Annotated in this window: 51 protein-coding genes and 1 pseudogene (1 of these 52 running past the window's edge); 28 read left to right on the top strand and 24 right to left on the bottom strand. The window is 73.0% G+C overall.

Features of this window, described 5'->3' with window-relative positions; genetic code table 11:
- Positions 1–23: 23 nt before the first annotated feature.
- Complete coding sequence (locus ACZ42A_RS20480) at positions 24–656, top strand: VOC family protein (protein WP_468528649.1); 633 nt, start codon at positions 24–26, stop codon at positions 654–656.
- On the opposite strand, the gene ACZ42A_RS20485 is transcribed toward ACZ42A_RS20480, so the two are convergent.
- Positions 643–1,380, bottom strand: a complete 738-nt coding sequence (locus ACZ42A_RS20485; protein WP_468528650.1) for a class I SAM-dependent methyltransferase — start codon at positions 1,378–1,380, stop codon at positions 643–645. The two genes, ACZ42A_RS20480 and ACZ42A_RS20485, sit on opposite strands and share 14 nt — an antisense overlap.
- Before the next feature lie 307 nt (positions 1,381–1,687).
- Between ACZ42A_RS20485 and ACZ42A_RS20490 the strand changes: the two genes are divergently transcribed.
- A complete protein-coding gene (locus ACZ42A_RS20490; protein WP_468528651.1) occupies positions 1,688–2,089 on the top strand; it encodes a VOC family protein in 402 nt (133 codons plus the stop codon).
- Here ACZ42A_RS20490 and ACZ42A_RS20495 read toward each other — a convergent pair.
- Both ACZ42A_RS20495 and ACZ42A_RS20500 read right to left on the bottom strand, forming a co-directional pair.
- Complete coding sequence (locus tag ACZ42A_RS20495) at positions 2,075–2,767, bottom strand: helix-turn-helix domain-containing protein (RefSeq protein WP_468528652.1); 693 nt, start codon at positions 2,765–2,767, stop codon at positions 2,075–2,077. The genes ACZ42A_RS20490 and ACZ42A_RS20495 overlap by 15 nt on opposite strands.
- 80 nt (positions 2,768–2,847) lie before the next feature.
- Entirely contained in the window at positions 2,848–3,783 is a 936-nt protein-coding gene (locus tag ACZ42A_RS20500; RefSeq protein ID WP_468528653.1) for an AraC family transcriptional regulator, read from the bottom strand.
- A gap of 80 nt (positions 3,784–3,863) precedes the next feature.
- Between ACZ42A_RS20500 and ACZ42A_RS20505 the strand changes: the two genes are divergently transcribed.
- Positions 3,864–4,721 carry an NmrA family NAD(P)-binding protein gene (locus ACZ42A_RS20505; protein WP_468528654.1) on the top strand — a complete coding sequence of 286 codons (858 nt, stop codon included), beginning with the start codon at positions 3,864–3,866 and terminating at the stop codon, positions 4,719–4,721.
- A 240-nt stretch (positions 4,722–4,961) separates the two neighbouring features.
- On the opposite strand, the gene ACZ42A_RS20510 is transcribed toward ACZ42A_RS20505, so the two are convergent.
- Positions 4,962–6,104, bottom strand: coding sequence for a YihY/virulence factor BrkB family protein (locus ACZ42A_RS20510; protein WP_468528655.1), 1,143 nt, complete (start codon positions 6,102–6,104; stop codon positions 4,962–4,964).
- Positions 6,105–6,191: 87 nt separating this feature from the next.
- Between ACZ42A_RS20510 and ACZ42A_RS20515 the strand changes: the two genes are divergently transcribed.
- The 15 genes from ACZ42A_RS20515 (at position 6,192) to ACZ42A_RS20585 (ending at position 20,890) form a co-directional block, all read left to right on the top strand.
- A complete protein-coding gene (locus ACZ42A_RS20515; protein ID WP_468528656.1) occupies positions 6,192–7,829 on the top strand; it encodes an acyl-CoA dehydrogenase family protein in 1,638 nt (545 codons plus the stop codon).
- A gap of 314 nt (positions 7,830–8,143) precedes the next feature.
- A complete protein-coding gene (locus ACZ42A_RS20520; protein ID WP_468528657.1) occupies positions 8,144–9,439 on the top strand; it encodes a GAF domain-containing protein in 1,296 nt (431 codons plus the stop codon).
- A 162-nt stretch (positions 9,440–9,601) separates the two neighbouring features.
- A complete protein-coding gene (locus tag ACZ42A_RS20525; RefSeq protein ID WP_468528658.1) occupies positions 9,602–10,765 on the top strand; it encodes a hypothetical protein in 1,164 nt (387 codons plus the stop codon).
- Positions 10,766–10,782: 17 nt separating this feature from the next.
- Complete coding sequence (locus ACZ42A_RS20530) at positions 10,783–11,355, top strand: GNAT family N-acetyltransferase (protein ID WP_468528659.1); 573 nt, start codon at positions 10,783–10,785, stop codon at positions 11,353–11,355.
- 173 nt (positions 11,356–11,528) lie between these two features.
- A complete protein-coding gene (locus ACZ42A_RS20535; RefSeq protein WP_310591794.1) occupies positions 11,529–11,612 on the top strand; it encodes a putative leader peptide in 84 nt (27 codons plus the stop codon).
- Between the two features lie 125 nt (positions 11,613–11,737).
- Positions 11,738–13,435, top strand: a complete 1,698-nt coding sequence (locus tag ACZ42A_RS20540; protein ID WP_468528660.1) for a nitrite/sulfite reductase — start codon at positions 11,738–11,740, stop codon at positions 13,433–13,435.
- Positions 13,432–13,611, top strand: coding sequence for a hypothetical protein (locus ACZ42A_RS20545; RefSeq protein WP_468528661.1), 180 nt, complete (start codon positions 13,432–13,434; stop codon positions 13,609–13,611). Before ACZ42A_RS20540 ends, ACZ42A_RS20545 begins: the two co-directional genes overlap by 4 nt.
- Entirely contained in the window at positions 13,608–14,318 is a 711-nt protein-coding gene (locus ACZ42A_RS20550; protein WP_468528662.1) for a phosphoadenylyl-sulfate reductase, read from the top strand. Before ACZ42A_RS20545 ends, ACZ42A_RS20550 begins: the two co-directional genes overlap by 4 nt.
- A 23-nt stretch (positions 14,319–14,341) precedes the next feature.
- A complete protein-coding gene (gene cysC / locus ACZ42A_RS20555; RefSeq protein ID WP_468528663.1) occupies positions 14,342–14,878 on the top strand; it encodes an adenylyl-sulfate kinase in 537 nt (178 codons plus the stop codon).
- A complete protein-coding gene (gene cysD / locus ACZ42A_RS20560; RefSeq protein ID WP_468528664.1) occupies positions 14,875–15,810 on the top strand; it encodes a sulfate adenylyltransferase subunit CysD in 936 nt (311 codons plus the stop codon). Before cysC ends, cysD begins: the two co-directional genes overlap by 4 nt.
- A 2-nt stretch (positions 15,811–15,812) precedes the next feature.
- Complete coding sequence (locus ACZ42A_RS20565) at positions 15,813–17,147, top strand: sulfate adenylyltransferase subunit 1 (protein ID WP_468528665.1); 1,335 nt, start codon at positions 15,813–15,815, stop codon at positions 17,145–17,147.
- A 163-nt stretch (positions 17,148–17,310) separates the two neighbouring features.
- The gene (locus tag ACZ42A_RS20570; RefSeq protein ID WP_468528666.1) at positions 17,311–18,414 is read left to right on the top strand and encodes an aliphatic sulfonate ABC transporter substrate-binding protein; all 1,104 of its coding nucleotides are present in this window, start codon (positions 17,311–17,313) and stop codon (positions 18,412–18,414) included.
- A gap of 47 nt (positions 18,415–18,461) precedes the next feature.
- Positions 18,462–19,253, top strand: a complete 792-nt coding sequence (locus ACZ42A_RS20575; RefSeq protein WP_468528667.1) for an ABC transporter ATP-binding protein — start codon at positions 18,462–18,464, stop codon at positions 19,251–19,253.
- A complete protein-coding gene (locus ACZ42A_RS20580; protein ID WP_468528668.1) occupies positions 19,240–20,142 on the top strand; it encodes an ABC transporter permease in 903 nt (300 codons plus the stop codon). Before ACZ42A_RS20575 ends, ACZ42A_RS20580 begins: the two co-directional genes overlap by 14 nt.
- Before the next feature lie 4 nt (positions 20,143–20,146).
- The gene (locus ACZ42A_RS20585) at positions 20,147–20,890 is read left to right on the top strand and encodes a sirohydrochlorin chelatase (RefSeq protein WP_468528669.1); all 744 of its coding nucleotides are present in this window, start codon (positions 20,147–20,149) and stop codon (positions 20,888–20,890) included.
- Positions 20,891–20,907: 17 nt separating this feature from the next.
- On the opposite strand, the gene ACZ42A_RS20590 is transcribed toward ACZ42A_RS20585, so the two are convergent.
- Complete coding sequence (locus ACZ42A_RS20590) at positions 20,908–21,132, bottom strand: hypothetical protein (protein WP_468528670.1); 225 nt, start codon at positions 21,130–21,132, stop codon at positions 20,908–20,910.
- A gap of 3 nt (positions 21,133–21,135) precedes the next feature.
- On the opposite strand from ACZ42A_RS20590, the gene ACZ42A_RS20595 reads away from it, so the two are divergent.
- Positions 21,136–22,011: a transglutaminase-like domain-containing protein gene (locus ACZ42A_RS20595; protein WP_468528671.1), complete on the top strand. Its 876-nt coding sequence runs from the start codon at positions 21,136–21,138 to the stop codon at positions 22,009–22,011.
- Here the strand turns inward: ACZ42A_RS20595 and ACZ42A_RS20600 are convergent.
- Positions 21,980–22,522, bottom strand: a complete 543-nt coding sequence (locus ACZ42A_RS20600; protein ID WP_468528781.1) for a DUF1697 domain-containing protein — start codon at positions 22,520–22,522, stop codon at positions 21,980–21,982. The two genes, ACZ42A_RS20595 and ACZ42A_RS20600, sit on opposite strands and share 32 nt — an antisense overlap.
- Before the next feature lie 400 nt (positions 22,523–22,922).
- Between ACZ42A_RS20600 and ACZ42A_RS20605 the strand changes: the two genes are divergently transcribed.
- Positions 22,923–25,184: an MMPL family transporter gene (locus ACZ42A_RS20605; RefSeq protein WP_468528782.1), complete on the top strand. Its 2,262-nt coding sequence runs from the start codon at positions 22,923–22,925 to the stop codon at positions 25,182–25,184.
- 140 nt (positions 25,185–25,324) lie between these two features.
- A complete protein-coding gene (locus tag ACZ42A_RS20610; protein ID WP_468528672.1) occupies positions 25,325–26,287 on the top strand; it encodes a hypothetical protein in 963 nt (320 codons plus the stop codon).
- Between the two features lie 3 nt (positions 26,288–26,290).
- Here the strand turns inward: ACZ42A_RS20610 and ACZ42A_RS20615 are convergent.
- The 4 genes and pseudogenes from ACZ42A_RS20615 to ACZ42A_RS20630 all read right to left on the bottom strand — a co-directional run bounded on the left by ACZ42A_RS20615 (position 26,291) and on the right by ACZ42A_RS20630 (position 30,603).
- Positions 26,291–27,533: pseudogene (locus ACZ42A_RS20615) on the bottom strand (glycosyltransferase).
- 15 nt (positions 27,534–27,548) lie between these two features.
- The gene (locus ACZ42A_RS20620) at positions 27,549–28,838 is read right to left on the bottom strand and encodes an ABC transporter substrate-binding protein (RefSeq protein WP_468528673.1); all 1,290 of its coding nucleotides are present in this window, start codon (positions 28,836–28,838) and stop codon (positions 27,549–27,551) included.
- Positions 28,838–29,671, bottom strand: a complete 834-nt coding sequence (locus ACZ42A_RS20625) for a carbohydrate ABC transporter permease (protein WP_468528674.1) — start codon at positions 29,669–29,671, stop codon at positions 28,838–28,840. The genes ACZ42A_RS20620 and ACZ42A_RS20625 overlap by 1 nt, the downstream gene beginning before the upstream one ends.
- A complete protein-coding gene (locus ACZ42A_RS20630; protein WP_468528675.1) occupies positions 29,668–30,603 on the bottom strand; it encodes a carbohydrate ABC transporter permease in 936 nt (311 codons plus the stop codon). The genes ACZ42A_RS20625 and ACZ42A_RS20630 overlap by 4 nt, the downstream gene beginning before the upstream one ends.
- 197 nt (positions 30,604–30,800) lie before the next feature.
- Between ACZ42A_RS20630 and ACZ42A_RS20635 the strand changes: the two genes are divergently transcribed.
- Positions 30,801–31,664, top strand: a complete 864-nt coding sequence (locus ACZ42A_RS20635; RefSeq protein ID WP_468528676.1) for a phosphotransferase enzyme family protein — start codon at positions 30,801–30,803, stop codon at positions 31,662–31,664.
- 11 nt (positions 31,665–31,675) lie between these two features.
- Here ACZ42A_RS20635 and ACZ42A_RS20640 read toward each other — a convergent pair whose 3' ends face one another.
- The 4 genes from ACZ42A_RS20640 to ACZ42A_RS20655 all read right to left on the bottom strand — a co-directional run bounded on the left by ACZ42A_RS20640 (position 31,676) and on the right by ACZ42A_RS20655 (position 36,129).
- Positions 31,676–32,401 carry an exonuclease domain-containing protein gene (locus ACZ42A_RS20640; RefSeq protein ID WP_468528677.1) on the bottom strand — a complete coding sequence of 242 codons (726 nt, stop codon included), beginning with the start codon at positions 32,399–32,401 and terminating at the stop codon, positions 31,676–31,678.
- 144 nt (positions 32,402–32,545) lie between these two features.
- Positions 32,546–33,793 carry an SAV2148 family HEPN domain-containing protein gene (locus ACZ42A_RS20645; RefSeq protein WP_468528678.1) on the bottom strand — a complete coding sequence of 416 codons (1,248 nt, stop codon included), beginning with the start codon at positions 33,791–33,793 and terminating at the stop codon, positions 32,546–32,548.
- A 111-nt stretch (positions 33,794–33,904) separates the two neighbouring features.
- Positions 33,905–35,221, bottom strand: a complete 1,317-nt coding sequence (locus ACZ42A_RS20650) for a copper amine oxidase (RefSeq protein ID WP_468528679.1) — start codon at positions 35,219–35,221, stop codon at positions 33,905–33,907.
- Between the two features lie 77 nt (positions 35,222–35,298).
- The gene (locus ACZ42A_RS20655; protein WP_468528680.1) at positions 35,299–36,129 is read right to left on the bottom strand and encodes a Tat pathway signal sequence domain protein; all 831 of its coding nucleotides are present in this window, start codon (positions 36,127–36,129) and stop codon (positions 35,299–35,301) included.
- 180 nt (positions 36,130–36,309) lie between these two features.
- On the opposite strand from ACZ42A_RS20655, the gene glgX reads away from it, so the two are divergent.
- Positions 36,310–38,433 carry a glycogen debranching protein GlgX gene (glgX, locus tag ACZ42A_RS20660; RefSeq protein WP_468528681.1) on the top strand — a complete coding sequence of 708 codons (2,124 nt, stop codon included), beginning with the start codon at positions 36,310–36,312 and terminating at the stop codon, positions 38,431–38,433.
- Here the strand turns inward: glgX and ACZ42A_RS20665 are convergent.
- Positions 38,430–39,902, bottom strand: a complete 1,473-nt coding sequence (locus tag ACZ42A_RS20665) for an MFS transporter (protein WP_468528682.1) — start codon at positions 39,900–39,902, stop codon at positions 38,430–38,432. The genes glgX and ACZ42A_RS20665 overlap by 4 nt on opposite strands.
- Before the next feature lie 81 nt (positions 39,903–39,983).
- Here ACZ42A_RS20665 and treY point away from each other — a divergent pair, with 81 nt between their 5' ends.
- Positions 39,984–42,341, top strand: coding sequence for a malto-oligosyltrehalose synthase (gene treY / locus ACZ42A_RS20670; protein WP_468528683.1), 2,358 nt, complete (start codon positions 39,984–39,986; stop codon positions 42,339–42,341).
- A 488-nt stretch (positions 42,342–42,829) separates the two neighbouring features.
- Entirely contained in the window at positions 42,830–44,077 is a 1,248-nt protein-coding gene (locus tag ACZ42A_RS20675) for a M14 family zinc carboxypeptidase (protein WP_468528684.1), read from the top strand.
- A 29-nt stretch (positions 44,078–44,106) separates the two neighbouring features.
- Here the strand turns inward: ACZ42A_RS20675 and ACZ42A_RS20680 are convergent, their stop codons facing one another.
- From ACZ42A_RS20680 to ACZ42A_RS20690, 3 genes are all read right to left on the bottom strand, one after another.
- Positions 44,107–44,586, bottom strand: a complete 480-nt coding sequence (locus ACZ42A_RS20680; RefSeq protein WP_468528685.1) for an SSI family serine proteinase inhibitor — start codon at positions 44,584–44,586, stop codon at positions 44,107–44,109.
- Positions 44,583–45,983, bottom strand: coding sequence for a M14 family zinc carboxypeptidase (locus ACZ42A_RS20685; protein ID WP_468528686.1), 1,401 nt, complete (start codon positions 45,981–45,983; stop codon positions 44,583–44,585). The genes ACZ42A_RS20680 and ACZ42A_RS20685 overlap by 4 nt, the downstream gene beginning before the upstream one ends.
- A gap of 62 nt (positions 45,984–46,045) precedes the next feature.
- A complete protein-coding gene (locus ACZ42A_RS20690) occupies positions 46,046–46,597 on the bottom strand; it encodes an FHA domain-containing protein (RefSeq protein WP_468528687.1) in 552 nt (183 codons plus the stop codon).
- Positions 46,598–46,770: 173 nt separating this feature from the next.
- On the opposite strand from ACZ42A_RS20690, the gene treZ reads away from it, so the two are divergent.
- Positions 46,771–48,516 carry a malto-oligosyltrehalose trehalohydrolase gene (gene treZ, locus ACZ42A_RS20695; RefSeq protein WP_468528688.1) on the top strand — a complete coding sequence of 582 codons (1,746 nt, stop codon included), beginning with the start codon at positions 46,771–46,773 and terminating at the stop codon, positions 48,514–48,516.
- 51 nt (positions 48,517–48,567) lie between these two features.
- Here treZ and ACZ42A_RS20700 read toward each other — a convergent pair whose 3' ends face one another.
- From ACZ42A_RS20700 to ACZ42A_RS20710, 3 genes are all read right to left on the bottom strand, one after another.
- Entirely contained in the window at positions 48,568–49,512 is a 945-nt protein-coding gene (locus tag ACZ42A_RS20700; RefSeq protein ID WP_468528689.1) for an aminoglycoside phosphotransferase family protein, read from the bottom strand.
- Between the two features lie 52 nt (positions 49,513–49,564).
- Positions 49,565–50,695 carry an aminopeptidase P family protein gene (locus ACZ42A_RS20705; RefSeq protein ID WP_468528690.1) on the bottom strand — a complete coding sequence of 377 codons (1,131 nt, stop codon included), beginning with the start codon at positions 50,693–50,695 and terminating at the stop codon, positions 49,565–49,567.
- 159 nt (positions 50,696–50,854) lie between these two features.
- Complete coding sequence (locus ACZ42A_RS20710; protein WP_468528691.1) at positions 50,855–51,481, bottom strand: LysE family translocator; 627 nt, start codon at positions 51,479–51,481, stop codon at positions 50,855–50,857.
- 154 nt (positions 51,482–51,635) lie between these two features.
- On the opposite strand from ACZ42A_RS20710, the gene ACZ42A_RS20715 reads away from it, so the two are divergent.
- Positions 51,636–52,388, top strand: coding sequence for a phosphodiesterase (locus tag ACZ42A_RS20715; RefSeq protein ID WP_468528783.1), 753 nt, complete (start codon positions 51,636–51,638; stop codon positions 52,386–52,388).
- 21 nt (positions 52,389–52,409) lie between these two features.
- On the opposite strand, the gene ACZ42A_RS20720 is transcribed toward ACZ42A_RS20715, so the two are convergent.
- The gene (locus ACZ42A_RS20720; protein WP_468528692.1) at positions 52,410–52,997 is read right to left on the bottom strand and encodes a PDZ domain-containing protein; all 588 of its coding nucleotides are present in this window, start codon (positions 52,995–52,997) and stop codon (positions 52,410–52,412) included.
- A 117-nt stretch (positions 52,998–53,114) separates the two neighbouring features.
- The gene (locus ACZ42A_RS20725) at positions 53,115–53,981 is read right to left on the bottom strand and encodes a LysR family transcriptional regulator (RefSeq protein WP_468528693.1); all 867 of its coding nucleotides are present in this window, start codon (positions 53,979–53,981) and stop codon (positions 53,115–53,117) included.
- Between the two features lie 88 nt (positions 53,982–54,069).
- Between ACZ42A_RS20725 and ACZ42A_RS20730 the strand changes: the two genes are divergently transcribed.
- Positions 54,070–54,807, top strand: a complete 738-nt coding sequence (locus tag ACZ42A_RS20730) for a CTP synthase C-terminal region-related (seleno)protein (RefSeq protein WP_468528694.1) — start codon at positions 54,070–54,072, stop codon at positions 54,805–54,807.
- A gap of 11 nt (positions 54,808–54,818) precedes the next feature.
- Here the strand turns inward: ACZ42A_RS20730 and phsA are convergent, their stop codons facing one another.
- A protein-coding gene (gene phsA, locus ACZ42A_RS20735; protein WP_468528695.1) for an O-aminophenol oxidase PhsA crosses the window boundary here: on the bottom strand, positions 54,819–56,147 show its 3' portion. Its footprint extends 555 nt past the window's final position; only the last 1,329 of its 1,884 coding nucleotides appear in the window; the start codon falls outside the window, past its right edge; the stop codon is at positions 54,819–54,821.

Raw genomic sequence — 56,147 nt, forward strand, 5'->3', positions numbered from 1 at the left:
GGGGTTGCGTAGCCTCGGGGGCGATGAACACGATTCCCGCACACCTGGACCACCTCGTGCTCGCCACGCCCGATCTGGCGGCGACGGTCGCCGACTTCACGCGGCGCACCGGGGTGGCCCCCGCCGTCGGCGGGACGCACGCCGGGCTCGGCACCCGCAATTACCTGGTCGGTCTGGGCGGCGCCGGGTATCTGGAGATCATCGGCCCGGACCCGGAGCAGTCGGGCCCGTCCGGCTCCCGCCCGTTCGGGGTGGACGGGCTGACCGGCCCGCGCACGGTGACCTGGGCGATCCGCACCGCCGACGTGGACGCGGCCATCGCCTCCGCCCGCGCCCGCGGCTACGACCCCGGTCCCGCCCACGCGATGAGCCGCCGGACCCCCGACGGCACCCTGCTGGAGTGGCGGCTGACGGACGGTGTCGCCGCGCATCCCTCCGGCCTGGTGCCGTTCCTCATCGACTGGGGCACCTCCCGCCACCCCACCGCCGGCGGACTGCCCGTCACACCCCTGCTGCGGATGACGGCGACGGCTCCCGACCCGGACGAGATCCGGCCGCTGCTGGCCGCCCTGGACACCGGACTTCCCCTCGCCGAGGGCCCGGTCGGCATCTCCTTCACCATCGACACCCCGCGCGGGCCGGTCACCTTCGACTGACGCCCGCCCGCGCCACGAACACGAACTCCCGGCCGGGCCGGTCCGGGGCGTCGCGGACCTCGCGTACCGCGAAGCCGTGCGCCGCCAGGTCCGCCGCCACCTCGTCCCGTTCCCGGAACCGCAGCGTCGAGTGCGAGGTCAGCACCTGCCCGTCCGAGGCGAACACGAAGGTCCAGCGGAAGGTCACCAACGGGCCGTCCAGGTCCGTCACGTCGACCCAGTTCTCGACCGTGCCGACGCCGGGTACGTCCGTCACGCGGTGGGTGGCGGCCCGGTTCCACTCCTCCCAGGCGCGCCGCGCCGGATCGCGGGTCTCGAAGACCAGGTGCCCGCCCGGCCGCAGGGCCCGGCGGGCCCCGCGCAGGGTCCGCCGCCAGGCCGCCGGGTCGGCGATGGCCTGGGCGACGTTCCCCGTCATCGTGGCGAGGTCCGCCCGCAGCGGTGGCAGCGCCGTCACGTCGCCGTGCACCCAGCGCACCCGCTCGGCGCCCGGCTTGGCGCGGGCGATGTCCAGAGAGGCCCCGGCCGGGTCGACGCCGACGACCTCGACGCCGCGCTCCGCGAGCAGCAGGGCGAAGACGCCCGTGCCACAGCCGATGTCCAGCACGCGCCGGGCGCCGAACTCCCGGGCGGTCCCGAGATAGGCGTCCAGGTCGCCGCGGTCGGAGTCGAGCACGTCGTAGAGCGCGGCCAGCCGGGGGTGTCCGAAGAGCGGGTCGGCCATGCCGGTGATCCTAGGAGACGAACCGCACGCCGGGGTGGGCTCTTCCCCGCGCTTGGACGGATCCCGTCCCCTGGGGTATAGTCGATCTTGCCCGGCCACCGGAACTCCCGGTCACCGGTCAGGCGTTGGTGGTCCAAGGAAAGACGCCCCGCTTCCTGCGGGGAGATGCAGGTGCAAGGCCTGCCCGGCGCTCCGATGCACGAGCCCCGTTCCTCCGGCTGGAGGGACGGGGCTCGTGCGTTCTGCCGGACGGCCGGTGTCCGATTCCTTCAAGACGCCCCGCCACCGCCCTTCCTACCGTGACCGTATGAGTCCACGATTCGATGCCATCGGCCTGGTCGTCTCCGACATGGCCGCCTCCGTCGCCTTCTACCGCCGCCTCGGCTTCGCCTTCCCCGAGGGGGCCGAGGAGCAGCCGCACGCGGAGGCCGAACTGCCCGGCGGGCTGCGGTTGATGCTGGACGGCGAGGAGACCGTGAAGTCCTTCCATCCGGGGTGGCGACCGCCGTCCGGGAACGCCTCGCGGGCCTCGCTGGCGCTGCGCTGCGACAGTCCCGGCGAGGTCGACGCGGTGTACGAGGAGCTGGTGGGCGCCGGGTGCCACGGCGAGCTGAAGCCGTGGGACGCCGTCTGGGGGCAGCGGTACGCCGTGGTGCACGACCCGGACGGCAACGGCGTCGACCTCTACGCGCCGCTACCCGCCCAGTAGCCGCCCCAGGGTGACACCCGTCAGCTCCTTGACGTCCCGGGCCAGATGGGCCTGGTCGGCGAAGCCCGCCCGGGCCGCCGTCTCCGCGTACGGCACCCCGGCCCGGGCCAGCGCGAGGGCCCGTTGCAGCCGCAGGACGCGGGCCAGCGTCTTGGGGCCGTAGCCGAAGGCGGCCAGCGAGCGGCGGTGCAGACCGCGGGCCCCGACGCCGAGCGCGTCGGCGGTGGCGGCGACCGGGCGGCCCGCGGCCAGGGCCGTGACCAGGCGGTGCAGCAGCGGGTCGGGCGGGTCCGCGACCGCGGCGAGGTCCGCGGCCGCCGCCTCCAGGCCGGTCATCGGGTCCGCCGCCGCCTCGACACGGGCGCGCAGCCGCCGTACCTCCGCCGCCGGGCGCAGCTCGGTCAGCTCCACCCGCCGGTCGCGCAGCTCGTGCGCCGGTACGCCGAGCACGGCGGGGGCGACGCCGGGCGGGAAGCGGACGCCGGTCCAGGGCGCGGGCGGGCCGTCGGGGACGTACGCACGGGTGTCGGGGCCGGCGACCAGCAGACGCCCCTCGCTCCACAGCAGGTCCATGCACCCGTCGGGCAGCACCCGCCCCAGCCCGCTCCCGGCCGGAGTGTTCGTCCACACCGTCGCGTCCACCAGCTCCACCAGCGACGAGACCCGCTCCGTGTACACGGGGGCCAGCCTACGCGGGGCACTGCGCGACCAGCCGACCACAGCCCGCGGCCCGTCAGGCCAACGGCGAATCCCGGCCCCTACACCGCCCGCGCCCGATACTCCTGCGGACTCACCCCGTACACGCGCTTGAACGCACTGGACAACGCGAACGCACTGCCATAACCGACCTGCCGCGCGATCGCCTCCAGCGTGTCCTCGCTCTCGCGCAGCCGATCCGCCGCGAGGGCCAGCCGCCACCCGGTGAGATGGCTCATCGGAGGCTCACCGACCAGCTCGGTGAAGCGGCGGGCCAGCGCGGCCCGCGAGACCCCGCACTTGGCGGCGAGCGCCGCCACCGTCCAGGGGTGCGCCGGGTCGTCCTGGAGCAGCCGCAGCGCCCGGCCGACCACCGGGTCCGCCATCGCCCGGTACCAGCCGGGCGGCTCCGCGTCCGGGCGGGCGAACCAGGCCCGCAGCGCGGCGATGACCAGCAGGTCGAGCAGCCGGTCGAGGACGACCTCCTGACCGGGTGCGTCACGCGTGATCTCCTCGGCGAGCAGCGGGGTGAGCGGGCAGTCCCAGACGTCGGCGGGGAGGGTGAGCAGGGGTGGCAGCGCGTCCAGCAGCCGGGCGCTGACCTCGCCGGGCCACTGGTAGGTGCCGATCAGCATCACGGCCGTACCGTCGAGCCGGTCGCCCCAGGTGCGCAGGCCCAGGTCCATGGAGCCGTTCAGGGGGCGGCCGTCGGGGTGGTGGCACTCGCCGCCGGGCAGGATCAGGGCCTGCGGTGCGGTGTCGGGGTGGTCGGCGCAGGTGTACGGGTCGGGGCCACGGGCGACGGCCAGGTCGCCGGCGGCCAGCCGCACCGGCTCGCCCGCCTCCGGGGTGATCCAGGCGTCGCCGCGGGCCATCACCATCACCGTCAGCGGCGCCCGGTCCGCCACCCGCACGGCCCACGGCGGGTCGAAGCAGGCCCGGATCAGGAAGGCGCCGCGGGCCCGGGGACCCGCGAGCAGGGCTGCGAGGGCGTCCATCCGGCCAGCGTAGACGCGCGCGTATGGGAATGAGCCGTTCGGCGATGGGACCGTGCGGGCGGCGACGGTTGACTGACGGCATGACAGCGAACAGGGCGATGAAGACGCAGACCAAGGACATGACCGTCGTGGTGACGGGCGCCTCCGGCCGTACCGGGCGCCGGGTGGCCGAGGCCGCGCGGGCGGCCGGGCTGACCGTACGGCCCGCCTCGCGCGCCCATGGATTCGACTGGGACTCCCCGGCCGGCTGGGCAGACACCCTGCGCGGCGCCGACGCCGCGTATCTGGTGCACCCGGCGGACGTGGGCGCACCGGCGGCCACCGAGGCGGTCGGGCGGCTGGCGCGGGAGGCGGTCGCCCTCGGTGTACGGCGGCTGGTGCTGCTGTCGGCGCGCGGCGAGCAGCAGGCGCTGGCCACCGAGGCGGCGCTGCGCGCCTCGGGCGCGGACTGGACGGTGGTACGGGCCGCGTGGTTCGCGCAGAACTTCTCCGAGGGCCCGCTGGCGGAGGAGCTGCGGGAGAGCGGGGAGCTGGTGTTTCCCGGCGGTGAGGTGCGGGAGCCGTTCGTCGACGTGCGGGATGTCGCGGAGGTGGTGGTGGCCGCGCTGACGGCGGGCGACCGGTATGTGGGGGAGGTCGTGGAGGTGTCGGGGCCACGGCTGCTGACGTTCGGGGAGGCGGTGGCGGAGGCCGCGCGGGCGGCGGGGCTGGAGCTGCGGTACCGGCCGGTGCCGGCCCGGGCGTACGGCGAGCGGCTGGCCGGGTTCGGGCTGCCGCCCGAGGAGGTGACGTTCCTCGTCGAGCTGTTCGAGTCGCTGCTCGACGGGCGGAACGCGTACCTCTCGGACGGCGTCCGGCGGGTGCTGGGCCGTGAGCCGCGCGACCTCGCGGCGTACGCGACGGAGGCCGCGGCGGCCGGCGCCTGGACGGCGGGGTAGGCCGTGTCCGCACAGTCCCGTCGTCCGCCCGGAGGGCGGGCCCCACGGCGTCTGGTGCGTGCTCTCGGCGTGCCGGGCGGAAGCCCTCGTACTGGACGTACTCGGGCTTTCGCTCGGTGCGGCGAGTGGGGGTGCCCCCTGCTCGAAGAGCTCGGGGGAGCGTGCCAGGCGTCGCGGGGCCGGGGGTCCCCCTCTGGGGGAGGGACTTTGCGGACACGGCCCAGGGCCGGTCGCCCCGGCTCATTCCTCCGGCGTGGTGGTGTCGCCCTTCGGTGCGCTCTTGGCGTGGGTGCGCAGGCGGGCCGTGACGTCCTCCGGGGGCAGGAAGCGGGACCAGCGCTCCGGGAACTCCGACGGCATGTCCGGGTCGTCGGGGTCGGCCTCGCGGGCGGCCGCGGCGGCGCGGGCGACGTACTCGGCGACCTGCGCCTCGCGCATCCGCTCGTTGGCCTCGCGGGCGGCGGCGGTGGCGGCGGCCGGCCAGACCCGGTCGATGGCGGCGTTCACGGCGGCGCCGACCAGCACGGCGAAGGCGGACACCCCGATCCACAGCAGGACGGCGACGGCGGCGGCGAGGGAGCCGTAGATCGTCGCCCCCTCGATGGTGTTGGTCAGGTAGATCCGCAGCAGGAAGCTGCCGAGGACCCACATGGCGAGGGCGACCAGGGCGCCGGGCACGTCCTCGATCCACGGGGAGCGGACGGGGACGGACACGTGGTAGAGCGTCGTCAGGAAGGCGATGGACAGGACGATCACCACGGGCCAGTACAGGACCTGCACCACCGTCGTCGACCAGGGCAGGATCCGTACGACCGCGTCCGGCCCGGCCACCATCAGCGGCAGGGCGACCGAGCCGATCAGCAGCGCGGCGATGAACAGCAGGAACGCCACCAGCCGGGTCTTGACGATGCCGCGGACGCCGTCGAGGCCGTACATGACGGTGATGGTGTCGATGAAGACGTTCACCGCGCGGGAGCCCGACCAGACGGCGAACAGGAAGCCTATGGAGATGACGTCGGGGCGGCCGCCCTTCATCACGTCGTCCAGGATCGGCTGGGCGATCTCGGTGACGCCCTTGTCGGACAGGACGGTGCGGGAGGCCTCCAGGAGGTTGGACTCCAGGCTGCTGATGGTGTCGGTGCCGGTCCAGTCGTCGACGTAGCCGAGCAGGCCGATGAGGCTGAGCAGCAGCGGCGGCACGGACAGCAGCGTGAAGAACGCGGCCTCGGCGGCGAGACCGAGGATGCGGTACTCGATGCACGAATTGACGGTGTCCTTGAGCAACAGCCAGGCGGTCCTGCGCTTGGAGACGTTCCGGTAGAGGGCACGCGCCCGGTGAAGACGGCCGGAGGGTCGCTCGGGGATTTCACTTGCTGGCTGCACGACCCAACGGTATCCGCCGTACGAGGTCACGCTCACCCTGCCGGGCCCCCGGGTGACCCGGCCCGTACCGCGGGGTAGGTTCCCGTCATGGCACGCAGCACCCACACCGTGACCAATCAGGCCCCGCCGCTGGCCGGCTACGACGTCTACTCCGCCGACCGGGCGCTGGTGGCGGCCGTCGAGCGGCATCTGGATCCGGAGCTGATCGACGACGCGCGCGCGGAGCTGCCGGCCCTCGGCCGGACCGCCGGGTCGGCGCAGGTGCAGGAGTGGGGGGTGCAGGCGAACGAGTTTCCGCCGCGGCTGCGCACCCACGACCGCTACGGCAACCGGATCGACGAGGTGGAGTTCCACCCGGCCTGGCACCGGCTGCTCGGCAAGGGTGTCTCGGCGGGGCTGACCGCGGCCTGGGCGCGGCCCGGCGGGCACGTCCGGCGGGCGGCGGCCTTCCTGGTGTGGACGCAGGTCGAGGCGGGCAACGGCTGCCCGCTGTCGATGACCCACGCGGCGGTGCCCGCGCTGCGCGCCGACCCGGAGCTGGCCGCCGAGTGGGTGCCGCGGCTGACGTCCACGGTGTACGACCGTGATCTGCGGCCCGCCGAGCGGAAGGCCGGGGTGCTGTTCGGCATGGGGATGACGGAGAAGCAGGGCGGCAGCGACGTCCGCGCGAACACCACGGCGGCGACGCCGCTGGCGGAGGACGGCACGTACGAACTGACCGGGCACAAGTGGTTCTGCTCGGCGCCGATGTCGGACGGGTTCCTGGTCCTCGCCCAGGCTCCGGACGGGCTGACGTGTTTCCTGGTGCCGCGGGTGCTGGCGGACGGCACCCGCAACGTCTTCCGCATCCAGCGGCTGAAGGACAAGCTGGGCAACCGGTCGAACGCCTCCGCGGAGGTCGAGTTCGACGGGACCTGGGCGCGCCGGGTCGGTGAGGAGGGCCGGGGGGTGCGGACCATCATCGAGATGGTCGCGGCGACCCGGCTGGACTGTGTGCTCGGCTCGGCGGGGCTGATGCGGCAAGCGGTGGCCCAGGCGATCCACCACTGCGCGTACCGCGAGGCGTTCGGCGGCAAGCTGGTCGACAAGCCGTTGATGCGCAATGTTCTGGCCGATCTCGCGCTGGAGTCGGAGGCGGCGACGACGCTGGCGCTGCGGCTGGCGGCCGCCTGGGACGACGGCGGCGAGCAGGAACGCGCCTTCCTGCGCCTCGCGGTGCCCGCCGCCAAGTACTGGGTGACCAAGCGCTGCCCGGCGGTGGCGGTGGAGGCCGCCGAGTGCCTGGGCGGAAACGGGTACGTGGAGGAGTCCGGGCTGCCCCGGCTGGTGCGCGAGTCGCCGCTGAACTCGATCTGGGAGGGCGCGGGGAACGTCCAGGCGCTGGACGTGCTGCGGGCGCTGCGGCGCGAGCCGGCCGCGCTGAACGCCACGCTGACGGAGATCGGCCGGGCGCGCGGCGCCGACCACCGGCTGGACGCGGCGATCAAGAACCTGCTCACCGAACTCGCCGACCTGGAGGGCGTGGAGGCGCGCGCCCGGCGGGTGGTGGAGCGGCTGGCGCTGGTGCTCCAGGGCTCGCTGCTGGTGCGGTTCGCGCCGCCGGAGGTGGCGGACGCGTTCTGCGCGTCCCGGCTGGGCGGGGACTGGGGCGCGTCGTTCGGGACGCTGCCGCACACGCTGGATCTGGGGGCGATCGTGGAGCGGGCGCGGCCCGTCCTCCGCTGACGCGGCCCGTCCTCCGCTGACCTGCTCGTATACGTCAGCAGGGGTGGTGCTGCGCCGACACGGCACCACCCCTGCCCCTTCTGGCCCGTTGAGGCCACGAGCGCCGCACGGGCGACGTCGCTCAAGTTTCAATCAACCTATACAGGTTCACCAGGGTTGCAAGGGGTTGCAACTTGTTCGGTGTCGGTGACCGGAGTATGCCCCTCCGTCCCGGGCGAGCGGCAGTATGGGACACCCATCACCACGCGACCGGAAACCGTCGGCCGGAAGGCTTGACACCGGTTGCCCGAGAGGCAATTCCCCGGAGGCCAACTGTGGCGAACTCGCCGTTGAACGTGACGCGACTCGCCGCCACCGACGCGGCGCGGGCGGCGCGGGTGCTGAGCGAGGTGCGCGACGCCACCCTTTCCGGACAGCGCGCGCCCATCGCTCCCCGGCCGGTCATCGAGGAGTCCTGGGGGCGCATGCTGCGCGGCGGGGTGGATCCCGAGCACGATTTCCGGTCGGGTCTGCTCACCGCGGAGGAGGTCCGGCGGCGGCGCGAGGACTCCCCGCTGCGGCATGTGCTGCCGGTGCTTCGGGAGGGGCTGGTGTCGGTGGCGGACGCCGCGCACCACATCATGGTGGTCGCCGACGCGGACGCCCGGGTGCTGTGGCGGGAGGGCAGCGCGGCGGTGCTGCGCAAGGCGGACGCGCTGGGGTTCCTGCTGGGCGCCGACTGGCGGGAGAACACGGTCGGCACCAACGGGGTGGGCACTCCGGCGGTGGTGCGCCGGCCGGTGCAGGTGTTCGCCTCCGAGCACTTCGTACGGTCGCACGCCACGTGGACGTGTGCCGGTGCGCCTATCACGGATCCGCGCGACGGGCGGCTGATCGGCGTGGTGGACGTCAGCGGCCCGCTGGAGACCATGCATCCGGCCACCCTCGCCTGGGTGGACTCGGTGGCCAAGCTCGCCGAGGCGCGGCTGCGCGAGCTGCACCTGACGGCCCTGGAGCGGCTGCGCGCGGTGGCGGCGCCGGCGCTGGCCCGGCTGGGCGGGCGGGCGCTGGTGGTGGACCGGGACGGCTGGACGGCGGCGGTGACGGGGATGCCGTACACCAACCGGATCACGCTGCCCAAGTCGCTGTCGGCGGGCCGCCGGTGGCTGCCGGCGCTGGGGGCGTGCGCGGTGGAGCCGCTGGCCGGGGGCTGGCTGGTGCGGGCCACCGAGGACGAGCCGCTGCCGAGGGGCACCGCCACCCGGATCGTGCTGGACCTGACGCAGCCGCGCCGCTGGACGGTCACGGTCTCCGGCAGCCTGGGCTCGTGGACGCACGAACTGAGCCCCCGGCACGCGGAGTTGCTGTATCTGCTGGCCGTGCACCGCTCCGGGCGCAGCGCGGCGGGGCTGGCCGAGGACATGTTCGGGGACGCCGCGCGGACGGTGACCGTGCGCGCCGAGCTGTCGCGGGTGCGGCGGTACCTCGGGGGGTTCCTGGAACACCGACCGTATCGTTTCTGCGAGGACGTGGACGTGACCGTGCTGCCGCCGGACGATCCATGTGACCTGCTGCCCCACTCGACCGCCCCGGCGGTGGTCAGAGCGCGGCACGCGGCCACGGTGCCGTGAACAGGAGCCCAGCGCACGGACTTCGCGGACCTCTCGGGATCAATTGCGGGGTCTTCGTCCGCGACCCCCGCCCCCTGCCGTAGCATCCCCCTACGGGCCACCCCACCTGCGTCATGCTCAACGTGCGGCACGCGCGGCGCAGTTGGTCCCTCGGGAGGACTCATGAAGCATCGCGGCCGACACCGCAGGCGCAAGCGGGGCCAGGCGCTGCGCGCGACCCTGGCCGGGACCGCGCTGGCGCTCACCGCCGCCGCCACCATGATCAGCGCCTCCCAGGCGACGGACGGCGCCCGCCCGGGGCCGCTGAAGCCGCTCACCTCGGCGTCCGCGCTGCGGGAGCTGCGCCTGTACGAGGAGACCTACCCGGCGGCCCCGGACCCGGCCGTCCGGGTCGCCGACGTCCTCGCGGTCGCCGACCGCGCCCTGCGCCCCGCCGACGACTGCGCCGCCCCGGAGCGCGCCGCGCTGCCCGTGACCCCGGCGGCCGGCCGCGCCTGGTGCTGGGACGAGAGCGACACCCGCGACGCGCGGGCCGGGGCGGTCACCGGCTCCGGGGACGCCGACGACGACGGCCGCTGGGGCGGGCAGCGGGTGCTGCTGTCCGGGTGGAGCGACGCGCGGGGCCGCGCCCGGATCGCCGTCGTCGACGCCGAGCGCATGACGTACACCTGGGTGCTGCCCGTCGTCCCCGCGGACGGCGGACGCTCCCCGCGGCCGCTGCGCTCGCCGCTGTCCGGGCTGGTCTGGTACCAGGACAAGCTGCTGGCCACAGGGGACGACGGCCGGACCCTCTACGTCTACGACATGGACCGCATACGGCGGCACGGCACCGGCTTCACGCTGTCCGCCGTGGCCGCGTACCGGCTCACCGGCGACGCCCGGATCGGCGCGCTCTCCCTCGACCGCAGCACCGCCCCCGACAGCCTGGCGGTGAGCGAGGCGGTACCGGCGGACGCCGACCGGCCCGCCCGCCTGTGGCGCTACGCCCTGGACACCGGCACCTCCGGCCCCGGCGCCGGGCTCCCGGATCCCGAGCCGGTCGAGGTGTACGAGACGGAGGCGGCCGGGGTCCAGGGGGTGCTCGCCCACCGGTCCCGCTGGTACCTGGCCCGCAGCGCCGGTGCCTTCGACGGGCACGGCACGCTGGTCCGGCTGGACGGCGACGGCGCGGAGGCGGCGCAGTGCGGTCCGGACGGGACGTACCAGTGCTGGAGCGGACCGGCCGGGCCCCTCTCCCACTGGCAGGAGACCGGGGAGGTCTGGTCGCAGTCGGGGCGGACGCTGTTTTCGCTGGGACTGAACACGATCGACAGGTCTCTGGAGTAGATGGTTCCCTGAGGGGCATGCCGAACATCCCCGTGACCACCTGGTCTCTGGAGCAGACAGCTCCCAGCGACCTCCTGCCCGCCGCCGAGCCCGAGGGCGACATCCGGATCGTCCGCGCCGAGGTGCCCTCCCCCGAGTTCAGCCGCTTCCTCTACACGGCCGTGGGCGGGGACATCCGCTGGACCGACCGGCTGGGCTGGACGTACGCCCAGTGGCAGGAGGAACTTCAGCGGCCGGGCGCGGAGACCTGGGTGGCCTACGACCGGGGCACGCCCGCCGGATACGTCCAGCTGGACCCTCAGGACGACGGCGTGGTGGAGATCCTCCACTTCGGGCTGATCCCGGCCTTCCGGGGTCGCCGGATCGGCCGGTATCTGCTGTCGTACGGCGCCGCGCGCGCCTGGGACCTCGCCGAGCGGTGGCCGGAGCGCCTGCCGACCAAACGGGTCTGGCTGCACACGTGCAGCAAGGACGGCGAGCACGCCATGGACAATTACCTGCGCCGGGGCTTCAGGCTCTTCGACACCAAGGTCGAGGAGGAGGCGGAGGTCGCCACGCCGGGCCCCTGGCCGGGCGCGTACCCTGCCTGACCGTGGGGCCACACCCTGCCCGACCGCCAGGTCATACCCTGCCTGACCTGCGACGACAAGGCCCTCTGCGGCCGATGTGACCGACACCACCCCTGTCTTGCCAGGCGAGACAGGGGTGTCCGCATCTTGGACGAAGCTGGACTGTGTCCAGATCGCCATGACACGCTTCCGTCATGTCTGGAACTGGAATCGCCTTGGTGAGTCGACGGCACGTCGACCTCGGCCGCATGTCCAGCGCCATCTGTCCGGCGCGCTGACAGCCCGCCAGCATCCCGGTTCCCCCTCTTCTGTCTGCCCCTGCGCGACGATGCGCACGTATGCCTAGAAGCGCCATACGCGCAGGTCAGAGCCGCTTCCGCCTGTCCCGAAGGACGTATCCACCATGGCCGCCACCCCGCAGAACCCTGCCGCCGCGACTCCCCGCCGCAAGGTGAGCCGTCACCGCGGCGAGGGTCAGTGGGCCGCGGGTCACTTCACCCCGCTCAACGGCAACGAACAGTTCAAGAAGGACGACGACGGTCTCAATGTGCGGACACGCATTGAGACGATCTACTCCAAGCGCGGCTTCGACTCGATCGACCCCAACGACCTGCGCGGCCGGATGCGCTGGTGGGGGCTGTACACCCAGCGCAAGCCCGGGATCGACGGCGGCAAGACCGCGATCCTGGAGCCGGAGGAGCTGGACGACGAGTACTTCATGCTGCGCGTCCGCATCGACGGCGGCCGGCTGACCACCCAGCAGCTGCGCGTGATCGGCGAGATCTCGCAGGAGTTCGCGCGCGGCACCGCCGACATCACCGACCGGCAGAACGTCCAGTACCACTGGATCCGGATCGAGGACGTGCCCGAGATCTGGAACCGCCTGGAGGCGGTCGGCCTGTCCACCACCGAGGCCTGCGGTGACACGCCCCGCGTGATCATCGGCTCGCCCGTGGCCGGCATCGCCGAGGACGAGATCATCGACGGCTCCCCGGCCATCGAGGAGATCCAGCGCCGGATCATCGGCAACAAGGCGTTCTCGAACCTGCCCCGCAAGTTCAAGTCCGCGATCTCCGGCTCGCCGCTGCTCGACGTGGCGCACGAGATCAACGACGTGGCGTTCGTCGGTGTCGAGCATCCGGAGCACGGCCCCGGCTTCGACGTGTGGGTCGGCGGCGGCCTGTCCACCAACCCGAAGATCGGTGTCCGGCTCGGCGCCTGGGTGTCGCTGGACGAGGTCCCGGACGTCTACGAGGGCGTCATCTCGATCTTCCGCGACTACGGCTACCGGCGGCTGCGCACCCGCGCCCGCCTGAAGTTCCTGGTCGCCGACTGGGGTGCGGAGAAGTTCCGGCAGGTGCTGGAGGACGAGTACCTCAAGCGCAAGCTGGTCGACGGGCCCGCCCCCGCGCAGCCGCTGGAGCGCTGGCGCGACCACGTCGGTGTGCACCGGCAGAAGGACGGCCGCTACTACGTCGGTTTCGCCCCGCGCGTCGGCCGCGTCGACGGCACCACGCTGACGAAGATCGCCGACCTCGCGGAGGCGCACGGCTCGGGCCGGGTCCGTACCACCGTCGAGCAGAAGATGATCATTCTCGATGTCGAGGAGGGCCAGGTCGACTCGCTCGTCGAGTCCCTGGAGGCGCTGGACCTCACCGCCAAGCCCTCCCCGTTCCGGCGCGGCACCATGGCCTGCACCGGCATCGAGTACTGCAAGCTCGCCATCGTCGAGACCAAGGCGCGCGGCTCCTCCCTCATCGACGAGCTGGAGCGCCGTATCCCGGACTTCGACGAGCCGATCACCATCAACATCAACGGCTGCCCGAACGCCTGTGCCCGTATCCAGGTGGCGGACATCGGTCTCAAGGGGCAGCTGGTCCTCAACGACCAGGGCGAGCAGGTCGAGGGCTACCAGGTGCACCTGGGCGGCGCGCTCGGCCTGGAGGCCGGCTTCGGCCGCAAGGTGCGCGGTCTGAAGGTCACCTCCGAGGAGCTGCCCGACTACGTCGAGCGGGTCCTGAAGCGCTTCCAGGCGGAGCGCGAGGACGGCGAGCGGTTCGCCACCTGGGCCGCGCGCGCCTCCGAGGAGGCGCTGTCATGAGCGAGCGCGCGGCGCCCTTCTACTGCCCGTACTGCGGCGACGAGGACCTTCGTCCGAGCGAGGAAGGTCACGGCGCCTGGGAGTGCGCGGCCTGCAATCGCGCTTTCCAGCTGAAGTTCCTCGGGCTGCTGGCCCGCGGGGTTCGGCAGGACACCACGGGAGGGGACCGGATATGACGACGGCTCAGGACGTGCGGACGAACGAGGAGCTGAAGGCGCTCGCCGAGCAGGCGGGCCGTGACCTGGAGGACGCCTCCGCGCTGGAGATCCTCCAGTGGGCGGCCGACACCTTCGGCAAGCGGTTCTGCGTGACCTCCTCGATGGAGGACGCGGTGGTCGCCCACCTCGCCTCCCGCGCGATGCCCGGCGTCGACGTCGTCTTCCTCGACACCGGCTACCACTTCGAGGAGACCATCGGCACCCGGGACGCGGTGGACGCCGTGATGGACGTCAACGTCATCACCCTCACCCCGCGCCAGACGGTCGCCGAGCAGGACGCCGAGTACGGCCCCAAGCTGCACGACCGGGACCCCGACCTGTGCTGCAAGCTCCGCAAGGTCCAGCCGCTGGAGGAGGGCCTGAAGGGCTACGCCGCCTGGGCGACCGGTCTGCGCCGCGACGAGTCCCCGACCCGGGCGAACACCCCGGTCGTCGGCTGGGACGAGAAGCGCCGGAAGGTGAAGATCTCCCCGATCGCCCGCTGGACCCAGGACGACGTGGACAACTACGTCGCCGAGCACGGCGTCCTCACCAACCCGCTGCTGATGGACGGCTACGCCTCCGTCGGCTGCGCCCCCTGCACCCGCCGTGTCCTGGAGGGCGAGGACGCGCGCGCCGGCCGCTGGGCGGGGCGCGCCAAGACCGAGTGCGGGCTGCACGGATGACCACGACGATTCAGGAGACTGACGTGACGACCGGAGCCACCGTCTGGCTCACGGGTCTGCCGAGCGCCGGCAAGACCACCATCGCCCACGAGCTGGCCGGCCGGCTGCGCCAGGAGGGCCGCCGTGTCGAGGTGCTCGACGGCGACGAGATCCGCGAGTTCATCTCGGCGGGCCTCGGCTTCAGCCGCGAGGACCGGCACACCAACGTGCAGCGCATCGGCTTCGTCGCCGAACTGCTCGCCCGCAACGGCGTGCTCGCCCTCGTCCCGGTGATCGCGCCGTACGCGGACAGCCGTGACGCCGTGCGCAAGCGGCACGAGGGGAACTCGACGCCGTACGTCGAGGTGCATGTGGCGACCCCGGTCGAGGTGTGCTCCGTACGCGATGTGAAGGGCCTGTACGCCAAGCAGGCGGCGGGCGAGCTGAAGGGGCTCACCGGCGTCGATGACCCGTACGAGGAGCCCGAGTCTCCGGACCTTCGGATCGAGTCCCAGAACCAGACCGTGCAGGAGTCCGCGGCGTCCGTGTACGCGCTGCTCACCGAAAGGGGACTGGCATGACGACCGTCGCCACGATCGACGAGGGCACCGACACCCCGTACGCCCTCTCGCACCTGGACGCCCTCGAGTCCGAGGCCGTGCACATCTTCCGCGAGGTGGCGGGCGAGTTCGAGCGGCCGGTGATCCTGTTCTCCGGCGGCAAGGACTCCATCGTCATGCTCCACCTGGCGCTGAAGGCGTTCGCGCCCGCGCCGGTGCCGTTCTCGCTACTGCACGTGGACACCGGGCACAACTTCCCCGAGGTCATCGAATACCGGGACCGCGCGGTCGCGAAGCACAACCTGCGGCTGCACGTGGCCTCGGTGCAGGACTACATCGACCGCGGGGTGCTCAAGGAGCGCCCGGACGGCACCCGCAACCCGCTGCAGACGCTGCCGCTGACGGAGAAGATCCAGAGCGAGAAGTTCGACGCCGTGTTCGGCGGCGGGCGCCGCGACGAGGAGAAGGCCCGCGCCAAGGAGCGGGTGTTCTCGCTGCGCGACGAGTTCTCCCAGTGGGACCCGCGCCGCCAGCGGCCGGAGCTGTGGAACCTGTACAACGGCCGCCACGCGCCGGGCGAGCACGTCCGTGTCTTCCCGCTGTCCAACTGGACCGAGCTGGACGTCTGGCAGTACATCGCCCGCGAGGGCATCGAGCTGCCGGAGATCTACTTCGCCCACGAGCGCGAGGTGTTCCAGCGCAACGGCATGTGGCTGACCGCCGGCGAGTGGGGCGGGCCGAAGGACGGCGAGACCGTCGAGAAGCGGCTCATCCGCTACCGGACCGTCGGTGACATGTCCTGCACGGGCGCCGTCGACTCGGACGCGACCACGCTGGACGCCGTGATCGCCGAGATCGCCGCCTCCCGGCTGACCGAGCGGGGCGCGACGCGCGCCGACGACAAGCTCTCCGAGGCCGCGATGGAAGACCGCAAGCGCGAGGGGTACTTCTAAGCATGAGCACGACCACGACCGAGGAACTCTCGGCCACCACCCTGCTGCGGTTCGCCACCGCGGGCTCCGTCGACGACGGCAAGTCCACCCTGGTCGGACGGCTGCTGCACGACTCCAAGTCGGTCCTCGCCGACCAGCTGGAGGCCGTCGAGCACGCCTCCCGCAGCCGCGGCCAGGACGCCCCCGACCTCGCGCTGCTGACGGATGGTCTGCGCGCGGAGCGGGAGCAGGGCATCACGATCGACGTGGCGTACCGCTACTTCGCCACGCCCCGGCGCCGGTTCATCCTCGCCGACACCCCCGGCCATGTGCAGTACACGCGGAACATGGTCACGGGCGCCTCGACGGCCGAGCTGACCGTGATCCTCGTCGACGCCCGCAACGGCGTCGTCGAACAGACCCGCCGGCACGCCGCCATCGCCGCGCTGCTGCGGGTGCCGCACGTCGTCCTCGCCGTCAACAAGATGGACCTCGTCGGCTACGAGGAGAAGGTCTTCGCGGCGATCGCCGAGGAGTTCACCGCGTACGCCCTCGAACTCGGCGTCCCCGAGGTCACCGCGATCCCGATCTCCGCGCTCGCCGGTGACAACGTCGTGGAGCCGTCGGCGAACATGGACTGGTACGGCGGCCCGACCGTGCTGGAGCACCTGGAGACCGTCCCGGTCAGCCACGACCTGGCGCACTGCCACGCCCGGCTGCCCGTGCAGTACGTGATCCGGCCGCAGACCGCCGAGCACCCCGACTACCGGGGCTACGCCGGGCAGATCGCGGCGGGCACCTTCCGCGTCGGCGAGCGGGTGACGGTGCTGCCGTCCGGCCGCACGACCACCGTCACCGGCATCGACCTGCTGGGCGAGCCCGTCGACGTGGCCTGGACGCCGCAGTCGGTGACCCTGCTGCTCGCGGACGACATCGACATCTCGCGCGGCGACCTGATCGTGCCGAGCAAGGACGCCCCGGCGACCACGCAGGACGTCGAGGCGACCGTCTGCCATGTCGCCGACGCCCCGCTCACCGTCGGCCACCGGGTGCTGCTCAAGCACGGCACCCGCACGGTCAAGGCGATCGTGAAGGACATCCCGTCCCGGCTGACCCTGGACGACCTGTCCCTGCACCCGCACCCGGGCCGGCTCGTCGCCAACGACATCGGCCGGGTGAAGATCCGTACCGCCGAGCCGCTGCCGGTCGACTCCTACGCCGACTCGCGGCGCACGGGCTCGTTCATCCTGATCGACCCGAACGACGGCACGACCCTCACCGCCGGGATGGTCGGCGAGTCGTTCGCCTCTCCGGAGCCCGTCAAGGACGAGGCCGAGGACGACGGGTGGGACTTCTGAGCATGAACTCCCCTTTCTTCGGCGGCGGACGGCGATGTGCGCGATGTGTTCGATGTTCTCGATGACATCCGCGGACCCCGTACGCCGCCGCCGAAAACCCGCCGACCCCCCGGCCACGCGCTGATCCGACCGTGACCGCCGGGCCTCCGAGAGGAACATCCCCGTGCCTGCCACCCCCGCCCTGCGCCGCCTCTTCGCGGTGATCGCCGCGCTCCCGCTGCTCGCGCTCGCCGCCTGCGGCTACGGCTCCCAGGCGAAGGACCTGGAGGACGTGCAGGTCGCCGCAGGCGCGAAGAAGATCGACGGGCTCGACTCGGTCCGCATCGGCTACTTCGGCAACCTGACCCACGCGACCGCCCTGGTCGGCCGTGAGAAGGGCTTCTTCCAGAAGGCGCTGGGCGGCACGGAGGCGAAGTACGCGACGTTCAACGCGGGCCCGTCGGAGATCGAGGCGCTGAACTCGGGGTCGATCGACATCGGCTGGATCGGCCCGTCCCCGGCGATCAACGGCTACGTCAAGTCGGGCGGCAAGAACCTCCGCATCATCGGCGGTTCGGCGTCCGGCGGAGTGAAGCTGGTCGTCAACCCGGACAAGATCAAGTCCCTGAAGGACGTCAAGGGCAAGAAGATCGCCACCCCGCAGCTCGGCAACACCCAGGACGTGGCGTTCCTCAACTGGATCGCCGAGCAGGGCTGGAAGGTCGACGCGCAGAGCGGCAAGGGCGACGTCTCCGTCGTCCGCACCGACAACAAGATCGCACCGGACGCCTACAGGTCCGGTTCCGTCGACGGCGCGTGGGTGCCGGAGCCGACCGCGTCGAAGCTGGTCGCCGAGGGCGCGAAGGTGCTGCTCGACGAGTCCGATCTATGGCCGGACAAGAAGTTCGTGATCACGAACATCATCGTGTCCCAGGACTTCGTGAAGAAGCACCCGAAGGCCGTCGAGGCGGTGCTGCGGGCGTCGGTCGAGACCAACAAGTGGATCAACGCCCACCCGGAGCAGGCGAAGGCGTCGGCGAACGAGCGACTGGCCACCGACACCGGCAAGCCGCTGCCCGCCGACGTGCTCGACCCGGCCTGGCCGTCGATCGCCTTCCTCGACGACCCGCTGGCCGCCACCCTCGACGCCCAGGCCGGACACGCGGTGAAGGCCGGTCTGCTGGAGAAGCCCGACCTGACGGGCATCTACGACCTCACCCTGCTCAACAAGATCCTCGCGGCCGAGGGCAAGGCAGCGGTCGACGACGCCGGACTCGGCGCCCGGTAACCGCATCCCGCATCCCGCATCCCGAGAGTTCCCAGGAGGTGACGACCATGGCCACGACCCTCGCCAAGGCCGCCGACGGTACCGAGACGTCGGCCGCGCACGCCGCCCGGATCGAGCATGTCTCGAAGTCGTTCCCGGGCCCGTCCGGGCAGCAGCTCGTGCTGGACGACATCAGTCTCGATGTCGCGCCGGGCGAGTTCGTCACCCTCCTGGGCGCCTCGGGCTGCGGCAAGTCCACCCTGCTCAACCTGGTGGCCGGCCTGGACCGGCCGTCCGCGGGGTCGATCGCCACGGACGGCCGCCCCGCCCTGATGTTCCAGGAGCACGCGCTGTTCCCGTGGCTGACGGCGGGCAAGAACATCGAGCTGGCGCTCAAGCTGCGCGGGATCGCCAAGGCCGAGCGCCGGCAGCGGGCGGAGGAACTGCTCGAACTGGTCCGGCTGAAGGGCGCGTACGGCAAGCGGGTGCACGAGCTGTCCGGCGGTATGCGCCAGCGTGTCGCGATGGCCCGCGCGCTCGCCCAGGACAGCAGGCTGCTGCTGATGGACGAGCCGTTCGCGGCGCTGGACGCCATCACCCGGGACGTGCTGCACGACGAACTGACCCGGATCTGGGCGGAGACCGGCCTGTCCGTCCTCTTCGTCACGCACAACGTGCGCGAGGCGGTCCGGCTGGCGCAGCGCGTGGTGCTGCTGTCGTCCCGCCCGGGCCGGATCGCCCGCCAGTGGACGGTGGACATCCCGCAGCCGCGCCGTATCGAGGACAGCGCCGTGGCGGAGCTGTCCCGTGAGATCACCGAAGAACTGCGTGGGGAGATCCGCCGTCATGGCCAGCACTGACACGTCCGTCGACGCACCCGTCAAGGACGGCGGCGACCTGGCCGGCCTGGAGGCCGGTCTGGACGCCCTGGAGACGGTCGAGTCGGGCCGTACCCCGCTGCGCGAGACGCTGCTGCGCAAGGTGCTGCCGCCGGTCACCGCGATCGCGCTGGTGCTGGTGGTGTGGCAGGCGCTGGTCTCCTTCGGGATCGTCGACAACCCCACCAAGCTGCCCTCCCCCGCCGACGTGTGGGGCGAGGTGCGGACGGCCTGGCTCCAGGGCACCCTGCTCGACTACATCTGGACGTCCGTCTCGCGCGGCCTCCTCGGCTTCCTGCTCGCGCTCGCCATCGGCACCCCGCTGGGCCTGCTGGTGGCCCGGGTGAAGTTCGTGCGGGCGGCGATCGGACCGATCCTGTCCGGCCTCCAGTCGCTGCCGTCCGTGGCGTGGGTGCCGCCGGCCGTGATCTGGCTCGGCCTCAACAACTCGATGATGTACGCCGTCATCCTGCTCGGCGCGGTCCCATCCATCGCCAACGGCCTGCTGTCCGGCGTCGACCAGGTGCCGCCGCTGTATCTGCGGGCCGGCCGCACGCTGGGCGCGACGGGGCTGAAGGGCACCTGGCACATCGTGATGCCGGCCGCGCTGCCCGGCTATCTCGCGGGCCTGAAGCAGGGGTGGGCGTTCTCCTGGCGGTCGCTGATGGCCGCGGAGATCATCGCCTCCTCCCCCGACCTCGGCGTGGGGCTCGGACAACTGCTGGAGAACGGCCGCAACACCAGCTCCATGTCGATGGTGTTCCTCGCCATCCTGCTCATCCTGATCGTCGGTATCGCGATCGACCTGCTGATCTTCAGCCCGCTGGAGCGGCGGGTGCTGCGCAGCCGCGGTCTGCTGGTGAAGGGCTGACCTCATGAAGCCGGTACGCCCCGTTCTGGTGGTCATCGCCCACGGCAGCCGCGACCCGCGGCACGCCGCGACCGTGCACGCCCTCGTGGAGCGGGTGCGCGCGCAGCGGCCGGGGCTGCGGGTGGAGACCGGCTTCCTGGACTTCAACATCCCGTCCGTGCAGGGGGTGCTGGAGTCCCTGGCAGCGGAGGGCGTCCGCGAGGTGGTGGCGCTGCCGCTGCTGCTGACCCGCGCCTTCCACGCGAAGGCGGACATCCCCGCCGTGCTGCGGGAGGCGCCGGGCCGGCTGCGGATCCGTCAGGCGGAGGTGCTGGGCCCGTCGCCGCTGCTGCTCGCCGCCCTGGAACGGCGGCTGTACGAGGCGGGGCTGACCCCAGCCGACAAGTCCTCGACCGGGGTCGTGCTGGCCTCGGCGGGGTCCACCGACCCGGAGGCGATCGCAGTGATCGCAGAAATCGCGCGGGAGTGGCGGCACACCGGTTGGTGCGCCGTGCGGCCTGCGTTCGCCTCCGCATCCCTTCCCCGCACCGAGGACGCGGTGCGCGAGCTGCGCGCCCTCGGCTGCGCCCGCGTCGCGGTCGCCCCATACGTCTTCGCCCCCGGCTTCCTCCCGGACCGCATCGCCCGCGGCGCCGCCGAGGCGGACGTCCTCGCCGACGTCCTGGGCCCGGCGCCCGAGGTGGCCCGTCTGCTGCTGGAGCGGTACGACGCGGCACGGGCACCGATGCTGGCGGCGGTCGGCGCGTAGCGCCTTCGTGCCCAGGCCTAGGCACCCAGGCCGAGCAGGGCCACTTCCAGGGGCAGCGTGGGCCGGGACGGGAGAGGCGCGGGTTCCTCGCCGCGGCCGGTGGGCGTGGGCGGGACGGAGCGCAGGCCCCGGATGCCGTCCGCGGCCCACGGGGCGTCCGTCGGCGGGAGCGACAGTGTGGTGCGCGGAGAGGTTCCGGCGGCCCGGTTGACCTTGTCCCTGGGGCAGGGTCGAGGGTCCACGGCATGGACCTCTATCTGGAGCAGACGCCGTACAGCGATCCGGGCGACCTGGACGTCAGCGACCTTCCGCGCGACCCGGCGGAACTCGCCGCCGTGGTCCGGAACCTGATCATCCATCGAGCGGAGAGCGGACGCCTCGGGTACGAGATTCCCGAGGACCGGCAGCACGACGACCCGGAGGCCCGCTACGTCCGCGAGGTGCTGCGGATCCTGCGGGAGCGGGATCCGGCGCCGCTCACCGAGGAGCGGGCGTACGGCGACCGGTTCGTGGGGACGTGCCGGGACTTCTCGCTGCTGCTGTGCGGTCTGCTGCGGGCCACCGGCACGCCGGCCCGGCTGCGCTGCGGGTTCGCGCGGTATTTCACGGAGGGCTGGCACGACGATCACTGGGTGACCGAGTACCGCCTGCCGGACGGGAGTTGGCGGCTGATCGACGCGCAGGTGACGCATCCGGCGTACGCACTCGCCTTCGACCCGCGGGACGTGCCCCGCGACCAGTTCCTGGTCGCCGGGGAGGCCTGGCGGAGGTGCCGGGAGGGGACGGCGGATCCGCGGACCTTCGGGGTGTGGGGTCACGACGATCTCGCCGGCCTGTGGTACGTCGGCACCAACATCCCCTTGGACCTGGCCGCGCTGGCCCGCGTGGAGCTGCTGCCCTGGGACGTCTGGGGACCGCCGGTCCGGACCGACGCCGGCCTCACCGAGGACCGCCTCGCCCTGTTCGACGCGGTCGCCGCCGCCCGCACCGACGAGGAGCTGCTGCGGCTGGCCCGGGATCCGCGGCTGGCCGTGACGGGCGAGATGCTGTCGTACACCTCGCGCAGCGGCTACCGGGAGCTGCGGACCGTCACTCTGGCGCGGTCAGCTCCACCAGCTTGAGCACGGTGTTCCAGTTGCGGGTGGTGGCGATCAGGCCCTTGGTCAGGCGGGGGCGGGAGAGGACGTCGGCGAGCTTGGAGCGGCCGAGGCCGTCCGGGGCGTAGAGGTAGAGGGCGCGGTCGCCGAGGCGGAACTCCTCCGGGAGGTGGGCGTCCCGGTCGATCCCGGCGAAGCGGTCCTCGTCGACGGGGGCGGAGAAGTAGGTGACGTGGAGCTGCTTGGGCTCCAGGTCGGCGGCGGGGAACGGGCAGGCGTCGGCGACCGCCTTGAGATAGGCGTGGTCGCGCACGATGACGTCCACCGTGAAGCCGTACCGCTGCTCGATCGCCCGGGTGAGTTCGGCGGCCAGGGACGCCTCGTCGCCGTGGCCGGAGGCGAACACGGCCTGGCCGCTCTGGAGATAGGTGCGTACGCCGTCGTAGCCGAGGCCTTCCATCAGGGTGCGCAGGTCGGCCATCGGGATCTTCTTGCTGCCGCCCACGTTGATTCCGCGCAACAGCGCCGCATACATCGTCACCCGCCCCACCCTAGGCGGCCGTCGTGCCCCGTGGGGGCGGGCACGACGACCGCCGTCTCGGGGTGGGGCGTCGCGCGAAACTCTGGCCGAAAGCACGGCTGTGGATCAACCGCTACACGCCTCTGTGACTTATTCAACGAGGTTGCGTCATCCACAACTCGCGTGCGTCGGTCGCCTGTCGACCGGGGATGTCCCGATAGATGTAAGGGGCCGGGGTCCTCCTCAGTGGTGAGGAGCGGGGGGCCGAGGGGAGGAGTCGCGGGCCCCGCGCTTCACCGGGCAGCACGACGAGATGGCCTTATCCGGCCCATACCTTCGAAGCGAAAGGTGGCGGCAGGGGGCCGCCACCGCACACGAGGGGCAGCCCGGCATGAAGACCGGCAGGGGGGACGTCATGTCCAACGGAGGAACACGGGTGCGGGGGTTCGCCGCCCGGGCCGGCGGCTGGAGCGCCCGGCATCGCTGGGCGGCCGTCGGCATCTGGGTGCTGTTCGTCGTCCTGGCGATGGGGCTCGGCTCGGCGGCGGGCCGGGTCGACGTCAAGGACAGCGACCAGCTCAAGGGCGAGACGCACACCGCGGCGAAGATCGTCGAGGACGCGGGGATCGAGGAACCGGCCGGTGAGACGGTCCTGATCCAGTCGAAGGACGGCCGGCTGAAGGCGACCGACGCGGAGTTCCGCGCCGCCGTCGACGCCGTGATGCGGGCGGTCGACGCCACCGGCCGGGTCACCGACGTCAGCTCGCCGTACGACACGAAGACGATCTCGGCGGACGGCCGCAGCGCGCTGGTGCAGTTCGACATGCGCGGCGCGTCGGACACCGCGGGCGAGCGGGTGGAGCCCGTGCTGAAGGCCGTCGAGGAGGTCCAGAAGGACCACGAGGCGCTGCGGATCGAGGAGATCGGCGGCGCGAGCATGATGAAGACGTTCGACGACGCGTTCAGCGACGACTTCCGGAAGGCCGAGTACTCCGCCGTCCCGGTGGCCCTGGGCATCCTGCTGATCGCGTTCGGCGCGCTGGTGGCGGCGCTGCTGCCGGTGCTGCTGGCGATCACCGCGATCATGGCGACGATGGGTCTGATGGGACTCGTCAGCCACGTGATGCCGATGAGCGACACCGCCAACTCGGTGATGCTGCTGGTGGGGATGGCCGTCGGGGTCGACTACTGCCTGTTCTATCTGCGCCGCGAGCGCGAGGAGCGGGCCGCCGGGCGGGACGCGCACACGGCCCTGCGGATCGCCGCCGCGACCAGTGGCCGCGCGATCGTCGTCTCCGGTGTCACGGTGTGCGTGGCGATGGCGGGCATGCTGTTCACCGGGCTCGCCGAGTTCGAGGCGATGGGGCTGGCGTCGCTGGTCGTGGTGGCGGTCGCCATGGTCGGTTCGGTGACCGTGCTGCCGGCGCTGCTGTCGCTGCTGGGTGAGCGGGTGGAGAAGGGGCGGATCCCGTTCCTGTCCCGCCGGCGCCGCGACGGGGGCGGCACCGGGGAGAGCCGGTTCTGGACCGCCGTACTGAAGGGCGTGCTCGCCCGGCCCGTGGTGTCCGTGGTGGTGGCGGCCGGTGCGCTGCTCGCGATCGCGGCCCCGGCGGTCGGCATGAAGACGCAGCAGCTCACCCTGGACCAGGAGTTCGGTGACTCGCTGCCCATCGTGCAGACGTACAACCGGGTCAACGAGGCCTTCCCGGGCGGTTCCGAGCCGGCCGAGGTGGTCGTCAGGGCGGACGACATCAACGCGCCCGAGGTGCGCGACGCGCTCGCCGACTTCCGTGAGCGGGCGGTCAGTTCGGGCGCCTCGCGTGGTCCGGTCGAGATCAAGCTGCACGACGAGCGGAACGTCGCCTTCGTCTACGTCCCGCTGGTCGGCGGCTCCGACCTGGACAAGGCGGGCGCGAGCCTGGACAAGCTGCGCGACGAGGTGCGGCCGGCCACGCTCGGCAGGGTCGACGGTGTGGAGGCGCCGATCACCGGGCAGGTCGCGGGGTCGAAGGACTTCAACGACCAGCTCGTCGGCTCGGTCGTCCCGGTCTTCGCCTTCGTGGTGGTCTTCGCCTTCCTGCTGATGCTGCTGTCGTTCCGGTCGCTGACCGTCGCCATCACGTCGATCGTGCTCAACCTGCTGTCGGTGGGTGCCGCCTACGGCATCCTGGTCGCCGTCTTCCAGCACGGCTGGGGCGCCTCGCTGGTGGGCGCGGAGGGTGTCGGCGCGATCGTGAGCTGGCTGCCGCTGTTCCTCTTCGTGATCCTGTTCGGTCTGTCGATGGACTACCACGTGTTCGTGGTCTCGCGGATCCGCGAGGCGCGGCTGCGCGGCCGGACCACCAAGGACGCGATCACCCACGGGGTGGTCACCACGACCGGGGTCGTGACCAGCGCCGCGGTCATCATGGTCGCCGTGTTCGCGATCTTCGGGACGCTGTCCATGCAGTCCATGAAGCAGATGGGCGTGGGCCTCGCGGCGGCGGTGCTGATCGACGCGACGATCATCCGGGGGGTGCTGCTGCCCGCGGTGATGGCGCTGCTGGGCGAGCGCAACTGGTACCTGCCGCGGTGGATGAACCGGCTGCCCGACCTCACCCACGACGAGGTGCCGGAGGCGGTCGTGGCGCGGCCGGTGCGGGACGAGGACGCCGACCCCGAGCCGCTGCGGGTCTGAAAGAAAGGCACGAGCCTGCGGAGGGGCTGATTCCGTCCTCCTCGGCTGAGGGTCCGTCGGTTCCGGGGGAACCGACGGGCCCTCGCTTCCGTCTGGCTGACCGAGCGACGACCTGTTGTCGACCAGGGGGAGGACGACTCGTGGACAGACGAAGCCTGTTGAAGGGCGCGCTCGCGGGGACCGTGGCCGCACCGGCGGCCGGACTGCTGACCGCACCGGAGGCGAGCGCCGCGCCCGCCGCGTTCAACGTGCTCATCGGAGACGTGAACTCCGGGAAGATCTTTCTCTTCGACCGGAACAAGCCGTTCACCGACCGCAACATCAAGTGGCAGCTGAACCCGGCCGGTTCGGGCCACCCGATGGAGCACCGCTTCCGCGCCACCGACGGTGACGGGGAGATCCTGCTCGCGGTCACCGGCACCTCCACCACCGGCACCGCGAGCATCTACCGGCGCCGCGACAAGAAGCTGCTGTGGTCGGTGTCGGACGTGAGGAACTACCCGCACTCCATCGAACGCGCCCGCGGCACGGGCGTGGTCGTCGTCGCCGGGCGCAGCTACGGCAGCGGGGGCGGCGCGGCGACCGGCGGCAGCCTGCATGTGTTCCGCCCGACGAACAGCCATGCGAGTTCGCTGGTGCGGGCGGGCAGCCCGATCCCGTTCCACCAGGCCCACGGTCTGCTGTGGGACCCGCAGCTGGAGCGGCTGTGGGTGAGCGGCGGCAAGCGGCTGACCGCCTACCGGATCGTGACGACGGCGAACTCGGCGAAGCTGGTGGAGGACACCGCGCGGCGCCTGGACTCCTTCACCCGCGCCCACGACCTCCAGCCGGACCACCAGCGTCCCGGCCGCCTGCTGGTCACCGACACCTATGGGGTGTACGCCGTCGACAAGGCGTCGATGACCAAGACCACGCTGCACCAGCGCCGGTACGTGAAGTCGTACGTACGCCACTCCTCCGGCGAGCAGATGTGGACGGGCGCGGTCGAGAACGGCAACGTCTTCGGCACGAAGTACGTCCACTTCAACGTCAGCGGAGTGGCGCGGGCGCGGGAGGGCGCGATCATCTACAAGGCGCGCCTGGACACCACGTCGTACGTCTGACGGCTACGGCCGCCGCGCGGCGGCCAGTTCGGCCTCGATGAGGTCGGCGGCGTGGGGTGTGCCGCCCTCCTGGGCCATCGCGGCCTGGATGTCCTTGAGGCGGCGGGCGACCTCCGGGTCGTCGACGAGGGCGAGGGCGGCCGTGCGCAGGGCCTCCGGGGTGGCCTCCTCGGTGGCGAGCCGCCGGGCCACGCCGAGGCCCTGGAGCATGTCCGCGTTGCCGAACTGGTCGACGGCCTGCGGCACGGCGATCATCGGGGTCGCCGTGGCCAGCCCCTCCTGGCTGCCGCCCGCACCGGCGTGGGTGACGAACAGGTCGGCCTGCTTCAGGATCGCCAACTGCGGGACCCACGAGTGGACTTCCACGTTCGCCGGTACGTCGCCCAGCTCGGCCGGGTCGACGTGCTTGCCGATCTGCAGCACCACGTGCCAGCCGGGGAGGTCGCCGAAGGCGCGGACGCAAGTGCGGTAGAACTCCGGCTGCTTGGTGAAGGCCGAGCCCAGCGAGACCAGGACGACCTTCTCGGCGCCGGCGGGCCGCTGCCAGTCGCCCTCGGCGCCGCGGTCGCCCTGACAGGCGCCGACGAAGGTGTACACGCTCTCGTCCACCCGGTCGGCGTTCGGCTGGAGCGCCTTAGGGATGAGGACGATCGAGCGGTCGGGGTGCCCGGCGAACGCGTCGGGGTGCCGGGTGATCCCGTTCTCCTCCAGCCAGGCCTGGAAGCGGGCGTAGTACGCCTGTCCGCGCTCGGTCTTCTTCGGCTCCTCCCACATCGGCGCGGCGACCTCCTCCTCGTACCCCTTCCAGGCCACGAGGTTCGGGGACAGGGAGATCGCGGGGACGCCCCAGCGATGGGCGAGGACGCGGGCCGGGTAGGAGGCGATGTCGTGCAGGACGAGGTCGGGTTCGTCGCCCTCGTAGGCCTCGATCAGCTGGGGCAGGGCCTGGATGGCGTCGTTCAGGAAGGGCTCGACGTTGTCGAGCAGGGTGGAGCCCCAGGCCGACGGGTCGTCGTCGGGGCCGGGCAGGGTGGAGTTCCAGAGCTTCGGTTCGGCGCCGGTCCCGGCGACCTTGTCCGCGAAGACCGGCGGGATGGCGTAGGTGACCCGGTGCCCGCGCGCGACGAGCTCCCGGATCACCTCGAGGCTCGGGTTCACGTGGCCGTGGGCGGCGATGGAGAACATGGCGATATGGGCGCGAGAGGTCATGCCCGGAACACTAAACGAGACGAGACGTCTCGTGCAAGTTTTTTCTCGATGCTCAGCGCTGGTAGCGGGCCAGCACCAGGTTTCCGTCCTCCTCCAGGCGTCGGCGCAGCTCGTCCAGGTCGATCGCGCCGCTGTAGTACTCCTGGAACGCCGGGGTCGCCACCTTGTCCTTCCACTCCGGGTAGCCCCGGACCGACTGGGCGGGCGCGGAGCGGAGGTGGGCGGCGAGGGCGGTGCCGGTGGCCCAGTCGTGCTCGGTGGTGCGCAGGGCCGGGTCCTTCAGGGCCTCGGTGCCGGTGGGCAGCATCCAGTCGCCGAGGGCGAGACGCACCATGTTCGGCGGCCGGAGCAGGAAGTCGACGAACGCGGCGGCCTCCTTCTTGTGCGGGCTGTCCTCGGCGATGGACAGCGTCTGCGGGCTGACGCCCTGCGCGAGGCCGTCGGCGCCGGCCGGGGCGGGCAGCACCTGCCAGTCGAAGCCCTCGGGAGCCTGCTGGGCGATCTGCTGGCGGTAGGAGAAGCCGAGCGGGACCATCGCGTACCGGCCGCCGAAGAAGCCGGGCAGGGTGTCCGAGCCGCCGCTGCCCAGGGTGGTGGGCGAGGCGCTGCGGTCCGTGTTCACCTGGTCGTGGACCGTGCGCGGCATGACCGCGTCGGCGGCCTCGAAGCGGACGGTGACCTTGCCGTCCGCGCCCCGGTGGAACAGCCGGCCGCCCGCCGACAGCGACAGGTTGAGCGTGGCGGAGACGGGTTCCTTCAGCGGCCAGGCCACGCCGTACTTCCCGTCACCCGACAGCTGCCGGGTGACGGTGCGGAACTCCGCCCAGCTCCAGGGGTTCTCGGGCGTCGGGATGCGGACACCCGACTCCTTCAGCCACGTCGCGTTGGCGATCAGCACCCTCGGCTCCTGGAGGAACGGCACGCCGTAGATGCCCTCCCCGAAGGTCACCGTGTCCCAGCTCCGCTGGGGGATGTCGGCCTTGAGCCGCTCGGGCAGCAGGTCGGTCAGGTCGGCGAGATAGCCGCCGTACGCGAAGTCCGCGAGGTCGTCGGAGGCGTCGTGGATGATGTCCGGGGCCTCGCCGCCCTCGAAGGAGGTGAGGAGCTGGTCGTGGACGCTGTCCCAGCTGCCCTGGACGTACTCGACGTGGATGTCGGGGTGGGCGGCGTTCCACTCGGCCACCAGCTCCTTGTTGGCCTCGACGGACTCCTGCTGCCAGGCCAGGGACTGGAAGCGGAGGGTGATCCTGCCGTCGTGGCCCTCGTCTCCCCCGCCGTCGCCGGAGCAGCCCGCGAGCAGCAGGAGGACCGCGAGGAGGACGGCCGGGACTCGGGTCCGCATCAGCTCTTCACCGCCCCGGCCAGCATGCCGCCCGTGATCCGCCGCTGGATGACCGCGAAGACGACCAGCGAGGGCAGGGTGGCGAGGAACGCGGCGGCGGCGAGCGGGCCGAGGTCGGCGACGCCCTCCGCGCCGATGAAGTGGGTGAGGATCACGGGCAGGGTCTGTTTCTCCGGGGACTTGAGCAGGACCAGCGCGAAGAAGAACTCGTTCCACGCGGTGATGAACGCGAACAGGGCCGTCGCCACGATGCCCGGCGCCAGCAGCGGCGCGGTCACCGACACCAGCGTCCGCAGCCGTCCGGCCCCGTCGACCGCGGCCGCCTCCTCCAGCTCGGCGGGCACCGCCCGGACGTATCCGACGAGCATCCACAGCGCGAACGGCAGCGCCCACACCACGTACACCAGCACCAGCCCCGCCAGGGAGTTGATCAGCCGCAGGTTCTTCAGCACCAGGAACAGCGGGATGATCACCAGCACGAACGGGAACGCCTGGCTGACCACCACCCATCCGGTCGCGGCGCGCGCCAGCCGGGTGCGGTGGCGGGCCATGACGTACGCCATCGGCGTGGCGATCACCACCGCGACCAGCGCCGCCCCGGCCGCGGCGAGCAGCGAGTTGAGCGCCGCCTGGAGCAGCGGCTGCTCGTCGAAGGCCTGCCGGAAGTTGGCCAGGGTCGGGTTCTCGGGGATCCAGGTGGGGTGCAGACTGCCCAGCTCGCGCGGCGGTTTGAAGGCCGTGGAGACCAGCCAGAGGAAGGGGAAGGCGAGGAAGAGCAGATACGCGAGCAGCGCCGCGTACTGTCCGATCCGGGCCCCCGTGCGGGTCCTCACGCGTCGTCACCTCCCTTGAGCCGGCCGACCAGGAACAGGGCGAGCAGCACCGAGATCACCGCGACCATGACGCAGCCCATGGCCGCCGCGTAACCGAACTGCCCGTAGCGGAAGGCCTCTTCGTAGGCGAAGAGCATGGGCAGCCGGGTACGGCCGCCGGGGCCGCCGTTGGTCAGCACGTAGACCAGGGCGAAGGCGTTGAAGTTCCAGATGAAGTTCAGCGCGGTGATGGCGAGCGCGACCGGGCGCAGGGCGGGCCAGGTCACCGTGCGGAAGCGGCGCCAGGCGCCGGCGCCGTCGAGGGCCGCCGCCTCGTGCAGCTCCCGTGGGGTGTTCTGGAGTCCGGCGAGCAGGGCGACCGTGGTCTGCGGCATACCGGCCCAGACGCCGACGACGATCACCGCGGGCAGGGCGGTGCCGAGGCCGCTGAGCCAGTCGCGGCCGTCGCCGAGACCCAGGTCGCGCAGGGTCTCGTTGAGGATCCCCGCGTCCGGGTTGTAGACCAGCCGCCACATGATGCCGACGACCACCTCGGGCATCGCCCAGGGGATGATCGCGAGTGCCCGGGCGAGCCATCTCAGCCGCAGGTTCTGGTTCAGCAGCAGGGCGAGGCCGAGGGCCAGCAGGAACTGCGGCACGGTCACCCCGACCGCCCACACCAGGCCGATCCGGAAGGACTCCCAGAACAGCGTGTCCCGCGCCAGGTCGGTGAAGTTCAGCCCGCCGATCCACTGGGTGGGCTCGGTCCGGCCCGACTGGGCGTCCGTGAAGGCCAGCAGGACCCCGTACAGCAGCGGTCCGACGCTCAGCACCAGGATCGGGATGAGCGCGGGCAGCACCAGGAACCAGGCCCCGGGGCCGCCGCCACGCCGCCGGCGGTCCGGGCTCGGCGGGCGTTTCGGCGCGCGCCCGACCTCGGTCACCACGGTCACGTTTCGGCTCCTTTGCGCGGCTCGTGACGGTCCGGGCCCGGCGGGCCTCCGTCATGGTCGTGAAGGCGGTATACGCCGTCAAGGCACCGCGCACACGGTCCGACCTGTGCGGATGCGAGACTGGCCGGCGGGTGGCGGAAACCGGCCACCGCGAAACGGGGACTCGACGGCTCGACGAGGGAAGACGGAGGCGGACGATGGACGAGGCTCAGGCGCGGGACGTACTGGCCACGGCGGGGGTGCTGCCCGGCCCGGCGGGGGACGCCCGGCTGCTCGCCCTGGGCGAGAACGCCGTGTTCGGCTCCGGTGACCTGGTCGTCAAGGTGGGCCGCGACGCCGAACTGCTGGACCGGGCCCGCCGCGAGCTGGACATCGCGGAGTGGCTGGAAGAGGCCGGTGTCCCCGCGGTGCGGGCGGCCGAGCCGAAGGCGCTGCTCGTCGACGGACATCCGGTGACGGTGTGGCACCGGCTGCCCGATGCCGTACGGCCCGCGGAGCCGCGGGATCTGGCCGAACTGCTACGGGTCGTCCACGCACTGCCCTCCCCCTCCTTCGAGCTGCCGCCCCGCGACCTGCTGGGCGGTGTGGAACGCTGGCTGCGGCTCGCGGGCGACGCGATCGACCCCGCGGACGCGGCGTATCTGCGGGAGCGGCGGGACGGCTTCGCGGCGGCGGCCGCCGCGCTCACCCCGCAGCTGCCGCCGGGGCCGATCCACGGCGACGCGCTGCCCCGCAATGTGCACATCGGCCCCGACGGGCCGGTGCTGGTGGACCTGGAGACCTTCTCCGCCGATCTGCGCGAGCACGACCTGGTGGTGATGGCTCTCTCCCACGACCGGTACGGGCTGACCGCCGAGGCGTACGACTCCTTCGCCGAGACCTACGGCTGGGATGTACGCGCCTGGGAGGGCTGCGCCGTGCTGCGCGGCGCCCGGGAGACGGCCAGCTGCGCCTGGGTGGCCCAGCACGCGCCCCGCAACCCCAGGGCGCTGGCCGAGTTCGAGCGGCGGGTGGCGTCGCTGCGGGACGGGGACGAGACGGTGCGCTGGTATCCGTTCTGAGGAGCGGTTGGTCAGCCGGCGGCCGCGGTTTTCAGCTCCCGCACCGGCCACGCTCCGTCCACCACCGCCGCCGCGTTCCCCTTGCGGCGCAGGAAGTCCTGGAAGTCCGCCGCCCACTCGGCGTACCACTCGATCTGGCGGCGGTGCAGCTCCGCCGGTCCGAGGGCCGCGATCTTGGGGTGGCGGCCGGCTATCGCGCGGGCCAGCCGGGCGGCGGCGAGGGCGTCGGCGGAGGCGTCGTGGGCGGAGTCGAGGGCGATGCCGTACTCCGTGCAGACGGCTTCGAGGGTGCGCTTGCCGCGGCGGTAGCGGTCGGCACGGCGGTCGATGGTGTACGGGTCGACGACCGGGGCCGGTTCCCGGCCGCCTAGGCGGTCGCGCAGGGACGGCAGGCCGTACCGCCGCAGTTCGGCGGAGAGCAGGGTCAGGTCGAAGGAGGCGTTGTAGGCGACGACCGGGACGCCCGCCTTCCAGTACCCCGCGAGGACGTCCGCGACGGCGTCCGCGACCCGGTCGGCGGGCAGGCCCTCGGCCGCCGCGCGTTCGTTGCTGATGCCGTGCACGGCGACCGCGTCCGCCGGGATCTCGACTCCCGGGTCCGCCAGCCATTCCCTGCGGCCCAGGGGCTGCCCGTCCCTGACCTCGATCACGGCGGCCGTGACGATGCGTGCGGTGTGCGGATCCGTCCCGGTCGTCTCGAGGTCGAAGCCGATCAGCAGCTCCCGGTGCCAGCCCATGGGTGGTCCCCCTTCTTGGTGGTGCTTTCCCCCAGTGGCCTCCACCCTCGCATGCGCCACTGACAATCGGTGGACCGCGTTCCGCTTACCGCCGCCCCACCGGCCGCGCGTCCCGCCGTCGACGGCATGACCGCGGACGGCATTTCAGGACACAGGCCGCGAATCGGCCCAGGCCACCTCGAACTCCTCGCGATAGGTGGGAAAGAGACCGGCGTCGAGCCCTCCGTCGGGCTCGTCCGACCTGACCACCCTGCCGCCGTTGCGCAGCACCAGCACCGGTGCCTCCATGCCGCGGGTCCGGCGCAGATAGGACTGCACGACGGCGATGCCGTCGGAGCCGTCGCCGTCGACGAGATAGGCGGTGAAGCGCGGGGTCTCGTCGAAGACCTGGATCTCGAAGGCGCCGGGGTCGCGCAGGCGGGCCCGCACCCGGCGCATGTGCAGGATGTTCATCTCCACGGCCCGGCTCAGTTCGCCGCGCTTGATGCCCAGTTCGCGCTCGCGCCGCTTGACCGCGCTGGAGGCGGGGTTGAGGAACAGCAGCCGGACCCGGCAGCCGGCCTCGGCGAGGCGGACCAGCCGCCGTCCGGAGAAGTTCTGCACCAGCAGGTTGAGGCCGATGCCGATGGCGTCGAGGCGGCGGGCGCCGCCGAAGATGTCCTCGGCCGGGAACTGGCGCAGCAGCCGCACCCGGTCGGGGTGGACGGCGACCACGTCGGCGTACCGGTCGCCGACCAGGTCCTCGACCGCGTCGACCGGCAGCCGGCGCGCCGACGGCACGTCGCCGCCCGCGCCGAGGATCTCCAGCAGCCGCGCCGAGGCACGCTCGGCCTGGCTCAGCACGGCCTCGGACAGCGCCCGGTTGCGGGAGACGACGTTGCGGGTGACCTCCAGCTCGTCCAGGGCGAGTTCGACGTCGCGGCGCTCGTCGACGTACGGCTCGAAGCACGGCCAGTGCTGCACCATCAGCTCGCGCAGCTGCGGCAGGGTGAGGAAGCTGAGGACGTTGTCGTCGGCCGGGTCGAGCAGGTAGCCCTTGCGGCGGCTGACCTCGCGGACCGCGACCGCGCGCTGCACCCACTCCTGGCCGGCCGGCCCGGCGGCGGCGACCACCCAGTCGTCGCCGTGGACGGGCTCGTAGATGGGGCGCAGAACGGCGGCCACGACGGCGCGCAAGCGCTGTTCCACGAGGTTCAGCCAGATGTAGGCCCGGCCGGCCCGCTGGGCGCGGGTGCGCACCTCGCGCCAGGCCTCGGCGTCCCAGTCCAGTTCCGGGCCGATGGAGCTGGGCTCCATCGGCCTGGCCAGGGACACCGTGCCGGGCGGGACGTCTGTGGAGTTCCCCTCGTGACCCTCGTCACCAGGGGGCAACTCCAGGCCTCCCGAGCCCACCCGCGCACCGCCTTCCACTCCCGGGCACTCCCCGCGTCAACGATCAAGGAAGGGTACTCCGGGAGCGGTCGGCGGTGCAGCCGGATGGGCAGTGTCCTTTTCCCAACCTCCTTAATCGAGTTGGCCGTTCGTACCGGCCAGCTCCTTGGGAGTGAGCGGATTCATAGCGGTGACGTCCCGCGGGGCGAGCGAGAAGCCCTGCCAGTGGACCGGCATGGGCTGCTGGTCCTCGTCCCGCGCGATGTGGTGGAAGCCGACGTTCACCCAGACCACGGGGTTCTTCAGGGTCTGGCCGTTCACCCACTTGTCCACGCTCTCGGGGTGGCTCTCGTCGCAGCCCGGGTTGCCGCTGGCGTACTGCTCGCACTTGTTGTACTGGGTGAAGTACACGTCGTGCTTGGAGAAGCCGCGGCCCGGGTACTTCGCGGTGGCGCCGGGGACCAGTTCGTAGGACCGCGGGTGCCCGTCCTTGTTCTTGCCGGTGGCGCTGACGACGCGCCACCAGCGCATGTTCCTGGCATCACCCGCGAGTTCCCTGGTCACCTTGGTACGGGTGGTCGTGTTGCTGGGGGCGCGGTCGCCCGGCGCCTGCGGGGTGACCTTGGAGTCGTACTGCTCGATACGGCCCTGGGAGGAGCCGTCGAGGCCGAAGTTGAGCCGCCAGAAGACGTTGTGGCTGTGGCTGAGGGCCTTCGCCTTGGCGCCCTTGCCGAGGGGCCAGCCCTGGCCGTCGGCGGCGTCGTAGTCCTGGGGAGCGAGGCTGCCGGTGGCGCCGACGTTCATGTGGATGGTGCCGTCGTCCTGGAAGCGCCACTCGGTGATGTACTCGTACCAGGCGACCTTGTTGACGGCGTAGACGAGCAGGTCCCTGCCCTGCTTCTGGTAGAGCTTGCCCGGGCTGCCGTACGGCTTCTCGCTCTGCATGCGGTAGGCGTGTCCCCGCGCGCGGGTCGTGGTGCACAGGCCCTTGACGTCGCTGGAGCCGCCCTCGGGGTGGCGGACCTTGACGGTCCGTATGGTGCCGCCCGGGCACTCGCCCGCGGCCAGGTCCTGAAGGCCGTCGCCGAAGTTCTCGACCGTCAGGTCCTCGTACTCCTCCGATCCGTCGTCGTACGGCACGTGGATCTGGGCGAGCTTGGCACTGTTGAGGACCTTGATCGGGCGGGCCTCGCCGGGCGGCTGGTAGGAGATGTCCTCCAGGATGATCCCGGCCATGCTGTGCTGGCGCCAGCACATCCGCCAGGTCGTGCCGTTCGCGAGCTTCTGCTCGATGCGATGGGCCGCGCCGCAGTCGGCGGGCGGGGCGGGGGCCGCCTTCGGCTGGGCGGCGGCCGGCCCCGCTCCACCCGTGGCGCCGGCCACCAGCCCGGCCACGGCCAGGGCCAGGGCCGTGCGCGCGCGAGCACGGCTGAATCTCTTCATGCGCATGACGGAGTGACTCCCTTGCGTCAGGAGCAGGTTGGGAAAACGGACTGAGGTCGGTCCGGTGATGTCCGGCCGCGCGGTCAGCGGTCGAGTTCGGCGACCTTGCGGGCGCTCAGGTCGATCACCAGGTGCCGGGCGTCGATCCACGGGCCGTTGACGACCTTGGGGAACAGCCGCGCGCAGCGGTGTTCGCCGCACTTGTCGAGCACGGCGGGCTGGGCGCCCGGAACGGACCGGTAGACCATGCTGGACAGCACGAGCTGGTCCGGCGAGGTGAGTTCCCTGCCGGTGGCGTCCCGGTAGTCGGCCTTGAGGCCGGCGCTCAGCGGGTCGGCGAGCAGGATCCTCGCGGCCTCGGCCTTCTCGGCGCGGCTCAGCGGCGGCTGGACGCCGTGCCGGGTCTGCGTCCGCTCGACCTTCCCCGTGTCCAGGTTCACGGTCCTGGTGACGAGGGTGTCGTCCCGGTAGTCGTAGAACGTGACGTCGGCGCGCCGGGGCGCGTCGGCGGCGTCGAGTTCGTCGGCCTCCGGCTCGGCGAGCTCGATGTCGAGGCGCTGCGGGCCGCGGTCCCCGTCGACGTCCTCACTGGACTGGAGCAGCTGCCGGTTCAGGGCGATCCTCGCCACCCGGTCGACCTCGTCGTCGGTGAGCGGGTCACGGCCCGTGCCCTTCTCACCCTCGGCCGGCGCCTCCTCGACGACGCCCGGCTCGACCGCCGCCTGTCCTTCCCCGTCGGGTGTCTGACCTCCCGTCACCTGTTCGGTCGCGGGGCGGGAGCCCGGCCCCCCGGCCGAGTCGTCCGCCCCCGCCGTGCCCGGCAGGGTGATCCCCACCATGAGCGCGGTCCCCGCGACCGCGATCCCCGTAGCCGCCACCACTGTGCCCAGATGGCGTCGCACTGTGTCGCGCACATCGTCCCCCTACTCCCCCGGCGTGCATGGGAGTACGTCTTGCCCCGCTGGTTCGGCATACCTCGTATGCACTGGTCGCCCGGTAAGAGGGAAGTAACGCAGGGGAGGTTCCCTCATTTCGAAGGAGACTCGGGGCCAAGGGACCCCCCGTGGCGCGGCACACCTGGAAGAGTCGTATCCATGCAGGTCTGGCCTGGAGAGGCGTATCCCCTCGGCGCCACCTACGACGGCGCCGGCACGAACTTCGCGGTCTTCACGGAGGCCGCGGACCGAGTAGAGCTGTGTCTGCTGCACGACGACGGCTCGGAGACGGCGGTGGAACTACGGGAGAGTGACGCTTTCGTGCGGCACGCGTACGTGCCGGGCGTGATGCCGGGGCAGCGGTACGGCTACCGCGTACACGGCCCGTACGCCCCGGAGCGCGGTCTGCGCTGCAACTCCGCGAAACTGCTGCTCGACCCGTACGCCCGTGCGATCAGCGGGACGGTCGACTGGGGCGAGGAGGTGTACGGCTACCACTTCGGCGCGCCCGAACGGCGCAACGACCTGGACTCCGCCCCGCACACCATGACGTCGGTCGTGGTGAACCCGTACTTCGACTGGGGCGACGACCGGCGCCCGCGCACCGAGTACCACAAGACGGTGATCTACGAGGCGCATGTGAAGGGCCTGAGCATGCGCCATCCGGGGCTGCCGGAGGAGCTGCGCGGCACCTACGCCGCGCTGGCCCACCCGGCGCTGATCGAGCACCTCACCGAGCTGGGGGTGACGACCCTGGAGCTGATGCCCGTACACCAGTTCGTCAACGACCACCGACTGGTGGACATGGGCCTCAACAACTACTGGGGCTACAACACGATCGGCTTCTTCGCCCCGCACAACGCGTACGCCTCCTGGGGCGACCGCGGGCAGCAGGTGCTGGAGTTCAAGTCGGCGGTCCGCGCGCTGCACGAGGCGGGCATCGAGGTCATCCTGGACGTGGTCTACAACCACACCGCCGAGGGCAACCACCTGGGCCCGACGCTGTCCTTCCGGGGCCTGGACAACCCGCAGTACTACCGGCTCGCGGACGATCCCCGCTACTACATGGACACCACGGGGACCGGCAACTCCCTGCTGATGCGCTCCCCGCACGTGCTCCAGCTGATCATGGACTCGCTGCGGTACTGGGTGACCGAGATGCACGTCGACGGCTTCCGCTTCGACCTCGCCGCCACCCTGGCCCGGCAGTTCCACGAGGTCGACCGGCTGTCGTCCTTCTTCGACCTGGTGCAGCAGGACCCGGTGGTGTCCCAGGTGAAGCTGATCGCCGAGCCGTGGGATGTGGGCGAGGGCGGCTACCAGGTGGGCAACTTCCCGCCCCTGTGGACCGAGTGGAACGGCAAGTACCGGGACACCGTGCGGGACCTGTGGCGGGGCGAGCCGCGCACGCTCGCGGAGTTCGCCTCCCGGCTGACCGGCTCGTCCGACCTGTACCAGGACGACGGGCGGCGCCCGCTGGCCTCCATCAACTTCGTCACCTGCCACGACGGCTTCACCCTGCACGACCTCGTGTCGTACAACCACAAGCACAACGAGGCCAACGGCGAGGACAACCGGGACGGCGAGAGCCACAACCGGTCCTGGAACTGCGGGGTGGAGGGCGAGACCGACGACCCGGCCGTGCTGGAGCTGCGCGCACGGCAGATGCGGAACTTCATCGCCACGCTGATGCTCTCCCAGGGCGTGCCGATGATCAGCCACGGCGACGAGTTCGCCCGCACCCAGCGCGGCAACAACAACGCCTACTGCCAGGACAGCGAACTGTCCTGGGTGGACTGGCCGGACGGCGAGGGCGAGGGGTTGCCCCGGGAGATGCTGGAGTTCACCCGGGCGATGGTGTGGCTGCGGAAGGACCACCCCGTCTTCCGGCGGCGGCGCTTCTTCCACGGGCGTCCGGTGGAGGGCACCCACGACGAGCTGTCCGACATCGCCTGGTTCACCCCCGAGGGCCGGGAGATGACCCAACGGGACTGGGAGTCGGCGCAGGCGTCCGCGCTGACGGTGTTCCTCAACGGCAACGCGATCTCCGAGCCGGGTCCGCGCGGGGAGCGCATCACCGACGACTCCTTCCTGCTGATGTTCAACGCCTCCCCCAAGGCGCTGGACTTCCTGGTGCCGGTCGACCACGGCCGGCAGTGGCAGGTCGTCGTCGACACCGCCATGCCGGACGGGGTGCCGCCGGGCACCGGCGCGAAGGTGGCGGCCGGGGAGCGGCTGCGGCTGATCGACCGGAGCCTGACGGTGTTGCAGCGGCCTGCCTAAGGGAGGGGTGTTTCCGCGCGGTCTGCGGCAGCGGCGCCTGCATTGCGTACGGCGCGTTCGGGGTACGTCGCCGGACGCGCCGTCAGCGCGATCGCGCAGGCGAGTGCGGCGGCCGCGCTCGCCGCCGCGAACGCCGCGCCGGGGCCGTGGGACTCGGCGAGGCGGCCGGTGACGGCGAGCGCGAGGGCCTGGCCGCCGACGAGCGCGCTCGTCGCGAAGGCCATCGCCTCGGCGAGACGCGCCTGCGGCACGACCCGTTCGGTCAGCCCGAACACCGTGATCAGGTGGGGGGCGTAGGCGACGCCGAGGACGGTCACGACGGCGTACAGGGCGCCCAGGCCGTCCGTCACCAGCAGGGGCAGCGACAGCGCGCACGCCGCCGCGGTGGCCGCCCGCCAGCGCGCCGTCAGCCCGAAGCGGGCGGGTACGGCCGCCATGGCGAGCCCCGCGACCGCGCTCATCACGCCCATCGCGGCGTAGACGAGACCGGCCTGCTCCGGTTGGCCGAGGCGTTCGGTGAGCGCGGTGATCCCGGCCTGGCAGGCCCCGAACATCGCTCCCTGGAGGGCCAGCGCAGCGCGGAGGGAGTGGACGGAGCGGGGCATGCGGGGGCGGGCGGCGGAGGGCTGGACGGGGCCGGGGTCGGGGCGGGTGGCGGAGTTCCGGACGGGGCCGCCGGGATCGGAGCGGGCGGCCGAGTGCTGGACGGGGCCGGGATCGGAGCGGGCGGCCGAGCGCTGGACGGGGCCGGGATCGGAGCGGGCGGCCGAGCGCTGGACGGGGCCGGGATCGGAGCGGGCGGCCGAGCGCTGGACGGGCCCGGGATCGGAGCGGGTGGCCGGTGCAGTGGCGCGGGCCGTCGGGTGGAGGGCGAAGCCGGTGCCGCAGACGGCCACCAGGAGGGCCGCGACGGCGAGGGCGTGGCCCGGATGGGCGACGACCGCCGCGAGGCCGACCAGCGCGGGTCCGAGGACGAAGGAGATCTCGTCGAGGGTGCTCTCGAGGGACAGGGCCGCGCCCACCGTGGCGTCGGAGGCCCCGGAGCGGCGGGCGAGGGCCACCAGACGGGTCCGCGCGAGGGGCCCGATCAGCGGAACGGATGCGCCCGCGAACGCCCCCAGGAGGACGAGCAGCGGCGTGGGCGGACCGGCGAGCGCCCCGGCCACCAGCGCGGTGATCGCGAGGGCGTTGAGCAGCGAGCAGGCCAGGACGACCGGGCGCTGCCCGTGCCGGTCGGCCAGCCTCCCCACCAGCGGCCCGCACGCCACCTGGCCGAGCGCCAGCGCGCCGCCGGTGAGGCCCGCGACGGCCAGCGATCCGCTGGTGCGGGCGACCAGCAGCACACTGCCGAACTGGATGGTGGCGGTCGGCAGCCGCCCCAGGAAGGACACGGCCGGCAGCAGCGGCCCGGTCAGTCCGACCACCTCGCGGTAGGTCCCCAGCGTGCGGCGCAACCCGGTGCTTCCCATCGCTCGAAGCTAGCCACGCGCGCGGGTGTGCACGCAGGGGACGATGACACGAAACCCGGCGTGACGGGTACGTAGCTTTCCATGACACCTGAGCGACCCGACCCCACGGTGCCCACCGCCACGTACCGGCTCCAGCTCCAGCCCGAGTTCCCGTTCGGGGCCGCCGCGGCGGCCGTGCCGTACCTGGCCTCGCTCGGCGTCTCGCACCTGCACCTGTCCCCCGTCCTGGAGGCCGTCCCGGGCTCGCTGCACGGCTACGACGTCGTGGACCACGCGCGTGTGCGGGGCGAACTGGGCGGCGAGGAGGGGCTGCGCGCGCTGTCCCGCACCGCGCGGGAGCACGGTCTCGGGCTCGTGGTGGACATCGTGCCGAACCACATGGCCATGGCCCCGCGGCACAACCGGGCGCTGTGGGAGGTGCTGCGCGAGGGCCCCAAGTCGTCGTACGCGCGGTGGTTCGACATCGACTGGGAGGCGCAGGGCGGCCAGGTGCTGCTGCCGGTGCTCGGGCATCCGCTCGGCGCGGAGCTGGCGCACCTGAGGGTCGACGGCGAGCTGCTGCGCTACTACGACCAGGCGTTCCCGTTGCGCGAGGGCACCGAGGACCTGCCGCTGCCGCAGCTGCTGGACGCGCAGTGGTACCGGCCCGTGTGGTGGCGGCTGGCGCGGACGGAGCTGAACTACCGGCGGTTCTTCAGCATCTCGGAGCTGATCGGGGTGCGGGTGGAGGACCCGGAGGTGTTCGACGCCACGCACGCCACCCTGCTGCGGCTGCTGCACGAGGGGGTCGTGGACGGGCTCCGCGTCGACCATCCCGACGGTCTCGCCGACCCCGACGGCTATCTGCGGCGGCTGCACGAGGCGACCGGCGGGCGCTGGACGGTCGTGGAGAAGATCCTCTCCGACGGCGAGCACCTGCCCGCCGCCTGGCCGGTCGCGGGCACCACGGGCTACGACGCCCTGCGGCACGTCGACGGGGTCTTCACGGACCCGGCGGGCGCCGGGGAGCTGCTCGCCCGGTACCGGCGGTTCGCGGCCCCGCAGACCGACCGGGGCGGGCACTGGGAAGCCACCGCGCGGCGGGCGGCGTACCGGGTCCTGGAGCACGAGCTGGCCACCGAGGTGGACCGGCTGACCCGGGTGGCGAGCCGGCTGTGCGCCGCCTCGCCGGATCCGGCGCTGCGCGACCGGGCGCCCTGGGCGCTGCACACCGCGCTGCGGGAGCTGCTCGTCCGGCTGGAGGTCTACCGGCCCTACGAGTCCGGTGACGCCGCCCTGGTCGTCACCGAGGAGCACGCGGCGCAGGCCCGGCGGGCGTTCGCCGTCCCGGAGGAGGCCGGGGCGGTCGACGTCGTGCGCGGGTTGCTGCTGGGGGAACACGGCGACGGTCCGGACCGCCGGGAGTTCCGCACCCGGTTCGCGCAGACGGCGTCGGCGCTGCGGGCGAAGTCGGTGGAGGACACGGCGTTCTACCGGTACGTGCCGCTGCTGTCGGCGACCGAGGTGGGCGGGAACCCGGGGCGCCCCGCGGTGTCCCCCGAGGAGTTCCACGCCTACTGCGCGCGCGTGCAGCGCGACTGGCCCGTCGGCGGGACCGTCGTGTCGACGCACGACACCAAGCGCAGCGCGGACGTGCGGGCGGCCCTGACGGTGCTGACCGAGTGTCCGGAGCGCTGGTCGGAGGTGCTGGGCGAGGTGAGCCGGGCCGACGTGGGCGCGCCGGACGGACAGCTGGCCTGGGCGGCCTGGCAGACGGTCTTCGGGCTGGGCCCGGCGGACCCGGAGCGGGTGCGGGCGGCGCTGCTGAAGCATGTGCGCGAGGCCGGGATGTTCACCAGCTGGACCGAGCAGGAGCCGCCGTACGAGGACGCCGTGGCGGCGTTCGTGGCGGCGGGGCCCTGCGGGGCGCCGGGCGAGCGGGTGGCCGCCCTGCGCCGCGAGCTGGAGCCGCACATCCGGGCCAACGTGCTGGGGGTGGCGCTGGTCCATCTGACGATGCCGGGCGTGCCGGACGTCTACCAGGGCACCGAGGCCGAGTGCCGCACCCTGGTCGATCCGGACAACCGGCGGCTCGTGCGGTTCCCGCCCGAGGACCCCGGCGACAAGGGCGCGCTGACGGCGGCGGCCCTGCGGCTGCGGTCGCGGCGGCCCGAGGTGTTCGGGGGCGCGGCGACGTACGCCCCGCTGGCCGCCGAGGGGCCCGCGGCGGACCACGTGCTGGCGTACGCGCGCTCCGGCGAGGTCGTCACCGCGGTCACCCGGCTGTCACTGCGGCTGGCGGAGGCGGGCGGCTGGCGCGGCACCCGGCTGACGCTGCCGCCGGGACGCTGGACCGATGTCCTGACCCCGGGGCGGGAGTTCAGCGGGCACGCGCGCGTGGAGGAACTGTTCGAGCGACTGCCGGTGGCGCTGCTGGAGCGGGTCGGGGAGGCGGGCTGACCGGCGCCTGGGTCGGCCCAGGCGGCGAAGCCGGCGCGGGGGCGGCCGGGGCGGTCGGGGCGACTGGTGCCGGGGCGTCTGCGCCGGGGCGGGGGCCACCGGCGCGAGAGCGGCCGGTGCGGTCGGCGCCGGAGTGGCCGATACGGAGGCGGTCGGCGTGGGGGCCGTGGTGGGTGGCAGGCGGGCGCGGAGGAGGGCCACGAAGGCCTCCACGACGCCGGTCGGGGGTACGCGCGAGAAGACGCCCAGCGGGCGCTTCCAGGGCGGGTCGGGCGAGAGCACCGCACAGTCCTCGCCGACGGCGCCGCGCCCGACGTGCGAGGGCACGGCGCACATGCCGACCCCGGCGGCGGCAGCACCGGGGCGTGCGCTCCGCGCACAGGCCGGATGTGCATCCGGGCGCCCCCTGGAGCCTCCCCCGTCGGTTCCTTGACACCGCCTGCGGGCCATGCGGTACTGCCGGTGCGAAGCCGGGCGGACAAACGGGGGTGAGTCACCTGCCGGAGCTGCGCTATCCCACAGTGGCCGAACTGGTCTCCACCGCGCGCGCGTTGGCTGCTTCGCACCCCGGCTTGTGCACCCTGCGTGAGGTGGGTGTGTCCCGCGCGGGGCGCCCCCTGCATGTGCTGTCCGTGGGCCGTGCGCGCCGCGCGGTGCTGGTCGTCGCGGGCGCCCACGCGAACGAGCCGACCGGCGGCTCCACGCTCCTCGCGCTCGCCCAGCGGGTGGTGGCCGAGCAGGCGCTGCGGTCGGGGACGTCCTGGCACTTCCTGCTGTGCGCGGACCCGGACGGGGCGAGCCTGCATGTGACGCCGGCGCCGCGCAGCCTGCTCGACTATCACCACGGCTTCTTCCGGCCCGCGGGCCCGGAGCAGCCGGAGTGGTCGCCGGCCGTGCTGCCCCCGGACCGGCTGCCGCCCGAGACACGCGCCCTGACGGGGCTCATCGACGAGCTGCGCCCCTACCTCCAGGTGACCCTGCACGGGACGGATCTGGGCGGCAGCTGGGTGCAGTTGACCAGGGACATACCGGGTCTCGCGGAGCCGTTCGGCAAGTCGGCGGCGGAGCTGCACATTCCGGTGGAGACCGGCGCCTCGGACGCCGCGGGCTGGCCCGCCTCGGGCCCCGGGATACATGTGATGCCCGCGCCCGGCTCCGTCGCGTATCCGAGCATGCCGGACGACGCGCGGCACAGCACCTGGTATCACGCGCACCGGTACGGCGGGCTTACCGCGGTGGTCGAGGTGCCGATGTGGGCGAGCGACCTGGTGGACGACCCGGCGCCGCATCCCGCCCCCGCCGCGGCGATCCGGCGGCTGGCGGACCGGCTGCTGCGGGACGCGCGGGAGGTGGAGGAGGTCCTCGCCGAGGCGCTGCCGCGCCTGGACGGGCTCGACGGGCCCCTGCTGCGGGCCGCCCGGTGGGCGCTGGAGCTGGTGCCGGGGCTGGCCGCGGACTGGATCCACACACCGCCCGCGGACCACACGATGGCGTACGTCGGCAGCGTGGACGCCTTCGCCCGGCGGCTGCCGCTGCGCGCGGCGGCGATGCTGCTGCGGGTGCTGCGGGAGGCCGACGACCGCGCGGTGCCACGGCTGGAACGGCTCGTGGCGACCTGGAGCGAGGCCTTCGCGGAACGGTTCCGCGCCCGCTGGGTGCCCTTGGAGCACCAGGTCGAGCACCAGTCCCGCACGGTCGTCGCCGCGGCCCTGCACGCCCGCGACCGCGCGGCCTGACCCAGCCGGCTCCTCGCACGACGCACCCGTCAGCCGTCGAGGGCGAACAGCGCCCCCGTCACCGCCTCCATCGCGCAGGAGTTCGAGAACGTCTCCCGGTAGTCGACCGGCCGCCCCTGCCACTCACCGAACGCGTGGGCGGTCACCGGCGCGTACATCATCGGGCAGGTGACGTCCTTCAGCGGGAACCGGCGGATGTCGCCCTCCGCGGCGTCGAGCTGGGAGCAGGCCTCGGCGGCCCGTGCGTGCCCATGAGGCGGGTCGCACAGCAGCAGGGCGCCGCGGGTGTCGCCGGAGACGTGCCGCCCGGGCCGCAGGGAGCCGAAGGGGCCCGGGGCAAGGACGTCGTCCCGGGTGACGGTGAGCTGGAGCCAGGTGCTCGGGCCGGTCTCCCGGACCGGCTCGGCCGCCGCCCGCGCGGGTGCCGCCCCGGCGGCGAGGACGGCGAACAGGGCGGCCGTCGTCGGCAGGCAGCGCCGTACGGCCTTCGCTGTGATGGTGTACGTCATTCCCGGTGCATCGGCACGACGGGCTCGGAACCCCAGTCCGGCTCACCCGAACGGGAGCGCGCGGGCGGCTGCCCCGCGGCCAGTTCGAACGCCGCGAGCACCACGCGGGACTGGTACTCGGTCTGACGGGGCACGGGGATCCACTCGGCGCCGCAGCCGTCGCGGTAGTCGGCGCACCACGCGTCGAGGAGCCGGTCCAGCTCGGGCAGCACGCCCGCCGGGTCGCGGCCGGCCCCGGTGACGAGCTGGTGCAGCAGTCCCGCCGTGCGCAGGGCGAGGCGGCGCCCGGCGATGCGCAGGGCGGTCAGGTGGGCGGTGTCCAGCGGGGGCAGCGGGCGGGCCCGGTCGGTGACGTCGGGGTCCCAGGCGTCGGCGAGGCCGGGGCAGACCAGCAGATAGTCGTCGACCGGCGCCAGCAGGCGGTCCGCGTCCGGCGTGCCGGCGACGTACGGGGCCAGCCGGGCCAGGAGGTCCCGCAGCAGCCGGGTGTCGTGCCGCAGGGTGCGGCTGACGGTGCGCAGCCGCGCCTCCGGGTCGGCGGGCGCGGAGCCGTCCTCGACGGCGGCGACGCCCCACATCGGCGCCTCCACGACGGCCGTGACGGTGCCGTACCGGTGCGGGTGGAACCACGTGGACTCGACAGCGGCCTCGGTGATGGCCGCGACCCGGTCGCCGCGGCGGGGCGGCGGGATGCGGTAGACGGCGGGGCCGAGGCTCGGCCAGTACAGGGTGTCGTAGGGGCCGAGTTCGCGCGGGATGCGCAGCCGGGTCGCGATCCGGGCGACGCGCCGGGCGAGGCCGGGCAGGTCGCGGGTGAGTTCGACGAAGCCGCCGCCGACGTCGACGCCGTGCAGAGAGCACTGGAAGAAAGGTTTCAGCTCATCCTGGAGCGAGAGCAGGGCGCGGGTTTCCGGCAGGGTGGCCCCGGCCGCGCCGTCCGGCAGCCATTCGGGCTGTTCCAGGAAGCCAGGGCGGAAGAAGTGCCGGAAGTAGCGGCCGAGGTCGTACGGGCCCGCCAGCCAGCCCTCATTGCGGCGCAGTCCGTCGGGGTCGAGGCAGAGCAGCAGGTTCCAGGTGACGTCGGTGCCCTCGGTGAGCCGCGGGTCGGCGAGGGCGCGCTCGGCCAGGCGCAGCGCGGTGGCCCCGCCGACGGGCTCGTTGGCGTGCGGTCCGGCCACGACGAGGGCCTGGCGGCCGCCGTGGCCGACGGAGAGCAGCCACAGGGGCGTGCCCGCGCGGGAGGTGCCGACCCGGCGCAGCCGCGCGTCCCGGGGGTGGCGGGCGACGAGGGCGGCGGCCCGGGCGCCCAGCTCGTCGACGGTCGGGTAGCGGAGGAGGGGCGGCAGAGCACACCTCCGTGGTGCCGTCGCTTCACCTGATGTATGTGGTGTACGCACAGTCAGTCACGACTTCAGGTGTACGTCAACACCGCGGACACCGACCTGATTTGAGCGCCGGCTCAGTGCGCGGCGAGGCGGAAACCCACCTGCCCGAAGGACACCTGGTCGCCCTCGCGGACGACGGTGGCGCCGATGACGCGGCGGCCGTTGACGGTGGTGCCGTTGGTCGAGCCGAGGTCCCGGAGGATCCACATACCGCCCTGGCGGACGAGTTCGGCGTGCACGCGCGAGACGGTCTCGTGGCTCAGTCTCAGACCGCTGGCGGGGTCGCGGCCTATGCGCAGCGAGCTGCCGACCGCCGGGTGGGGCAGCAGGAGCTTGGGCAGCCGTTCGGCCTGCCAGGCGCGGCGCAGCCGCTCGGAGAACCCGGACACCGCCTCCACGGTGCCGAACACCAGCCGGGAGAACCGGCCCTCGGTGGGCAGATCGGCGGTGAGCGCGGCCAGCTCGTCGGAGCGGCGCGCGGCGAGGGCGAGCTCCATGCGCCGGATGAACGTGTCGTGGGAGAGCCGGCCCATGGCGACGCCGTCACGCAGGACCTTCAGCGCCTGGTCGCGCTCCGCGTCCGAAGGCCGCGGGAGAGAGATCGGGAACTCGAAAGACGACGTCACGCTGGTGATTGTCGGTCAGTGAACCCCGGGTGTCCAGAAACCGGAGAAACGGCCACCACGCGCGCGTACCTGACGACACCTGCGGCAAAAGGGAAGATGCAAAAGCGGATTGATCTCATTTGACGCACCATGGACGGGCTACATCACGGTGAGCAGACGAAGGGGAACCGTCCGTGCAGTTCGAGGTGTGGGCACCGCAGGCCGGCCGAGTGACGCTCCACTGCGAGGGGGGCACGCGCGCGATGGAGCGCGATCCGGAGCGCGTGGGGTGGTGGATCGCCGAGGCGGAGGCGCGGGACGGCACCCGGTACGGCTTCGCCGTGGACGACGGCCCCGTTCTGCCGGACCCGCGCTCCCGCCGGCAGCCGGACGGCCCGGACGGGCTGAGCGCGGTCGTCGACCAGGGGCGCTACGCGTGGCGTGCGGAGTGGCCGGGACGCCCGCTGCCGGGGGCGGTCCTCTACGAGCTGCACGTGGGCACGTACACACCGGAGGGCACCCTGGACGCCGCGGCCGAGCGGCTGGACCACCTCGCCGAACTGGGCGTGACACACGTCGAGTTGATGCCGGTGTGCCCGTTTCCCGGGCGCCACGGCTGGGGATACGAGGGGGTCTCGCTGTGGGCGGTGCACGAGCCGTACGGCGGGCCCGAGGGACTGAAGCGGTTCGTGGACCGGGCCCATGAGCTGGGTCTGGGCGTGGTCCTGGACGTCGTCCACAATCACCTGGGCCCGTCGGGCAACTACCTTCCGGCGTTCGGCCCGTACTTCACCCATACGCACCAGACGCCCTGGGGCGCGGCGGTGAACCTGGACGCGCCGGGCTCGGACGAGGTGCGCGCGTATCTGGTCGGCAGTGCGCTGGCGTGGCTGCGGGACTACCGGATCGACGGGCTGCGGCTGGACGCGGTGCACGCGCTGGTGGACACGCGCGCGTACCACTTCCTTGAGGAGCTGTCGACGGCGGTGGACGGGCTGGCCGCCGACCTGGGCCAGCCGCTGTTCCTGATCGCGGAGTCCGACCTGAACGATCCACGGCTGGTCACCGCGCGCGCGGAGGGCGGTTTCGGGCTCCAGGCGCAGTGGAACGACGACTTCCACCACGCCCTGCACACCGCGCTGACCGGCGAGTCGCAGGGCTACTACGCGGACTTCGCGCGCGCTCCGCTGCAGGCGCTCGCCAAGACGCTCACGCGCGGGTACTTCCACGACGGCACGTACTCCAGCTTCCGCGGCCGGCGCCACGGGCGCCCGCTGGACCGCACCCGGGTGGCCGCGCACCGGCTGCTCGGCTACAGCCAGACCCACGACCAGGTCGGCAACCGGGCCCAGGGCGACCGGCTGTCCGCCCTCCTCTCCCCCGGGCTGCTGGCCTGCGCCGCCGCGCTGACGCTGACCGGGCCGTTCACGCCGATGCTGTTCATGGGCGAGGAGTGGGCGGCGGGCACGCCCTGGCAGTTCTTCACCGACCACACCGATCCCGAGCTCGCGGAGGCGGTACGGCAGGGCAGGCGGCGGGAGTTCGCCGCGCACGGCTGGGCCGAGGAGGACGTCCCGGACCCGCAGGACCCGGCGACCCGGGAGCGCTCGTGCCTGGACTGGTCGGAGCGGGAACGCGAGCCCCACGCGCGCGTGCTCGCCTGGTACCGCCGCCTCGTCGCCCTGCGGCACGAGCAGCCCGACCTCACCGACCCCGACCTCGCCGACATCAAGGTGGCCTACGACGAGGAGGCCCGCTGGCTCGCCTTCCGGCGCGGTGACGTGTGCGTCGCCGTGAACCTCGGCAAGGAGCCCACGGCCATCCCCCTGGGCTCCCGCCCGGCCGCGGTTCTCGCCGCGTGGGAGCCCGTGGACGTCCCGGACGCGGAGGGGCTGCTGCGGGTGCCCGGGGAGTCGTGCGTGGTGCTGGCACAGCCGTGAGCGGGCGCGCCCGCCGTACGGCCGGCTGAGCCGGGGCCCGCCCCGGCCTCCCTACGGCGTGTCGTCCGCCGCGTCGGCCCGCAGGTCCGTCACCCGCTCCAGCAGGATCGGTTCCCAGGCGCGGCGGAGCTGGGAGCGCAGGAGGGGCAAGGGGGCGACGGGGCGGCCGGAGAGGGTTTCGGCGAGCTGGAGGACGCTGTCGCAGCGGGCCAGCCAGAGGCCGCGCAGGCAGGGGCGGGCGCCGTAGCCGGCGAGGGTGGCGGCGCGGACGGCGGCGGGGGCGCCGACGGCGCGGGCGAGTCCGGCGATGTCCTCGGCCGGGTCGCCGACGACCGTGTCGGCCCAGCCGAGCACACCGCGCACCCGGCCGTCCGTGCTGACCACCAGGTGCTCGCCGGTGAGCCCGTGGTGGACCAGAACCGCGCCGCCGGGCTGCGGGGCGAGCTGGCCGGCCGCGGGCGGGGTGAGCTGCCGCAGCCGCGCCGCGTCGAACTCGTCGGCCTCGGCCAGGCGTTCGGCGGCCCGTACGGCGGCCCGGCGCAGCGCCTCCAGCGAGCGCGGGGCGGTGCGCGGCACGCCCAGCGCCTCGGCCTGCCGCAGCGGCACCTCGCGCAGGCCGGTGAGCACCCCGGCGAGGTCGGCCTCACCGAGGGCGGAGACGTCGTGCTGCTCGCCGGAGCCGCCGGGCACCTTGGTGTCCAGGGTGTAGGTGAGTCCGGGCGCCCACTCGCCGTGCGCCACGCTGGTCGGCACGGCGACCGGGACGTGCGGCCGGACCAGGTCGCGCAGCCGCAGTTCGCGGCGCTGCCGGACGGCCGCCTCGGCGTCGGGGGCGAGCCGCAGCACATGGCGGGTGCCGACCCACCAGGTGACGGCCTCCTCGCCGCCGGCGACCGGCCGGACGTCGGGGCCTGCGGCGGTGTCCGCGCCCTCCTTGAGCAGGGAGCGGACCAGTCGGCGGACGGTGTCCGCGGTGGGTGTCGGTGCCTGGGTCATGGTCGGGCCGTTGTCGTGTGCGGGCGTACGGGGACGGGATCGCGGACTGCGGTCAGTCCACTATCACCATCTCGCGCGGGGTGTTGTTCAAACGACGGCCGCCGTCCTCGGTGACGGTCACGATGTCCTCGATGCGGACGCCGAACCGGCCGGGGAGGTAGATGCCGGGCTCCACGGAGAAGCACATGCCGGGCACCAGGGGCTGTTCCTCGCCCTCGATCATGTACGGCGGCTCGTGCGTGGTGACACCGATGCCGTGCCCGGTGCGGTGGATGAAGTACTCGCCGTATCCGGCGTCGGCGATGACCGCGCGGGCCGCCCGGTCGACCTCCTGGCAGGCGACGCCGGGCCGCACCGCGCGGAAGCCCGCCTCCTGTGCCTCGCGGACGATGTCGTGGACCCGGCGCTCCTCGTCGGTGGGTTCGCCGACGTGGACCGTGCGGGAGGTGTCGGAGCCGTAGCCGTCCTTGAGGCCGCCGAAGTCGAGGACCACCATGTCGCCGCGCTCGATGACGCGGTCGCCGACCTCGTGGTGCGGGTTGGCGCCGTTCGGGCCGGAGGCGACGATGGTGAAGTCGACCTGCTCGTGCCCGTACCGGCGCAGCAGGTCGGCGAGGCCGGCGGCGACGTCGGATTCCCTGCGGCCGGCGAAGGGAACCTTCCGGATCTCCTCGAACGTTGCGTCGGCGGCGGCTCCCGCCGCCGCCAGGAGCCGCAGTTCCGCCTCGTCCTTGACCGCGCGGAGCATGGGCAGGGCCTCGGTGAGGGAGGCGTAGGAGGTGCCGGGCAGCGCCTTCTGCAGGCCCAGCAGGTGCATGGCCCACGCGTTGTCGCTGACGCCGAAGCGCCCCTTGTCGTCGAGCAGGGCGGCGGTGACGGCGTAGGGGTCCTTGCCGTCGGTCCAGTCGCGCAGGGTCAGGGCGGGCGCGCCGGTGGCCTTCTCGGCGTCCGGGGCCTCCAGGGTGGGGACGACGAGGACGGGGTCGTGGCCGGCGGCGAGGACGAGCAGGGTGAGCCGTTCGGTGACGGCGGTGGGCGCGTAGCCGGTGAGCCACACGAGGTCGGGGCCCGGGGCGACGAGGAGCCCCGCCAGCCCCGCGTCGGCGGCCGCGCGCGCGGCGCGCTCCATACGGGCCCGGTAGTCGTCGGCGGTGAAGGGCGCGGGCGTGCTACTGCCGGTCATCCGGGCCTCCTGGGCGGTGTGGGAACCACGGGCAGCATCCTGCCCGGACAGCGGGGGCCGCGCGAGCCGGTGCGCGGCGCTTTCGAAGCTTTCGGAGCCCTCGGAGGTTTCGAAGCCTTCGGAGCTTTCGAAGCTTTCGGACGGACGTACGGCCACGGGTCAGCCCTCCAGTGCCATCCGGGCACCGAGGAGCAGCAGTACGCCGCCGGAGACCTGCTCCAGCCGCCGACGCACCCCCGCGCGGGACAGGACGGCCTTCATCCGGCCGACGAACCACACGTACAGGCCGTAGTAGCCGACCTCGTAGACGGCCCAGAGGGCGGCGAGGCCGACCATGGTGGGCAGGTGCGGGGCGCCCTCGGGGACGAACTGCGGGAGGAAGGACAGCGCGAAGACGGCCGCCTTGGGGTTGGCGAGGTTGAGCAGCAGCCCCGCGCGGTAGGCCGACCAGCCGCTGCGCTCCACGTCCTGCCAGACCTCGGCGGCCTCGCCGGTGCGCCGCATCCGGCGGGCCTGGCGCAGGGCCTGGACGCCGAACCAGACGAGGACGACCGCGCCCACGACGCGCATCACGTCGTACGCCACCTCCGAGGCGGTGAGCAGGGCGGTGAGACCGAAGGCGGCGGCCACGCCCCAGACGAAGACGCCGGTCTCGTTGCCGAGCACGGTCAGGAAGCCGGAACGGCGGCTGCGCAGCGACTGCTTGATGATCAGCACCGTGCTCGGACCGGGCGAGGCCGCGATCAGGGTGCAGGCGCCGAGGAAGGCGAGGAGGGTGCTCAGCATGGGCGTCATCGTCGCCCCGCGCGGAAGGGGTCGACCAGTGGTTTTCGCAATTCTGCCAATCGAGTTTCTAACGGCTGAGGGTTGATCACCCATTAGATCTAATGCTTTGATGCCGCCATACCGTTAACGAGTGTCAGCCATGGGAGGCCGCGTCGTGCTCGTACTCGCCCACATCAGCGATCTGCACCTGGACGGAAGCGCACGGGCCACGGAGCGTGCCGAGCGGGTGCGGGACCGGCTGTGGCGGCTGCCGGGGCGGGTGGACGCCCTGCTGGTGACCGGGGACATCGCGGACCACGGCACCGAGGCGGAGTACGAGGAGGCCGCCCGCATCCTCGGACTGTGCGACGGCGAGGCCCCCTTCCCGGTCCTCACCTGCCCCGGCAACCACGACGCCCGGGCGCCGTACCGCAAGGCCCTGCTGGGGCGGCCGGCGGCGGACGGACCGGTCAACGACGCGCATGTCTTCGACGGGGCCGCCGTGCTGATGTGCGACTCCAGCGTCCCCGGACGGGACGACGGAGCGCTGGCGGACGAGACGTACGACTGGATCGAGGCGACACTCGACGGGCTCGGCGACGGCCGTCCGGCCCTGCTCGCCTTCCACCATCCGCCGGTGGCACTGCATCACCCGCTGCCCGACGCCTACCCGTTGCGCGAGCCGGACCGGCTGGCCGCGCTGATGGCGCGCCGCCCTGAGATCGCGGGGCTGATCACGGGGCACGCGCACACCCCCGCCGCCAGCGCTTTCGCCGGACGGCCGCTGGTCGTCGGGCCGGGGGTGACCTGGACGCTGCGGCTGCCCTGGGAGGGTGACCAGCCGGCCGACCGGGACGCGCCGGTCGGGCTGGCCTTCCACGTACTGGACGACGAGGGACGGCTCACGAGCCACTTCCGGGTGGTGTGACCGCACCGCGCGGGGCCGGCGTCAGGTCACCACGCCCGGGACCACCGCGAGCTGCTGGTAGCCGCCGCTCTGGTGGCGCACCGTCACCGTGACCGCCTCTCCCGGCCGGGCCCGGTCGACGGCACGGACCAGGTCGGCCGCCGAGTCGATCCGGGCGCCGTCGAAGGTGAGCAGGATGTCACCGCGGACCAGGCCCGCCGCGTACCCCGGGCCGGGGACATGGACCCCGACGACCTGGGCGCCGGACTTCTCCGCGTTCACGACCTCCACGCCGAGGATCGCCCCGGCGGGTGACGGGGAGGGCGCGGGCGACGCGGACGCGCCGGACCGGGCCGGGGCGGACCGGGTGGACGGCCCTGCCCCCTGCCGCTCCGCCTCGCGCTGGAGTTCGGCCAGCTTGTTCATGCCGATCACGGTGGCGCCCACCGTCCCGAGCCCGACCCCGGACAGCACCAGGACCGCCCCGGCGAACAGGCCGAGCAGCAGGGTGGTGAGCCGGCGTCCGCGCCGGCGCGTGGCGTGCGGGCGCCGGGGCGAGCCGCCGGGGCGGCCGCCGCCGCCGGGCTCCTGACCGGGCATCGGCTTGGGACGCAACGCAGTCTCTTCCATGGATCGCCTCCGGCTGGTGCTCTACCCGGCGCACCGGCGCACGACGTGCCACGAACGAGTGAGACTGACCGGTGGTCAAGAACGGGAAGGTCTTGGCCTTCAGGCCCTCGGCGCAGGTCAGGCGCGGACGAGCAGAGCCTCCGCGACGGCCGCCGCGGCTCCCCTCGGCGCGCCCGCGCACACCAGTTCCGTGCGGTGGACGAGGCGTGGGGCGACGACGGGGACGGCGACCGCGCCCGGCACCGAGACGGCCGCCGCGCGGGGCAGCAGCGTCAGGCCCTGACCGGCAGCGGCCAGCGCTGTGAGGACGCGGACGTCGGTCCCCTCGTAGCGCAGGGCGGGGCGGAAGCCCCGGCCGCCCGCCGCGGCCCGCAGCTGGGCCAAGGGCAGGGCCGCGTCAGGGGCGTCCAGCCAGCGGGCGTCGGCGAGGTCCCCGAGGCGCAGCCCGGTGCGGTGGGCCAGCGGATGCGTGGCGGGCAGCAGCACACAGACCGGTTCCTCCCCGACGCCCTCGGTGGTCAGCGGCGCCACGTCGGGCAGCCGCAGCGGGTCGCTGGGCGCGGCCAGGCCGTCGACGAGGCCCAGGTCGGCGGTGCCGGTGGCGACGGCCCCGGGGATCTCGTCGCGGGCGAGGACCCGCAGGGTGACGCCGGCCGGCGGGAGGGCGGAGAGGACGCGGGGGCCCAGCGCGGTCGGAGAGGCCGCGAGGCTCAGCCCGTGCGCGGGCGCCGCCGCCATCCGGGCCACGTCCGCGCGGGCCGCGTCGAGCCGGAGCAGCAGCGGGCCCGCGTGCTCCAGGAGCCGTTCCCCGGCGGCGGTGGGGGCCACGGGGCGACGGGTGAGCAGCGACGCGCCGAGGTCCTGTTCGAGGGCGGCGATGTGCTGGGACACCGCGGACTGGGTGTAGCCCAGCTCGCGCGCGGCCTCCGAGAACGAGGCGAGGCGGGCGACGGTGACATAGGTGCGCAGGAGGTGCGGGTCCATGCGGGCCAGCCTCTCATCAGCAGCGCTTATCGATGATGCAGAGATCATCGTTGGACGTGAACAAGAGGCCGCGCGGAGGATGAACGCCATGACACACACCGCAACCCGCACCGCGCGGGTCGCCCTGGTCGGCGACCGCAGCCCCAACGTCGTCTCGCACACCCGTATCCCGCTGCTGCTCGACGCGCTCGCCGGCCGCGACCGGCTCGTCCTCGACCCGTACTGGATCCCGTCCGAGGACGCCGAGGCCGAGGGCGCGGTGCGCGGGTTCGACGCGGTGTGGGTGGTGCCCGGCAGCCCGTACCGCAGCGAGGCGGGCGTGCTCGCCGCGATCCGCACCGCGCGGGAGGAGGGCATCCCGTTCCTCGGCACGTGCGGCGGCTTCCAGCACGCGCTGCTGGAGTTCGCCCGCTCGGTGTGCGGGCTGACCCGGGTCGCGCACGCCGAGAACGACCCCGACGCCGACGACTTCCTCATCGAGCCGCTCGCCTGCTCACTGGCCGGCCACGAGGCCGCCGTACGACTGGAGTCCGGCTCCCTGATCCACTCCCTCCTCGGCTCGGAGCGCACGGTCGAGCGCTACTCCTGCAACTACGGCCCCTCCCGGCACCTGGACACATTGCGCGCGCACGGGCTGCGGTTCTCCGGATACGACGAGGACGGCGCCGTCCGCATCGCCGAACTGCCGGGTCATCCCTTCTTCGTGGCGACGCTCTTCCAGCCGGAGCTGTCCGGTGACGGCTCGCACCCGCACCCGGTGATCGGGGCGCTGGCGCGAGCCGCGGTCGAACACGCCGCCGCGCGGGAGGCGCCTCAGCCGGTGTGACCCTCTGCCGGTCAGCCCGTGTGACCCTCCCCGTGGCCGCCGTGTGCCCCGCCGTGGTCGAACTTCAGTGCCTCGGGCGGCATGACCACGAACGGCCGCATCATGCCCATGTCCTCGTGTTCGAGGAGGTGGCAGTGGTACATGAAGCGGCCGTACGCCCCGTCGAACCGGCCCATGACCCGGAGCATCTGGTTCCCGGGCACCCGGAACACGTCCTTGTGGCCGTGCTCGTTCGGCGCGAGCGGGATCCGGGTGCCCGCGTCGTACCGGATCGGGGTGCGGGTGCCGCCGATCGCCGGGTCGAAGCCCGAGACGTCGTAGGCGTCGCGGCCCAGGAGCTGGAAGTCGGCCAGGTGGATGTGCATGGGGTGGACGATCGGCGCCAGGTTGAGGAAGCTCCACTGCTCGTGGCTGCCCTCGGCGATGGTGTAGTTGAGGGCGTCGTTGAACGTCCGCGCCATCCGCCGGTAGGTGCGGGTCTTGCCGTCCGGGCCGGTGACCTGGATGACGCCGTCCGTGGGCACCTGGATCTCGCCGGGGTGCTCGACCTCGATCATCTCCCACATCTCCGGGTGGCCGCCGGCGCCCTTGGTGGCGGGCGGGGTGAGGACGATCAGCCGGTGGCCGTGCTCGATGTCGTGGGTGAGCCGGCGGAAGGAGCCGGACAGCACCTCGGGCAGCTCGAAGGTGTCGGGCTCTTCGCAGTCGCCCACGCGGAACTCCATCACCTCCGGATACCGCACGTTGCCCGCCGGGTCGGGCACCCCGGCCGGCTGGTTGGGGCCCTTGTTGACCAGCCGCAGGGTGCGGCCCGCGAGGCCCCGGAAGTCCACGAGCAGGTCGAAGCGCTCGGCGGGGGCCGCGGTCAGGGTGGGCAGGGTCTCGTCGAAGTCGACCGGGACCGGGCGGGGCAGCAGCCCGCCGTCGCTGCCGATCTGGTGCACGACGCCCGGCACCGGATCGCCGTCCTCGTCGACCAGGACCAGCTCGTAGATCCGCGCGTTGGACGCGTTGACCAGCCGGAACCGGTACCAGGCCGCGGCCACCTCGGCATACGGCCAGATGCGGCCGTTGACCGTGGTGTACGGGCCGGTGAAGGGCAGGCTGACCGGCTTGCCGGTCTCCGGGTGGGACGGGTTCACGACCACCGTCTTGTGCAGCAGCCGGCCGTTGAGGCGGCCGTCCTCGTCGGTGTCCAGGTTGCGGTCGGCCAGCAGCAGCGGGATCTCCCGCTCCCCGGAGGGGAGATGGAGGGCATCCTCCTCGTCGTCACGGACCAGGTAGGTGCCGTACAGGCCCGTCATCACGTTCCACCGCGTGATGTTCATGGCGTGGTCGTG

It is taken from the genome of Streptomyces sp. NPDC030838, assembly GCF_055572035.1.

Excerpts from the sequence above, each read along its gene's own strand:
- ACZ42A_RS20480 (WP_468528649.1), top strand. The coding sequence starts at position 24 with ATGAACACGATTCCCGCACACCTGGACCACCTCGTGCTCGCCACGCCC.
- ACZ42A_RS20485 (WP_468528650.1), bottom strand. The coding sequence starts at position 1,380 with ATGGCCGACCCGCTCTTCGGACACCCCCGGCTGGCCGCGCTCTACGAC.
- ACZ42A_RS20490 (WP_468528651.1), top strand. The coding sequence starts at position 1,688 with ATGAGTCCACGATTCGATGCCATCGGCCTGGTCGTCTCCGACATGGCC.
- ACZ42A_RS20500 (WP_468528653.1), bottom strand. The coding sequence starts at position 3,783 with ATGGACGCCCTCGCAGCCCTGCTCGCGGGTCCCCGGGCCCGCGGCGCC.
- ACZ42A_RS20505 (WP_468528654.1), top strand. The coding sequence starts at position 3,864 with ATGACAGCGAACAGGGCGATGAAGACGCAGACCAAGGACATGACCGTC.
- ACZ42A_RS20515 (WP_468528656.1), top strand. The coding sequence starts at position 6,192 with ATGGCACGCAGCACCCACACCGTGACCAATCAGGCCCCGCCGCTGGCC.
- ACZ42A_RS20525 (WP_468528658.1), top strand. The coding sequence starts at position 9,602 with ATGAAGCATCGCGGCCGACACCGCAGGCGCAAGCGGGGCCAGGCGCTG.
- ACZ42A_RS20530 (WP_468528659.1), top strand. The coding sequence starts at position 10,783 with ATGCCGAACATCCCCGTGACCACCTGGTCTCTGGAGCAGACAGCTCCC.
- ACZ42A_RS20535 (WP_310591794.1), top strand. The coding sequence starts at position 11,529 with ATGTCTGGAACTGGAATCGCCTTGGTGAGTCGACGGCACGTCGACCTC.
- ACZ42A_RS20540 (WP_468528660.1), top strand. The coding sequence starts at position 11,738 with ATGGCCGCCACCCCGCAGAACCCTGCCGCCGCGACTCCCCGCCGCAAG.
- ACZ42A_RS20545 (WP_468528661.1), top strand. The coding sequence starts at position 13,432 with ATGAGCGAGCGCGCGGCGCCCTTCTACTGCCCGTACTGCGGCGACGAG.
- ACZ42A_RS20550 (WP_468528662.1), top strand. The coding sequence starts at position 13,608 with ATGACGACGGCTCAGGACGTGCGGACGAACGAGGAGCTGAAGGCGCTC.
- cysD (WP_468528664.1), top strand. The coding sequence starts at position 14,875 with ATGACGACCGTCGCCACGATCGACGAGGGCACCGACACCCCGTACGCC.
- ACZ42A_RS20565 (WP_468528665.1), top strand. The coding sequence starts at position 15,813 with ATGAGCACGACCACGACCGAGGAACTCTCGGCCACCACCCTGCTGCGG.
- ACZ42A_RS20575 (WP_468528667.1), top strand. The coding sequence starts at position 18,462 with ATGGCCACGACCCTCGCCAAGGCCGCCGACGGTACCGAGACGTCGGCC.
- ACZ42A_RS20580 (WP_468528668.1), top strand. The coding sequence starts at position 19,240 with ATGGCCAGCACTGACACGTCCGTCGACGCACCCGTCAAGGACGGCGGC.
- ACZ42A_RS20585 (WP_468528669.1), top strand. The coding sequence starts at position 20,147 with ATGAAGCCGGTACGCCCCGTTCTGGTGGTCATCGCCCACGGCAGCCGC.
- ACZ42A_RS20595 (WP_468528671.1), top strand. The coding sequence starts at position 21,136 with ATGGACCTCTATCTGGAGCAGACGCCGTACAGCGATCCGGGCGACCTG.
- ACZ42A_RS20600 (WP_468528781.1), bottom strand. The coding sequence starts at position 22,522 with ATGTATGCGGCGCTGTTGCGCGGAATCAACGTGGGCGGCAGCAAGAAG.
- ACZ42A_RS20605 (WP_468528782.1), top strand. The coding sequence starts at position 22,923 with ATGTCCAACGGAGGAACACGGGTGCGGGGGTTCGCCGCCCGGGCCGGC.
- ACZ42A_RS20620 (WP_468528673.1), bottom strand. The coding sequence starts at position 28,838 with ATGCGGACCCGAGTCCCGGCCGTCCTCCTCGCGGTCCTCCTGCTGCTC.
- ACZ42A_RS20635 (WP_468528676.1), top strand. The coding sequence starts at position 30,801 with ATGGACGAGGCTCAGGCGCGGGACGTACTGGCCACGGCGGGGGTGCTG.
- ACZ42A_RS20640 (WP_468528677.1), bottom strand. The coding sequence starts at position 32,401 with ATGGGCTGGCACCGGGAGCTGCTGATCGGCTTCGACCTCGAGACGACC.
- ACZ42A_RS20650 (WP_468528679.1), bottom strand. The coding sequence starts at position 35,221 with ATGCGCATGAAGAGATTCAGCCGTGCTCGCGCGCGCACGGCCCTGGCC.
- glgX (WP_468528681.1), top strand. The coding sequence starts at position 36,310 with ATGCAGGTCTGGCCTGGAGAGGCGTATCCCCTCGGCGCCACCTACGAC.
- ACZ42A_RS20665 (WP_468528682.1), bottom strand. The coding sequence starts at position 39,902 with ATGGGAAGCACCGGGTTGCGCCGCACGCTGGGGACCTACCGCGAGGTG.
- treY (WP_468528683.1), top strand. The coding sequence starts at position 39,984 with ATGACACCTGAGCGACCCGACCCCACGGTGCCCACCGCCACGTACCGG.
- ACZ42A_RS20680 (WP_468528685.1), bottom strand. The coding sequence starts at position 44,586 with ATGACGTACACCATCACAGCGAAGGCCGTACGGCGCTGCCTGCCGACG.
- ACZ42A_RS20700 (WP_468528689.1), bottom strand. The coding sequence starts at position 49,512 with ATGACCCAGGCACCGACACCCACCGCGGACACCGTCCGCCGACTGGTC.
- ACZ42A_RS20705 (WP_468528690.1), bottom strand. The coding sequence starts at position 50,695 with ATGACCGGCAGTAGCACGCCCGCGCCCTTCACCGCCGACGACTACCGG.
- ACZ42A_RS20710 (WP_468528691.1), bottom strand. The coding sequence starts at position 51,481 with ATGCTGAGCACCCTCCTCGCCTTCCTCGGCGCCTGCACCCTGATCGCG.
- ACZ42A_RS20720 (WP_468528692.1), bottom strand. The coding sequence starts at position 52,997 with ATGGAAGAGACTGCGTTGCGTCCCAAGCCGATGCCCGGTCAGGAGCCC.
- ACZ42A_RS20725 (WP_468528693.1), bottom strand. The coding sequence starts at position 53,981 with ATGGACCCGCACCTCCTGCGCACCTATGTCACCGTCGCCCGCCTCGCC.
- ACZ42A_RS20730 (WP_468528694.1), top strand. The coding sequence starts at position 54,070 with ATGACACACACCGCAACCCGCACCGCGCGGGTCGCCCTGGTCGGCGAC.